This window comes from Streptomyces mayteni (genome assembly GCF_054783955.1).
The window spans coordinates 1-57,671 of the sequence record NZ_BAAGPR010000019.1; the positions used below are offsets into that span (position 1 = coordinate 1).

The 57,671-nt window shown below is 70.4% G+C and carries 45 protein-coding genes, 1 tRNA gene and 1 pseudogene (1 of these 47 running past the window's edge); 18 read left to right on the plus strand and 29 right to left on the minus strand.

Annotated features, from left to right (window positions below; translation table 11 throughout):
* Positions 1 to 158: 158 nt before the first annotated feature.
* Positions 159 to 2,552, minus strand: coding sequence for a DEAD/DEAH box helicase (locus tag ACYVPE_RS11575; protein ID WP_461033410.1), 2,394 nt, complete (start codon positions 2,550 to 2,552; stop codon positions 159 to 161).
* A 145-nt stretch (positions 2,553 to 2,697) separates the two neighbouring features.
* On the opposite strand from ACYVPE_RS11575, the gene ACYVPE_RS11580 reads away from it, so the two are divergent.
* The 8 genes from ACYVPE_RS11580 (at position 2,698) to tmk (ending at position 16,017) form a co-directional block, all read left to right on the plus strand.
* A complete protein-coding gene (locus tag ACYVPE_RS11580) occupies positions 2,698 to 3,039 on the plus strand; it encodes an STAS domain-containing protein (protein WP_052847650.1) in 342 nt (113 codons plus the stop codon).
* A gap of 157 nt (positions 3,040 to 3,196) precedes the next feature.
* Entirely contained in the window at positions 3,197 to 3,616 is a 420-nt protein-coding gene (locus tag ACYVPE_RS11585) for an ATP-binding protein (protein ID WP_461033411.1), read from the plus strand.
* Positions 3,617 to 3,892: 276 nt separating this feature from the next.
* Entirely contained in the window at positions 3,893 to 6,271 is a 2,379-nt protein-coding gene (locus ACYVPE_RS11590) for a sodium-translocating pyrophosphatase (protein ID WP_461033412.1), read from the plus strand.
* Positions 6,272 to 6,350: 79 nt separating this feature from the next.
* Complete coding sequence (locus ACYVPE_RS11595) at positions 6,351 to 7,310, plus strand: phosphorothioated DNA-binding restriction endonuclease (protein WP_461033413.1); 960 nt, start codon at positions 6,351 to 6,353, stop codon at positions 7,308 to 7,310.
* 112 nt (positions 7,311 to 7,422) lie between these two features.
* Complete coding sequence (locus tag ACYVPE_RS11600) at positions 7,423 to 8,148, plus strand: small secreted protein (protein ID WP_461033414.1); 726 nt, start codon at positions 7,423 to 7,425, stop codon at positions 8,146 to 8,148.
* Positions 8,149 to 8,214: 66 nt separating this feature from the next.
* The gene (locus ACYVPE_RS11605; RefSeq protein ID WP_461033415.1) at positions 8,215 to 9,765 is read left to right on the plus strand and encodes a DUF7059 domain-containing protein; all 1,551 of its coding nucleotides are present in this window, start codon (positions 8,215 to 8,217) and stop codon (positions 9,763 to 9,765) included.
* Positions 9,766 to 9,988: 223 nt separating this feature from the next.
* On the plus strand, positions 9,989 to 12,838 hold the full coding sequence (topA, locus tag ACYVPE_RS11610; protein ID WP_461033416.1) for a type I DNA topoisomerase: 2,850 nt from the start codon (positions 9,989 to 9,991) through the stop codon (positions 12,836 to 12,838).
* A 212-nt stretch (positions 12,839 to 13,050) separates the two neighbouring features.
* A complete protein-coding gene (gene tmk / locus ACYVPE_RS11615) occupies positions 13,051 to 16,017 on the plus strand; it encodes a dTMP kinase (RefSeq protein WP_461033417.1) in 2,967 nt (988 codons plus the stop codon).
* Positions 16,018 to 16,020: 3 nt separating this feature from the next.
* Here the strand turns inward: tmk and ACYVPE_RS11620 are convergent, their stop codons facing one another.
* Entirely contained in the window at positions 16,021 to 16,812 is a 792-nt protein-coding gene (locus ACYVPE_RS11620; protein ID WP_461033418.1) for a choice-of-anchor P family protein, read from the minus strand.
* 172 nt (positions 16,813 to 16,984) lie between these two features.
* Here ACYVPE_RS11620 and ACYVPE_RS11625 point away from each other — a divergent pair, with 172 nt between their 5' ends.
* The 3 genes from ACYVPE_RS11625 to ACYVPE_RS11635 all read left to right on the plus strand — a co-directional run bounded on the left by ACYVPE_RS11625 (position 16,985) and on the right by ACYVPE_RS11635 (position 20,163).
* Positions 16,985 to 18,187, plus strand: coding sequence for a DNA polymerase III subunit delta' (locus ACYVPE_RS11625; RefSeq protein ID WP_461033419.1), 1,203 nt, complete (start codon positions 16,985 to 16,987; stop codon positions 18,185 to 18,187).
* Positions 18,188 to 18,231: 44 nt separating this feature from the next.
* Positions 18,232 to 19,824 (plus strand): alpha/beta hydrolase, encoded by a 1,593-nt coding sequence (locus tag ACYVPE_RS11630; RefSeq protein WP_461033420.1) that lies wholly within the window; start codon positions 18,232 to 18,234, stop codon positions 19,822 to 19,824.
* 265 nt (positions 19,825 to 20,089) lie between these two features.
* A tRNA-Thr gene (locus tag ACYVPE_RS11635) sits at positions 20,090 to 20,163 on the plus strand.
* Between the two features lie 47 nt (positions 20,164 to 20,210).
* Here the strand turns inward: ACYVPE_RS11635 and ACYVPE_RS11640 are convergent.
* From ACYVPE_RS11640 to ACYVPE_RS11680, 9 genes are all read right to left on the minus strand, one after another.
* Positions 20,211 to 21,596 carry a tyrosine-type recombinase/integrase gene (locus ACYVPE_RS11640; RefSeq protein ID WP_461033488.1) on the minus strand — a complete coding sequence of 462 codons (1,386 nt, stop codon included), beginning with the start codon at positions 21,594 to 21,596 and terminating at the stop codon, positions 20,211 to 20,213.
* Between the two features lie 59 nt (positions 21,597 to 21,655).
* The gene (locus tag ACYVPE_RS11645; RefSeq protein WP_461033421.1) at positions 21,656 to 21,862 is read right to left on the minus strand and encodes an excisionase family DNA-binding protein; all 207 of its coding nucleotides are present in this window, start codon (positions 21,860 to 21,862) and stop codon (positions 21,656 to 21,658) included.
* A 219-nt stretch (positions 21,863 to 22,081) separates the two neighbouring features.
* A complete protein-coding gene (locus ACYVPE_RS11650) occupies positions 22,082 to 23,242 on the minus strand; it encodes a DUF3631 domain-containing protein (RefSeq protein WP_461033422.1) in 1,161 nt (386 codons plus the stop codon).
* Complete coding sequence (locus tag ACYVPE_RS11655) at positions 23,239 to 24,159, minus strand: bifunctional DNA primase/polymerase (RefSeq protein ID WP_461033423.1); 921 nt, start codon at positions 24,157 to 24,159, stop codon at positions 23,239 to 23,241. The genes ACYVPE_RS11650 and ACYVPE_RS11655 overlap by 4 nt, the downstream gene beginning before the upstream one ends.
* 88 nt (positions 24,160 to 24,247) lie before the next feature.
* The gene (locus ACYVPE_RS11660; RefSeq protein ID WP_461033424.1) at positions 24,248 to 24,712 is read right to left on the minus strand and encodes a single-stranded DNA-binding protein; all 465 of its coding nucleotides are present in this window, start codon (positions 24,710 to 24,712) and stop codon (positions 24,248 to 24,250) included.
* On the minus strand, positions 24,712 to 24,972 hold the full coding sequence (locus ACYVPE_RS11665; protein ID WP_461033425.1) for a hypothetical protein: 261 nt from the start codon (positions 24,970 to 24,972) through the stop codon (positions 24,712 to 24,714). Before ACYVPE_RS11665 ends, ACYVPE_RS11660 begins: the two co-directional genes overlap by 1 nt.
* A gap of 17 nt (positions 24,973 to 24,989) precedes the next feature.
* The gene (locus ACYVPE_RS11670; RefSeq protein ID WP_461033426.1) at positions 24,990 to 25,499 is read right to left on the minus strand and encodes a hypothetical protein; all 510 of its coding nucleotides are present in this window, start codon (positions 25,497 to 25,499) and stop codon (positions 24,990 to 24,992) included.
* 172 nt (positions 25,500 to 25,671) lie between these two features.
* On the minus strand, positions 25,672 to 27,795 hold the full coding sequence (locus ACYVPE_RS11675) for a hypothetical protein (RefSeq protein ID WP_461033427.1): 2,124 nt from the start codon (positions 27,793 to 27,795) through the stop codon (positions 25,672 to 25,674).
* An 89-nt stretch (positions 27,796 to 27,884) separates the two neighbouring features.
* Positions 27,885 to 28,727, minus strand: a complete 843-nt coding sequence (locus ACYVPE_RS11680) for a hypothetical protein (RefSeq protein WP_461033428.1) — start codon at positions 28,725 to 28,727, stop codon at positions 27,885 to 27,887.
* 109 nt (positions 28,728 to 28,836) lie between these two features.
* On the opposite strand from ACYVPE_RS11680, the gene ACYVPE_RS11685 reads away from it, so the two are divergent.
* Entirely contained in the window at positions 28,837 to 29,109 is a 273-nt protein-coding gene (locus ACYVPE_RS11685) for a hypothetical protein (RefSeq protein WP_461033429.1), read from the plus strand.
* A gap of 442 nt (positions 29,110 to 29,551) precedes the next feature.
* Here the strand turns inward: ACYVPE_RS11685 and ACYVPE_RS11690 are convergent, their stop codons facing one another.
* The 7 genes from ACYVPE_RS11690 to ACYVPE_RS11720 form a co-directional block, all read right to left on the minus strand.
* Positions 29,552 to 29,887 carry a hypothetical protein gene (locus ACYVPE_RS11690; RefSeq protein ID WP_461033430.1) on the minus strand — a complete coding sequence of 112 codons (336 nt, stop codon included), beginning with the start codon at positions 29,885 to 29,887 and terminating at the stop codon, positions 29,552 to 29,554.
* On the minus strand, positions 29,884 to 30,924 hold the full coding sequence (locus ACYVPE_RS11695) for a DNA cytosine methyltransferase (RefSeq protein ID WP_461033431.1): 1,041 nt from the start codon (positions 30,922 to 30,924) through the stop codon (positions 29,884 to 29,886). The genes ACYVPE_RS11690 and ACYVPE_RS11695 overlap by 4 nt, the downstream gene beginning before the upstream one ends.
* Entirely contained in the window at positions 30,921 to 31,931 is a 1,011-nt protein-coding gene (locus ACYVPE_RS11700) for a conjugal transfer protein (RefSeq protein ID WP_461033489.1), read from the minus strand. The genes ACYVPE_RS11695 and ACYVPE_RS11700 overlap by 4 nt, the downstream gene beginning before the upstream one ends.
* 50 nt (positions 31,932 to 31,981) lie before the next feature.
* Positions 31,982 to 32,257, minus strand: coding sequence for a hypothetical protein (locus ACYVPE_RS11705; RefSeq protein ID WP_461033432.1), 276 nt, complete (start codon positions 32,255 to 32,257; stop codon positions 31,982 to 31,984).
* Positions 32,254 to 32,538, minus strand: a complete 285-nt coding sequence (locus ACYVPE_RS11710; protein ID WP_461033490.1) for a hypothetical protein — start codon at positions 32,536 to 32,538, stop codon at positions 32,254 to 32,256. Before ACYVPE_RS11710 ends, ACYVPE_RS11705 begins: the two co-directional genes overlap by 4 nt.
* Positions 32,539 to 32,800: 262 nt before the next feature.
* A complete protein-coding gene (locus ACYVPE_RS11715; RefSeq protein ID WP_461033433.1) occupies positions 32,801 to 33,031 on the minus strand; it encodes a hypothetical protein in 231 nt (76 codons plus the stop codon).
* Positions 33,032 to 33,164: 133 nt separating this feature from the next.
* On the minus strand, positions 33,165 to 33,317 hold the full coding sequence (locus ACYVPE_RS11720) for a hypothetical protein (protein ID WP_461033434.1): 153 nt from the start codon (positions 33,315 to 33,317) through the stop codon (positions 33,165 to 33,167).
* A 443-nt stretch (positions 33,318 to 33,760) separates the two neighbouring features.
* Between ACYVPE_RS11720 and ACYVPE_RS11725 the strand changes: the two genes are divergently transcribed.
* The 3 genes from ACYVPE_RS11725 (at position 33,761) to ACYVPE_RS11735 (ending at position 36,682) form a co-directional block, all read left to right on the plus strand.
* Entirely contained in the window at positions 33,761 to 34,108 is a 348-nt protein-coding gene (locus ACYVPE_RS11725) for a GntR family transcriptional regulator (protein WP_461033435.1), read from the plus strand.
* Positions 34,109 to 34,261: 153 nt separating this feature from the next.
* Positions 34,262 to 35,467: an XRE family transcriptional regulator gene (locus ACYVPE_RS11730; protein WP_461033436.1), complete on the plus strand. Its 1,206-nt coding sequence runs from the start codon at positions 34,262 to 34,264 to the stop codon at positions 35,465 to 35,467.
* Positions 35,468 to 35,548: 81 nt separating this feature from the next.
* A complete protein-coding gene (locus tag ACYVPE_RS11735; RefSeq protein ID WP_461033437.1) occupies positions 35,549 to 36,682 on the plus strand; it encodes an IS630 family transposase in 1,134 nt (377 codons plus the stop codon).
* 3 nt (positions 36,683 to 36,685) lie between these two features.
* On the opposite strand, the gene ACYVPE_RS11740 is transcribed toward ACYVPE_RS11735, so the two are convergent.
* On the minus strand, positions 36,686 to 37,156 hold the full coding sequence (locus ACYVPE_RS11740; protein ID WP_461033438.1) for a GNAT family N-acetyltransferase: 471 nt from the start codon (positions 37,154 to 37,156) through the stop codon (positions 36,686 to 36,688).
* Positions 37,157 to 37,253: 97 nt separating this feature from the next.
* A pseudogene (locus tag ACYVPE_RS11745) lies at positions 37,254 to 37,859 on the minus strand (tyrosine-type recombinase/integrase); the annotation flags it as partial.
* A 780-nt stretch (positions 37,860 to 38,639) separates the two neighbouring features.
* On the opposite strand from ACYVPE_RS11745, the gene ACYVPE_RS11750 reads away from it, so the two are divergent.
* Positions 38,640 to 39,875, plus strand: coding sequence for a toll/interleukin-1 receptor domain-containing protein (locus ACYVPE_RS11750; protein ID WP_461033439.1), 1,236 nt, complete (start codon positions 38,640 to 38,642; stop codon positions 39,873 to 39,875).
* A gap of 17 nt (positions 39,876 to 39,892) precedes the next feature.
* On the opposite strand, the gene ACYVPE_RS11755 is transcribed toward ACYVPE_RS11750, so the two are convergent.
* From ACYVPE_RS11755 to ACYVPE_RS11770, 4 genes are read right to left on the minus strand one after another with little or no spacing between them, the layout of a single operon-like run.
* Positions 39,893 to 42,385: an RNaseH domain-containing protein gene (locus tag ACYVPE_RS11755; protein WP_461033440.1), complete on the minus strand. Its 2,493-nt coding sequence runs from the start codon at positions 42,383 to 42,385 to the stop codon at positions 39,893 to 39,895.
* The gene (locus tag ACYVPE_RS11760) at positions 42,379 to 45,648 is read right to left on the minus strand and encodes a hypothetical protein (RefSeq protein WP_461033441.1); all 3,270 of its coding nucleotides are present in this window, start codon (positions 45,646 to 45,648) and stop codon (positions 42,379 to 42,381) included. Before ACYVPE_RS11760 ends, ACYVPE_RS11755 begins: the two co-directional genes overlap by 7 nt.
* Positions 45,645 to 46,802: a restriction endonuclease-related protein gene (locus ACYVPE_RS11765; RefSeq protein WP_461033442.1), complete on the minus strand. Its 1,158-nt coding sequence runs from the start codon at positions 46,800 to 46,802 to the stop codon at positions 45,645 to 45,647. The genes ACYVPE_RS11760 and ACYVPE_RS11765 overlap by 4 nt, the downstream gene beginning before the upstream one ends.
* On the minus strand, positions 46,799 to 48,211 hold the full coding sequence (locus ACYVPE_RS11770) for a PD-(D/E)XK nuclease family protein (protein ID WP_461033443.1): 1,413 nt from the start codon (positions 48,209 to 48,211) through the stop codon (positions 46,799 to 46,801). Before ACYVPE_RS11770 ends, ACYVPE_RS11765 begins: the two co-directional genes overlap by 4 nt.
* Positions 48,212 to 48,593: 382 nt before the next feature.
* Between ACYVPE_RS11770 and ACYVPE_RS11775 the strand changes: the two genes are divergently transcribed.
* Positions 48,594 to 51,722, plus strand: coding sequence for a DEAD/DEAH box helicase (locus ACYVPE_RS11775; protein WP_461033444.1), 3,129 nt, complete (start codon positions 48,594 to 48,596; stop codon positions 51,720 to 51,722).
* 532 nt (positions 51,723 to 52,254) lie between these two features.
* Here ACYVPE_RS11775 and ACYVPE_RS11780 read toward each other — a convergent pair.
* The 3 genes from ACYVPE_RS11780 to ACYVPE_RS11790 form a co-directional block, all read right to left on the minus strand.
* Entirely contained in the window at positions 52,255 to 52,722 is a 468-nt protein-coding gene (locus ACYVPE_RS11780) for a tetratricopeptide repeat protein (protein WP_461033445.1), read from the minus strand.
* Between the two features lie 12 nt (positions 52,723 to 52,734).
* The gene (locus tag ACYVPE_RS11785) at positions 52,735 to 54,468 is read right to left on the minus strand and encodes a helix-turn-helix domain-containing protein (protein ID WP_461033446.1); all 1,734 of its coding nucleotides are present in this window, start codon (positions 54,466 to 54,468) and stop codon (positions 52,735 to 52,737) included.
* A gap of 398 nt (positions 54,469 to 54,866) precedes the next feature.
* Entirely contained in the window at positions 54,867 to 55,745 is an 879-nt protein-coding gene (locus ACYVPE_RS11790) for an EamA family transporter (protein WP_461033447.1), read from the minus strand.
* Positions 55,746 to 55,814: 69 nt separating this feature from the next.
* Here ACYVPE_RS11790 and ACYVPE_RS11795 point away from each other — a divergent pair, with 69 nt between their 5' ends.
* Positions 55,815 to 56,681 carry a LysR family transcriptional regulator gene (locus ACYVPE_RS11795; protein ID WP_461033448.1) on the plus strand — a complete coding sequence of 289 codons (867 nt, stop codon included), beginning with the start codon at positions 55,815 to 55,817 and terminating at the stop codon, positions 56,679 to 56,681.
* On the opposite strand, the gene ACYVPE_RS11800 is transcribed toward ACYVPE_RS11795, so the two are convergent.
* Both ACYVPE_RS11800 and ACYVPE_RS11805 read right to left on the minus strand, forming a co-directional pair.
* On the minus strand, positions 56,663 to 57,283 hold the full coding sequence (locus tag ACYVPE_RS11800) for a hypothetical protein (protein WP_461033449.1): 621 nt from the start codon (positions 57,281 to 57,283) through the stop codon (positions 56,663 to 56,665). The genes ACYVPE_RS11795 and ACYVPE_RS11800 overlap by 19 nt on opposite strands.
* Positions 57,284 to 57,359: 76 nt before the next feature.
* Positions 57,360 to 57,671 carry the 3' end of a hypothetical protein gene (locus tag ACYVPE_RS11805; protein WP_461033450.1) on the minus strand. It continues 2,799 nt past the right edge of the window, so only the last 312 of its 3,111 coding nucleotides appear in the window; its start codon lies beyond the right edge, outside the window; its stop codon occupies positions 57,360 to 57,362.

A 57,671-nucleotide genomic window follows, 5' to 3' on the forward strand; every position in this document is an offset into this window, starting at 1 on the left:
GTCAGCTCGCCGGCGAGGTCGCCGAACTCACCGCCGAGGCCGCCGCGGGCCCGTACACGGTGCGGGCCCGCGCCCGGGCCGGGCCACCGGGCTCCGAGGCCGTCGGGGCGGTGCCGGCCACACGGCGGGCCGCCGCCCGGCCGACGGGCCTCGGCGGGCTAGCGGGCCTCGGCCGGCGCCTCGGCCCCGCGCAGCAGCTCGGTCAACACCCGGATGGCGCCCCGCTTGTGCAGCGGCTCGTTGCCGTTGCCGCACTTGGGCGACTGGATGCAGGACGGGCATCCGCTCCGGCACTCGCAGGCGGCGATCGCGTCCCTGGTCGCGGCCAGCCACCGCCCGGCGGTGTGGAAGGCGCGCTCCGCGAAGCCGGCGCCGCCCGGGTGGCCGTCGTGCACGAAGACCGTGGGCAGCAGGGTGTCCGGGTGCAGCGCGGTGGAGACGCCGCCGATGTCCCAACGGTCGCAGGTGGCGAACAACGGCAGCATCCCGATCGCCGCGTGCTCGGCCGCGTGCAGCGAGCCGGCCAGGATCTCCGGGGTGATCCGGGCCGCGTCCAGCTGGTCCTCGGTCATGGTCCACCACACCGCGCGGGTGCGGAGCGTCCTGGGCGGCAGGTCGAGCCTGGTCTCGCCGAGCACCTCGCCGCTGATCAGCCGGCGCCGCAGGTAGGAGACCACCTGGTGGGTGACCTCGACGGAGCCGAAGCAGAGCCGCGCGTCCCCCCAGGGCGCCTCCGTGTCGGTCTCCAGCACCGTGAGTTCGGTCACCTCCCGGGCCGAGGTGGTCCAGGGCGGGTCGGCCGCCTCCACCAGCGCCACCGAGTCGGCCAGGTTCAGCTCCCGCACCACATAGCTCCGCCCCTGGTGCAGGTGCACGGCCCCGTCGTGCACGGTGCCGTGCGCGGCCGCCGCGTCCACGGTGCCGAGCAGCCGGCCGGTCTCCGCCTCCACCACCCGCACCGGGTCGCCACCCGAGCCGCGGATGTCCACCAGGTCGGCCGGCCGCTCCCGGCGTGTCCAGTACCAGGACGAGCCGCGCCTGCGCAGCAGCGAGCGGTCGGCGAGCTTGGGCAGCAACTCGCCGGCCGCTGCGCCGAACAGCGCCGAATCGCCGGCGAAGTCCGGCTCGGTCAGCGGGAGTTCGGCGGCCGCCGCGCACAGGTGCGGGGCCAGCACATACGGGTTGCCCGGGTCGAGCACGGTGCTCTCCACCGGCTGCCGGAACAGCGCGTCCGGGTGGTGCACCAGATAGGTGTCCAGCGGGTCGTCGCGGGCCACCAGCACGGCCAGCGCGCCCTGCCGCTGCCGGCCGGCCCGGCCCGCCTGCTGCCACAGCGACGCCCTGGTACCCGGATAGCCGGCCAGCAGCACCGCGTCCAGGCCGGCCACGTCGACGCCGAGCTCCAGCGCGGTGGTGGCCGCCAGGCCGAGCAGCTCGCCGCCGTGCAGGGCCCGCTCCAGGTCCCGGCGCTCCTCAGGGAGATAGCCGCCGCGATAGGCCGCCACCCGGCCGGCCAGCGCCCGGTCCACCTCGGCGAGCCGCTCCTGGGCGATCAGCGAGATCAGCTCGGCGCCGCGCCTGGAGCGCACGAAGGCGACGGTGCGGACCTCCTGGAGCGCCAGATCGGTCAGCAGCTCGGCCGTCTCCGCGGTGGCCGTGCGGCGCACCGGCGCGCCGCGCTCGCCGCGCGCCTCGGTCAGCGGCGGCTCCCAGAGGGCGAACACCAGCTCGCCGCGCGGCGAGGCGTCCTCGGTCACCTCGACCACCGGGAGTCCGGTCAGCCGGCCGGCGGCCACGGCCGGCTCGGCGGTGGTGGCCGAGGCCAGCAGGAACACCGGCTCGGCGCCGTAGTGGGCGCACACCCGCCGCAGCCGGCGCAGCACCTGGGCCACGTGCGAGCCGAAGACCCCCCGGTAGACGTGGCACTCGTCGATCACCACATAGCGCAGCGCGCGCAGGAAGGAGGACCAGCGGCGGTGCCCCGGCAGTAGCCCCCGGTGCAGCATGTCCGGGTTGGTCAGCAGCACGTTGGCGTGCTCCCTGGCCCAGGCGCGCTCCTCGTGCGGGGTGTCCCCGTCGTAGACGGCGGGCCGCACCGCCGTGCCGAGCGGTGCCGCCAGCCGGCGTATCGCCCGCAGCTGGTCGGCGGCCAGGGCCTTGGTCGGCGCGAGATAGAGGGCGGTCGCCTCCCGGCGCCCGGGGCCGGGGCCGGCGGCCGCGCCGAGCAGCGCGTCGAGCACCGGCACCTGGTAGGAGAGCGACTTGCCCGAGGCGGTGCCGGTCGCGACCACCACCGACTCGCCGCGCAGCGCGTGCCGCGCGGTGCGGGCCTGGTGCGCCCAGGGCCGCTCGATGCCGGCCGCCGCCACGGCCGCCACCACCTCGGCCCGTATCTCGTCCGGCCAGTCGGCATGGCTTCCCGGCCTGGCGGGCACGTGCTCCGTGTGGGTGATCCGTTCGGCCCGGTCCCGGCGGCCGCCCAGGCGGTCGAGGACAGCCCGCGGCGACGGCCGGCGGCCGTCGTTCTCGCCCTCGTCTGGCGGTCGGTGCATCGGGGACATCACCCCCGAGTCTGTCACTGGTCTGACGGACAATGGCTGTAAGACGTCGTGCTGGGCAGGCGGTAAGTGGTTGAATGCCCTGGCGGCTGCCGATCCATGGGGGGCGCCGCTCGTTAGCAAGGTGCTGGAGGAGTCCGTGGACCTGTCCCTGTCGACCCGGACCGTTGGCGACCGTACGGTCGTTGAGGTAGGCGGCGAGATTGACGTATACACCGCGCCAAAGTTGCGCGAACAACTGGTTGAGCTCGTCAACGACGGCAACCACCACCTGGTGGTGGACATGGAGCGCGTCGACTTCCTCGACTCGACCGGTCTCGGCGTGCTGGTCGGTGGCCTGAAGCGGGTTCGGGCCCAGGAAGGTTCGTTGCGTCTGGTGTGCAACCAGGAGCGCATCCTCAAGATCTTCCGGATCACCGGCCTGACCAAGGTGTTCCCCATCCACGAGTCCGTGGACGAGGCCATCGCGGCCACCGACTGAGGCGCCGTCAGCGCGCCGGCCCCGCCGCGGCCGCGCGCCGACCGCGTAAGAATGATCAGGTGACCGCCCCGGGCCTCGGTGGTGCCGACGCGACGCGTCCGGCGTCCTCCGTGTCGCGGCCGGGGCGGCGTGTGCCCGCACGATCGAGGGGGATGCAATGGCCACCGTGGAACTTCGCTTCAGCGCGTCCCCGGAGCATGTGCGCACCGCCCGGCTGGTGGCCGCGGCGGTCGCCCGTCGCGCCGGGGTGGACGAGTCCGTGCTCGACGAGCTGCGTCTCGCCGTCGGCGAGGCGTGCAGCCGCGCGGTGGGCCTGCACGCCCTGCACGGGCTGACCAGCCCCGTGCGGGTGGCGCTGACCGAGGGGGAGAAGTCGTTCTCCATCGAGGTCGGCGACGACGCCCCGAGCACGGTCCCCACCACGCGGGACCAGTCGGCCTCCGAGGCCGCTGAGGACACGGACGAGCTCGGCCTCGCCGTGATCAGCGGCCTGGTCGACGACGTCGAGGTCATCGCCGACGCGCACGGCGGCAAGATCCGGATGAGCTGGCCCACCGCCACCGCTGTCGTTCCGTGATCGACCTCCGCTTCCCGAGCCCGGTTCCGCCGCCGGGCCCCGGCTGAGCAGGGAATTCACGAATTCGATCTTCCGGTTGATCTTCCGGTCGGTCTGCTCTTTGATCTTCGATATCGATCTTCGAATCCCGTGGCCCGGTGGTGATCATTTCGCCGCCGGGCCCGCGCATTCACGGGAATTCCCCTTCCCGGCCCCTGTCTTGATGTCGAACGTCTCTCTACACTCCGGCCTCGTCTGTCTGTTTTCGGATCAGCGCCTGAGCGTCAAGGAGGACGAATGGCACACCCCTATCTCACGCAGGCAGCCGAGGCCGCCGAGCTCACGGGCGGCAACCGGGGCCTCGTCGTGGTGGTCGCGGTGGTCGCGCTTGCGGCCCTGGGCGTCGCGTTCGTACTGGTGCGACAGGTGCTCGCCGCCGGCGAGGGCACCGACAACATGCGGCGGATAGCCGCCGCCGTCCAGGAGGGCGCCAACGCCTATCTCGCACGCCAGTTAAGGACCCTCGCGTTCTTCGCCGTTCCGGTGGTCCTTCTGCTGCTCGCGTTGCCGGCCGACGACTGGGGTCAGCGCCTCGGCCGTTCCGTGTTCTTCGTGGTCGGCGCGACATTCTCGGCGGCCACCGGATATCTCGGTATGTGGCTGGCGGTGCGGAGCAATGTCAGGGTGGCCGCAGCGGCGCGTGAGTCGGGCCGGGAGGTGGCGATGCGCATCGCCTTCCGCACCGGCGGCGTCGTCGGCATGTGCACCGTCGGTCTCGGCCTGCTCGGCGCCTCCTGCGTGGTGCTGGTCTACACGGCCGACGCGCCCCGGGTCCTCGAGGGCTTCGGTCTCGGCGCCGCGCTGATCGCGATGTTCATGCGGGTCGGCGGCGGCATCTTCACCAAGGCCGCCGACGTGGGCGCCGACCTGGTGGGCAAGGTGGAGCAGGGCATCCCCGAGGACGACCCGCGCAACGCCGCGACCATCGCGGACAACGTCGGCGACAACGTGGGCGACTGCGCCGGGATGGCCGCCGACCTCTTCGAGTCCTACGCCGTCACCCTCGTCGCCGCGCTGATCCTCGGCACCGTCGCCTTCGGCGACGCCGGCCTCACCTTCCCGCTGCTGGTGCCCGGCATCGGCGTGCTGACCGCCATGGCCGGCATCTTCCTGGTCGCCCCCAGAAGCGGCGACCGCAACGGCATGACGGCCATCAACCGCGGCTTCTTCGCCTCCGCCGGCATCTCCCTGGTGCTGGTGGCCATCGCCGCGTTCGCGTACCTCCCGGACAGCTTCGCCGACCTCGACGGCGTCAACGACGCCACCATCGCCGCGCACGACGCCGACCCCCGGCTCTTCGCGCTGGCCGCCGTCGCCATCGGCATCGTGCTCGCCGTGCTGATCCAGCAGCTCACCGGCTACTTCACCGAGCCGAGCCGCCGCCCCGTACGGGACATCGGCAAGACCTCGCGCACCGGCCCGGCGACCGTCGTGCTCTCCGGCTTCTCCCTCGGCCTCGAGTCCGCCGTCTACACCGCGCTGCTGGTCGCGCTCAGCGTCTACGCCGCGTTCGTGCTGGCCGGCAGCACCATCATGCTCGCGCTCTTCGCGGTCGCCCTCGCCGGCACCGGCCTGCTGACCACCGTCGGCGTCATCGTCGCCATGGACACCTTCGGACCGGTCGCCGACAACGCGCAGGGCATCGCCGAGATGTCGGGCGACGTCTCCGGCGACGGCGCCAGGGTGCTCACCGAGCTCGACGCGGTCGGCAACACCACCAAGGCCGTCACCAAGGGGATCGCCATCGCCACCGCCGTCCTCGCGGCGGCCGCGCTCTTCGGCTCCTACCGGGACGCGATCGCCGAGGCCATCGCCGACGTCGACGTCTCGGCCGGCGAGCTGCTCGGCGAGACCGGCCTCAGCCTCGACATATCGCAGCCCAACAACCTGGTCGGGCTGATCATCGGCGCCGCCGTGGTCTTCCTCTTCGCCGGCCTCGCGGTCAACGCGGTCTCCCGCTCCGCCGGCTCCGTGGTCTACGAGGTGCGCCGCCAGTTCCGCGAACACCCGGGGATCATGGACTTCTCGGAGAAGCCGGAGTACGGCAAGGTCGTCGACATCTGCACCCGCGACTCGCTGCGCGAGCTGACCACCCCGGGGCTGCTCGCCGTGATGGCCCCGATCACGGTCGGCTTCGGGCTCGGCGTCGGCGCCCTCGGCTCGTTCCTGGCCGGGGCCATCGGCGCCGGCATCCTGATGGCCGTGCTGCTCGCCAACTCGGGCGGCGCCTGGGACAACGCCAAGAAGCTGGTCGAGGACGGCCACCACGGCGGCAAGGGCAGCGAGGCCCACGCGGCCACCGTCATCGGCGACACGGTCGGCGACCCGTTCAAGGACACCGCGGGCCCGGCCATCAACCCGCTGCTCAAGGTGATGAACCTGGTGGCGCTGCTGATCGCGCCCGCGGTGATCACGCTCTCCTACGGCGAGGACGCCAACGCGCCGGTCCGCGCGGTGCTGGCCCTGGCGGCGCTGCTCGTCATCGTCGTCGCCGTGCACGTCTCGCGCCGCCGCGGCATCGCCGTCGACGACAGCGACGACGGCGTGGACGGCGTGGACGGCGAGGGAACGGCCGCTGTCCCGCCCGCCGGCCGCACCACGGAGCGCACCACCTGACCGCACCCCGCCGACCCCCGACCGAACCCGAAGTCCCCTGCGCAGCCGGCCTCTTGGCCGGCTGTGCCAGGCTGACACCGTGACCCAGGACGCCCTGCTGACGCTGCTCGCCTCGCTCCGCCGGGCCCAGGTGGCCGGCCGCCGAGCGCCCCACAAGCCACTGTTCCTGCTGTGGCTGGTGGGGCGTTTCGTCGACCGCGGCGACACCGCCGTCTCCTACGCGGAGGCCGAGGAGCCGGTGAGCCGGATGATCAACGACTTCGGCTCGGTGGTCGCCGACCCCTCGCGGGCCAGGCAGCGCGCCGCGATGCCGTTCGTGCACCTGGAGCGCGAGCTCTGGGACCCGCGCGACGCCACGGGCGCGCCACTCGCCCCCGACGTCCCGGAGCGCGGCGGCCTGCTGCGCCGGCGCGGCGCGCACGGCCGGCTCCGCCCCGAGGTGGAGACGCTGCTGGCCGAGCCCGGCATGCCCGCCACGGTCGTCAGGCTGCTCCTCGACCAGCACTTCACCCCGGCCCTCGAACCCGCGATCCTCGCCGCCGCCGACCTCGACCTGACCACCCTGGAGGAGGCGGCGCTGCGGCTGGTCGCGGACCCCGCCGGGCCGCACCGCAGCCGTCCGGGCCGGCAACGGCACCCCGACTTCGCCGAGTCGGTGCTGCGCGCCTACGCGTACGCCTGCGCGATGTGCGGCTTCGACGGGGCGCTCGGCCGCAACCCGGTCGGGCTCGAGGCGGCGCACATCCGCTGGCACAGCCAGGACGGGCCCGACGAACTGTCGAACGCGCTCGCGCTCTGTTCGCTTCATCACACGCTCTTCGACCTCGGGGTGCTCGGCCTCACGGCGCAGCGGCGGATCCGGGTCTCCGCCCTCTATGTGGCGCGCGGACCGGCCGGGTTGGCGGTGGCCGACCTGGACGGCGAGCCGCTGACCGTGCCGCGGCGGGCCGACGAGGCTCCGGCCGAGCGGTTCGTGAAGTGGCATGACACACAGGTGTTCAAGCGCGGCCCGGCGCTCGCCGGCAGCTCCGGCCGGTAGTGCAAATGGCTACAATCCCGGAAAACCGCACCGGCCGTCACTCGGACGAGGGAAGCCCTGCGTGTAAGTTCGCGCCCAGCGCCCCCGTGGCACGAAGGGACGAGGAACGGTGATGAAGAAGCTCGCGCTGGCACTGACGAGCAGTGCGGCCCTGATGGTCACGCTGTCCGCCTGCGGTGACGACAGCGGTGCGCAGACCGACGAGTGGGCCAAGAACGTCTGCGACGAGGTCCAGCCCCAGGTGTCCCAGATCCAGGCGGCCAACGCGGCCATCACGGACGCCAGCGCGGGCGACCGCGCCCCGGCCGACGTCCAGGCGGCGGACTCCGCGGCGTTCCAGGACATCTCGGAGGCCTACGCCTCGCTCGCCGACGCCGTCGACGCCGCGGGCGACCCGCCGGTGGAGGAGGGCGCCCAGCTGCGCGAGGACGCGGTGTCCGAACTCCGCGCCATCTCCCAGTCGTACGCCGCCCTCCAGGAGACCGTCGACGGCCTCGACACCTCCGACCAGGCCGCGTTCGCCGAGGGCCTCCAAGGTGTCGCCGGCCAGCTCCAGGAGCTGGGCCAGAGCGGCGACGAGGCGCTCAACGAGCTCCAGTCCGGCGAACTCGGCCAGGCCATGGCCCGCCAGGAGGGCTGCCAGCGCCCCGCCGAGGTCCCGAGCGGCGGCTCGGACGAGTCCACCGACGGGGACGGCGGCGAGGGCGGCGAGGGACAGGACGAGAACGCCGACTCCGGCGAGGAGAACGCCGACTCGGCCGAGGACGCCGAGAACCAGAGCTCGGAGGACGGCAGCGACGAGCAGCCCGGCACCGAACTCGACGGCGCCGGCGGCTGACCCGCGGCCCGACCGACCCCCCGCGCGGACCGGCCCCCGGCGGCCGGTCCGCGCCACATCCGCACAATGGGTCCCGTGACCAACACCGGACTCCCCACCCCAGGGCCGGGCACCGCCCGCCTGCGGGAGGCACTGCTCGCGGCCTCCTTCACCGCCGACGGCCTCGCCGAACTCCTCGGCGCGCCCGCCCACGCCGCCCTCGCCCGCGGCGAGACCGTCCCCGCGCGGCGCGCCCTCCGCGGGGACGAAGGACCGCAGGCCACCCTCGTCCGGCTCTTCCTGCTCCAGGACGCCGTCCCGCGCGCCCGCGCCGCCGCCGCGCTCCCCGGGGCGGCCCTGGACGCGGCGCTCGGCGAAGGCTGGCTGGCGCTCGACGGCGACGAGCTGCGCGCGACGGTCGACGCGCGCCCCTACGCCGGTCCCGAGGGCCAGCACTGGTGGATCGTCTCCGACCTCGGCTGCGCCGTGGGCGGCGCCGCTGGCGCGGCCGGCCGCCGCCCCGACGTCGTCCTCGGCGTCGGCGGCGCCTCCGCCACCCTCGCCCAGCTGACCGTCCGCGAGCCCGTCGGCCGCGCCCTCGACCTCGGCACCGGCAGCGGCGTCCAGGCCCTGCACGCTGCCCAGCACGCCGGCCACGTCACCGCGACCGACGTCAATCCGCGCGCCCTGCGGATGACCGCCGCGACCCTCGCCCTCTCCGGCGCGCCGGCCGCCGCGCTCCGCCAGGGCTCGCTCTTCGAACCCGTGGACGACGAGCCGGGGTTCGCCCCCTTCGATCTCATCGTCTCCAACCCGCCCTTCGTCATCGCCCCGCCGACCGCCGGCGACGGCACCGCGCTCACCTACCGCGAGGGCGGGCTCGGCGGCGACGAACTCTGCCGACGCCTCGTCAAGCAGTCCGCCGCGCACCTCACCGAGGGCGGCTGGTGCCAGCTGCTCGCCAACTGGCAGCACGTCTCGGGCGAGGACTGGCGGGAACGGGTCGCCGCCTGGGTGCCGCCCGGCTGCGACGCCTGGATCGTGCAGCGCGAGCGGCAGGACGTCACCGAGTACGCCGAGCTGTGGCTGCGCGACGCCGGCGCGCACCGCGGCGACCCGGCCGGCTACGCCGCGGCCTACGACGCCTGGCTCGACGAGTTCGCGGCCCGCCGCACCGAGGCCGTCGGCTTCGGCTGGATCACCCTGCGCCACACCGGCACCACCGACCCCACCATCACCGTCGAGGACTGGCCACACAGCGTCGAACAGCCGCTGGGCACGAGCGTGCGCGCGCACTTCGAGCGGCAGGAGTTCCTTCGCGCCAATGACGACGCCGCCCTGCTCCGGCACCGCTACCTGCTCGCCGACGGCATCGTCCAGGAACAGCTCGGCAGCCCGGGCGCCGAGGACCCGGAGCACGTGGTGCTGCGGCAGCGGCACGGTATGCTCCGCGCCCGCGCCATGGACACCGTCGGCGCGGGATTCGCCGGCGGCTGTGACGGAACACTCGTCGCGGGCGCGATCGTGGACGCCATCGCCCATCTGCTCGGCGAAGACCCGGTCACGCTGCGTGCCGGGGCGGCCGACTGGCTGCGTCCCCTCGTTGAGCAGGGATTTCTCGTCCCCGAGCGGCCGTAGCCAGGTGGCGGACCACCCGCTGTCGGCCACGATCAGTGACGGATCGCGGCCCTCGTGACCGTTCGCGCGCGACCCGGTCGGTGCCTCCGGGCGGCGGGAATGGCTGATCTCGGGTTACCGTTCGAGATGCGTTGCGGGGTTTTCCCGTTTGACACGAAGCGGGGATGTACCGTCACACTCCGCACCGTCAGTACGTTCCCCGGGCAGGAGAGAAGAGCGAGAGTTGTCCCCGACCAGCGAGACCGCGAACGGCGGACGCCGACTTGTGATCGTCGAGTCGCCCGCGAAGGCGAAGACGATCAAGGGATACCTCGGCCCCGGCTATGTGGTCGAGGCGAGCGTCGGGCACATCCGCGACCTGCCGAGCGGCGCCGCCGAGGTGCCCGCCAAGTACAAGAGCGAGCCCTGGGCCCGTCTCGGGGTGAACGTCGACGAGGACTTCGAGCCGCTGTACGTCGTCAACAGCGACAAGCGTGACCAGGTCAGGAAGCTCAAGGAGCTGCTGGCCGACTCCGACGAGCTCTACCTCGCCACGGACGAGGACCGCGAGGGCGAGGCCATCGCCTGGCACCTCAAGGAGGTGCTCAAGCCCAAGGTCCCGGTGCGCCGCATGGTCTTCCACGAGATCACCAGGGACGCCATCAGGCAGGCCGTGAACAACCCGCGCGAGCTCAACCAGCTGCTCGTCGAGGCCCAGGAGACCCGCCGTATCCTCGACCGCCTCTACGGCTACGAGGTCTCGCCGGTGCTGTGGAAGAAGGTCATGCCGCGGCTCTCCGCCGGCCGCGTGCAGTCCGTCGCCACCCGCCTGGTGGTCGAGCGGGAGCGCGAGCGGATCGCGTTCCGCTCCGCCGAGTACTGGGACCTGACCGGCACCTTCGCCACCGTGCCGGGCGGCGACGCGTTCGACGCGCGGCTCGCCGCCGTCGACGGCCGCCGGGTGGCCCAGGGCCGCGACTTCGGGTCCGACGGCCAGCTGCGGAACCCCGGGCAGGTCGAGGCGTTGAGCGAGGAGACCGCGCGCGCCCTGGCGCGCGCGCTGGCGGACACCACGTTCGCCGTGCGCTCCGTCGAGTCCAAGCCCTACCGCCGCTCGCCCTACGCGCCGTTCCGCACCACCACGCTCCAGCAGGAGGCGTCGCGCAAGCTCGGCATGGGCGCCAAGGCGACCATGCAGGTCGCCCAGCGCCTCTACGAGAACGGCTTCATCACCTACATGCGGACGGACTCCACCACGCTGTCCGACACCGCCGTCAGAGCCGCCCGCGCCCAGGTCACCCAGCTCTACGGCGCCGACTACCTGCCGGACCGGCCGCGCGTCTACTCCAGCAAGGTCAAGAACGCCCAGGAGGCGCACGAGGCGATCCGCCCCTCGGGCGACCGGTTCCGCACCCCGGCCGAGACGGGCCTCAGCGGCGAGCAGTACCGGCTCTACGAGCTGATCTGGAAGCGCACCGTCGCCTCGCAGATGAAGGACGCCGTCGGCCACTCGGTCGTCGTGCGCGTCGGCGGCACCAGCGCGGACGGGCGGGACTGCGAGTTCAGCGCGACCGGCAAGGTGATCACCTTCCACGGCTTCCTCAAGGCGTACGTCGAGAGCGTGGACGACCCGGGCGCCGACGTCGACGACCGCGAGCGCCGGCTGCCGCAGGTCGCCGAGGGCGACCCGCTCGCCGCCCGCGCCATCACCCCGGACGGCCACGCCACCAAGCCGCCCGCCCGCTACACCGAGGCCACCCTCGTCAAGGAGCTCGAGGACCGCGAGATCGGCCGGCCCTCCACCTACGCCTCGATCATCGGCACCATCCTCGACCGGCACTACGTGTTCAAGAAGGGCACCGCGCTGGTCCCCTCCTTCCTCTCCTTCGCCGTCGTCAACCTGCTGGAACGACACTTCGGTCGCCTGGTCGACTACGACTTCACGGCCAAGATGGAGGACGACCTCGACCGCATCGCCACCGGCGACGCCGAGGCCGTGCCGTGGCTGCGCCGCTTCTACTTCGGCGAGAACGGCCAGGCCGGCGCCGCCGGGCTCGCCGCCGACGCGGGCAACGGCGACGGCGACCACCTCGGCGGCCTCAAGGAGCTGGTCACCGACCTGGGCGCGATCGACGCCCGGGAGATCTCGTCCTTCCCGGTGGGCGAGGGCATCGTGCTGCGCGTCGGCCGATACGGCCCCTACGTCGAGGCGCCGCCAGAGTCGGGCGCCGAGCCGGGCGAGCCTGGCAAGCGGTCCGACGTCCCCGAGGACCTGCCGCCCGACGAGCTGACCGTGGACCTCGCCAAGGAACTGCTCGCCAGGCCGAGCGGCGACTTCGAGCTGGGCACCGACCCCACCTCGGGTCACCCGATCGTGGCCAGGGACGGGCGCTACGGCCCCTACGTCACCGAGGTGCTGCCCGAGGACACCCCGAAGACCGGCAAGAACGCGGTGAAACCGCGCACCGCCTCGCTGCTGAAGTCGATGGCGCTCGACACCGTGACGCTGGACGACGCGCTGCGGCTGCTGTCGCTGCCGCGGGTGGTCGGCCTCGACCCCGAGTCCGGCGCCGAGATCACCGCGCAGAACGGGCGGTACGGCCCCTACCTGAAGAAGGGGACGGACTCCCGGTCGCTGGCCACCGAGGAGCAGCTCTTCACGGTCACACTCGAGGAGGCGCTGGCGCTCTACGCCCAGCCCAAGCAGCGTGGCCGGGCGGCGGCCAAGCCGCCGCTCAAGGAGCTGGGCGAGGACCCGGTGACGGGGCGTCCGGTGGTCGTCAAGGACGGCAGGTTCGGCCCGTACGTCACGGACGGCGAGACCAACGCGACGCTCCGGCGGGACGACGACCCGGAGACGATCACGGCCGAGCGCGGCTACGAGCTGCTGGCGGAGAAGCGGGCCAAGGGGCCGGCGAAGAAGACCGCCAAGAAGGCGCCGGCGAAGAAGACGGCCGCCAAGAAGACCGCCGCCACCAAGACGGCCGCCGCCAAGACCACGACCAAGAAGACCACCGCGAAGACCGCCGCGGCCAAGAAGTCGACGACGAAGAAGTCGGCGACGAAGAAGTCGGCGTCCGACCCGGATGCCTGAGCAGGTCTGGCGAAGTCCGCTTCGACCACACGGCGCCCCAAGGGGGCGCGGGGCGGTCCGCGTCGTGCGGCTCCGCCGCGTGGGCGCGACCAGCCACGACGGCGCCGCGGGTAACCAGCGGCCCGGCGCGGCTCTTCCAGCGGAGCGTGCAGGCTCCGTCAATTGTTCGGGTGGGTGCGCTTGCTGTCGGTGGTGAACGTTACGCTGGCCGAATGACGCGAGCAGAGCAACCACAGGTCGTCGACCCGGCCGACGGCGCCGCCGACGAGGCGCTCGCCACCGACTCACGCGAGCGCGCCAGGCGGGCGCTGCTCCAGGTTCCCGCGCTGCGCCGGCTCTGGGAGGCCCAGCTCAGCGGCGCCGCGGGCGACGCGCTGGCGCTGCTCGCCCTCGTCCTGCTCAGCGTGCAGGCCGCCCTGCACGTGCCGGAGGGCGGCGGCGAGCCGCTGTTCGGCGGCGAGTACCGGGGGGTCGCGCTCGCCGTCACCGTCGTGTTCGCCGTCCGGCTGGTCGCCACCGCGCTCGCCGGAGTCCTGCTCCTCGGCCCGATCGCCGGCCTGCTGTCGCCGGCCGGGCCGCTCGACCGGCGCTGGACGATGGTCGCCCTCGACGGCGTCCGCGCCGTCCTGCTGATCGTCGCGCCGCTCTGGATCGACTGGACGCCGGACAGCGCCTACGCCTACCTGCTGGCCACCGTCTTCCTGCTCGGCGTCGGCGAAAGCGCCTGGACCACCGCGCGGGACGGCGTCGCCCCCGCGCTGCTGCCCGCGCCGCCGCCCGAGGGCGCGGCCGTCCGCCCGCTGCCCGACCACCGCGAGGCGCTGCGCCGGCTCTGGCTGCGCGGCGGCTATCTGGCGCTGCCGACCGCGGCCGTCGCGCTGGTCGCCGCCTCGCTGGTGAGCAACCTGCTGGCCACCGCGCTCGACTGGTTCTCCACCCACCAGGCGGCGCTCGCCTCGTACGTCGCCGCCGGGTTCTTCGCCGCCGCCATCTCCGTGCTCATCACGATGGAGCTGCCCACCGCCGACGCGCGCCGGCCGCTCTCCCCGCTCGAGGGCCTGCGCCGGCCGGCCGCCGGCACCGCCCCCGACAAGGGCCGCACCGGCGCCATCCCGCTGCTGGTGCTCGGCTGCGCCTCGGTCGCGGCGGCCGTCGCGGCCGCCGTGGCGCTCGGCGCGCTGCGCGTCCTCGAGTTCGGCGGCGGCCCGGTCTCCTTCGGGCTGCTGGTGCTCGGCCTCACCGGTGGCGTGGCCGCCGGCGTGCGGCTCGCCCCGCTCACCGTGCCCGCGCTCTCCCGCCGGCGCCTCTTCGCGCTGACCCTGGCGCTGACCGGGCTCGGCCTGTTCGGCGTGGGCATGATCGCCGACCCGGCGACCGTGCTGTTCACGGCGCTCGCCACCGGCGTGGTCGCGGGCATCGCCGCCAACACCGGGCACGTGCTGCTCGACCAGGAGACCGAGGAGTTCCGCCGGTCCGAACTCACCCGCCACCTGAACGCGGTGGTGCGGGTCGCGATCGCGCTGGCCGCCGTCGCGGCGCCGCTGGCCGCCGGGCTGATCGGCCCGCACCGCGTCGAGCGCGGCGACTTCGTCATCCAGCACGGCGGCGCCGCCTTCACCCTGATGATCGTCGGCGCCCTGCTGCTGCCGGTCGCCGCCGTCGTGCTCGGCCGCACCGACGACCGGCGCGGCGTCCCGTTCCGCCGCGACCTGGCCGACGCGGTCCGGCGCAACGTCGAACCGCCCTCCGGCCAGGCCGAGTCCGGCTTCTTCATCGCCGTCGAGGGCGGGGACGGCGCGGGCAAGTCCACCCAGGTCGACAAGCTCGCCGAGTGGATCAGGGCCAAGGGCCACGAGGTGGTGGTCACCCGGGAGCCCGGCGCCACCCCGATCGGGCAGCGGCTCCGCTCCATCCTGCTCGACGTCTCGTCGGGCGGTCTCTCGCACCAGGCCGAGGCGCTGCTCTACGCGGCCGACCGCGCCGAGCACGTGGAGACCGTCATCCGCCCCGCGCTGGAGCGCGGCGCGGTGGTCATCACCGACCGCTACGTCGACTCGTCCGTCGCCTACCAGGGCGCCGGCCGCGACCTGTCGCCCACCGAGGTCGCCCGCATCTCGCGCTGGGCCACCGGCGGCCTCGTGCCGCACCTCACGGTCCTGCTCGACGTCTCCCCGGAAACCGCGCGGGAGCGCTTCACCGAGGCGCCCGACCGCCTGGAGTCCGAGTCCAGCGAGTTCCACCAGCGGGTGCGCGCCGGCTTCCTGGCGCTCGCCGCCGCCGACCCGGCCCGCTACCTGGTGGTCGACGCCGGCCAGGACCCGGAGTCCGTCACCACCGCGGCCCGCCACCGCCTCGACCAGATGCTGCCGCTCTCCGAGGCCGAGCTGCGCGCCCGCGAGGAGGCGCGGCGCAAGGCCGAGGAGGAGGCCCGCCGCCGCGCCGAGGAGGAGCGGCAGCGCAAGGAGGAGGAAGAGCGCCTGGAGCGCGAGCGCCAGGAGGAGCTCGCCCGGCTGCGCGCCGAGGAGGAGGAGCGCAAGCGCCGCGAGGACGAGGAGCGCCGGCTGGTCGAGGAGGCCAGGCGCGCCGAGGAGGTCAGGCGCCGCGAGGAGGACGCCCGTCGTCGTGCGGAGGAGGAACGCCGCCGCGCCGAGGAGGAGGCCAAGCGGCGGGCCGAGGAGGAGCGCCGCCTCCGCGAGGAGGAGGAGCGCCGCCGTCGGGCGGCCGAGGAGGAGGCCAGGCTGCGCGCCGAGGCCGAGGCCCGGCGGCTCGAGAAGCAGCGGAAGGCCGAGGAGGCCCTGCTGCGGGCCGAGGAGGAGGCCAGGCGCGCCTCCGACAACGCCGAGACGGTGCAACTGCCCCAGCCGCCGGCGCACCGCCCCGCCGCCCCCGCCGCCCCCGCCGGCCCCGACGAGGAGGACACGGCCGTCATCCCGCGCCCCGAGACGCCTGAGCCGCCGGCGTCCGCGCCGCGCGAGCGCGGCGACCGCGTCGAGCGCGGCGACGCCCTGGACGAGACGCGCCAGCTGCCCCAGCTCGGCCCCGACCGGCCGCGCCCGCGGCCGCAGTGGGCCGAGGAGACGCCGCTCGACGATCTGCCCACGCTGGCCGACGAGTTGCTCGGCCCGCACCGGGGTGAGGACGAGGGCGAGGGCCAGGACGACGACCGCCGCAAGCGGTAGCCGTCAGCCCCGCTCGCTCGCCGCGCCGCCGGTCTTCTCGGACTCTTCGGTCTCCTCGGCCGGCGGCTCGTCCGCGATCTGCTCGTCCGCCGGCCGCTCGTCCACCGGGCCGCCGCCCCGGCAGCTGGCGCTGCCGAGCGTCAGGTCGCCGTCGTCCGTCAGCTCCACGCGCAGCGCGTTGACGGTCAGCGACCCGTCCTCGGCGGCGCGCTGCTCGTTGAGCACCACCTGGCCGAGGCCGTCCGGCAGCCGCACGGTGGTGTTGGCCGTCGGCGCCTCGTCGAACGTCAGGGTGCCGCGGCCCGGCAGGCTGAGGCTGGCATCGGTGAGGGACACGGTGCCGGCCGGTTCCGCGTCGGGCGCCGCCGAGCAGTCCGCCCTCACCGCCCCGGTGGTGAGCGTCCCGACGTCCGGGCCCAGGTCCAGGGCCAGCTCCGCTACCCCGCCCTGGGCCGCGGCCGCGCCGGTGGTGTCGTTCCCGGTGACGCTCGCCTCCGCGCCGAGCGCCGTGCCCGACGCGGTGGACGCCCCGTCCACGGACTCGGTGTCGGCGGCGCCCACGTCGACCGCCTCCACGGCGTCCCGCAGCGGACCCTCCGGATAGCTGGCCCGCGCCTCCTCGACGTCGACCCCGCCCAGGCTCGACGAGAGCCCGAGGGCCGAACTCGCCCCCGGCACGATCCCGTCGGCCGGCCCGGCCGCCGCCGTCGTCGTCGTCGACCAGGCCGCCAACAGCAGCGCGGCGACGGCGGTCGTCGCATAACCCCACGAACGTCCCAGCGAAATGCGCATCATGCGTAAAACATCACACGCCCCCATCCGGCTCGCCGCCTCCTGACGCCGCGTCGCCGCCCCGGGCCTTCCCCCTCCGCGCGAAATCCTCCGAACGGCGGCGCTGTCGGTGCCGTGCCGCAGAATGGTGGTCGTCGCCGCACGGCGACGAGGCACCGGTGGAGAGGAGCGTGCGATGCCGGTCTGGGACGATCTGGTCGGCCAGGAGCGGGTGGCGGCGCAGCTTGCCGCCGCCGCGCGAGACGCGGACGCGTTCGTCACCGCCGTCGGGCGCGGCGAGGAGCCCCGGCTCGCCGGCTCGGCCATGACACACGCCTGGCTCTTCACCGGCCCGCCGGGCTCCGGCCGGGCCGAGGCCGCCCGCGCCTTCGCCGCCGCCCTCCAGTGCGTCAGCCCCGACCGGGCGCTCGGCGGCCAGCCGGGCTGCGGCTTCTGCGACGGCTGCCACACCGCCCTGATCGGCACCCACGCCGACGTCGAGGCGATCCGCACCGACCTGCTCACCATCGGCGTCAAGGAGACCAGGGCGCTGGTCCGCCGCGCGCAGCTGTCGCCCGCCTCCGGGCGCTGGCAGGTGATCGTCCTTGAGGACGCCGACCGGCTCACCGAGGGCGCGGGCAACGTGCTGCTCAAGGCCGTCGAGGAGCCCGCCCCGCGCACCGTCTGGCTGCTCTGCGCGCCCTCCATCGAGGACGTGCTGCCCACCATCCGCTCCCGCTGCCGCCAGCTCTCGCTGCGCACCCCGCCCGTCGCCGCCGTCGCCGACCTGCTGATCCGGCGCGACGGCGTCGAGCCCGAGGTCGCCAGGGCCGCCGCCCAGGCCACCCAGGGCCACGTCGACCGGGCCCGCCGGCTCGCCACCGACGAGCGGGCCCGCACCCGCCGGCTCGCCGTCCTCCGGCTGCCCGAGCGCGTCGGGGACGTCGGCGGCTGCCTGCGCGCCGCCCAGGAGCTGGTCGACGCGGCCGCCGAGGACGCCAAGCAGCTCGCCGAGGAGCTCGACGAGAAGGAGACCGAGGAACTGCGCGCCGCCCTGGGCGCCGCCGACGGCAAGCGGCTGCCGCGCGGCACCGCGGGCGCCATGAAGGACCTCGAGGACCGGCAGAAGCGCCGCGCCACCCGCACCCAGCGGGACGCGCTGGATCTCGCCCTCACCGACCTCACCGGCTTCTACCGCGACGTGCTCGCCCGGCAGTTCGGCTCCGGCATCGCCCACGCCGGCGGCGAGAGCGCCGTCGCCGTCGAGCGGGTCGCCACGGCCTCCCGCCCCGAGCAGACGCTGCGCCGGATGGAGGCCATCCTGGAGTGCCGCGAGGCCCTCGACCGGAACGTGGCGCCGCTGCTCGCCGTCGAGGCGATGACCATGGCCCTGCGCTGAGCGGCTACGCTCCTGGGGGAAGTCGCACCACGGACAACGGGGGAATGATGCGCGCACCACGCAAAACGGTTCTGACGCTCTGCGTCGCCACCGCCCTGCTGGCCACCGCCTGCTCGTCGCGGGCGGGTCTCGACGCGCTCGACCCCTCGCCCTCCGAGGCCGGCGGCTCCACGGAGCCCCCGCCGGACGCCCCGGCCCTCGAACCGCTGCCCGAGGAGATCCCGGGTGAGCTCCAGTCGTACTACGACCAGGAGTTGGCCTGGTCCGCCTGCGGCGGGGGCTACGAGTGCGCCACCCTGACCGTCCCGCTGGACTACGAGAACCCGGGCGGCGGCGACCTGGAGCTGCGGGTCACCCGCTCCGAGGCCACCAACCCGGGCCAGCGGATCGGCGCCCTCATGATGAACCCGGGCGGCCCAGGCGCCTCCGCGGTCGACTTCGTCCAGAGCTCCGCCGAGTACATCTTCCCGTCCGAGGTCCTGGCCCGCTACGACATGGTCGGCATCGACCCGCGCGGCACCGGCGGCAGCCAGCCCATCGAGTGCCTGAACGGCGCGGCGATGGACGAGTACACGATGACCGACCGCACCCCGGACGACGAGGCCGAACAGGACGAACTCCTCGCCGCCTTCGAAGAGTTCGCCACCGCCTGCGCGGAGAACTCGGGGGCCGACCTGCTGTCGCACATCTCCACCGTCGAAACCGCCCGCGACATGGACGTGTACCGCTCCGTCCTCGGCGACGACCAGCTCCACTACCTCGGCTTCTCCTATGGCACCAAGCTCGGCGCCGTCTACGCCGGCCTCTTTCCGCAGCGCGTCGGCCGGCTCGTGCTGGACGCCGCGATGGACCCGCGGCTGCCCACTCTCTACACCGACCGCGAGCAGTCCGGCGGCTTCGAGACCGCGTTCCGCTCGTTCGCCGAGGACTGCACCGCGTCCTTCCCCCAATGCGCGCTGGGCACCGAGGGCGCGGACGACGCGTCGGCCCGCCTCAGCGCCTTCTTCGAGCAGGTCGACGCCGAACCGCTGCCGACCGGCACCGACCGCCCGCTGACGGAGTCGTTGGCCACCACCGGCGTGGCCAACGCCCTGTACGCCGAGTTCCTCTGGCCCGACCTCCGCGCGGCCCTCTCCGCCGCCATGAACGACGGCCAGGGCGCCGAACTGCTCGCCCTCGCCGACGACTACAACGAACGCGGCCCCGACGGCACCTACGGCAGCTCGAACTTCGCCTTCCCCGCCATCAGCTGCCTTGACAGCCCGGCCGGCAACGCGGACGTGGCCGAGCTCGAGTCCAACCTCGGCTCCTTCGAGGACGCCTCACCCACCTTCGGCCGCGACTTCGCCTGGGCCACCCTGCTCTGCGCCGCCTGGCCCGTCGAGCCCACCGGCCACCCCGTCAGCATCGCCGCCGAAGGCGCCGCCGACATCCTGGTCGTCGGCACCCTCCGCGACCCAGCCACCCCCTACGCCTGGGCCGAGGGCCTGGCCGACCAGCTCTCCTCCGGCATCCTCCTCAGCTACGACGGCGACGGCCACGGCGCCTACGGCGGCAACAGCCCCTGCGTCGACAACGCCGTCAACGCCTACCTGCTGCAGAACACCAGCCCGGAGGACGGAACCACCTGTTCCTGACTGCGATCATGTACACATGCCGTGCATCCGCTTCCGGACCGCCATATCGGCGAGATCCATGGGGGACCCCCTGCCCCCCGAGGTGATCGAGCATGAGCTCGACACCCACCTGACCAGCTGCTTAGACTGCCGCCGCTGGGCCAAACACCTGCGCGCCCTGCGCGAAGCGACCGACGACCTCCTCCGCCGAAGGCGTTCGGGCGCACCCCCCAAACCTGTGTAGACTAACCAGCGCTGTACCCCCAACGGGGGTCCCCAGCGCCCCGCCGCCTTAGCTCAGTCGGCCAGAGCGACGCACTCGTAATGCGTAGGTCGAGGGTTCGATTCCCTCAGGCGGCTCATCCGAGAACCCCAGGTCAGAATGCACTGACCTGGGGTTCTCTGTGTCAGCGGATACGGCGGCGCCGCCGCGCCCGCTCTGCTCGTGTCTCCCCGGTCTCAGTTCTGGTCTCAGACGTGGCCCGGGGTGGTGGGAGGAACGCGTCGCCCATGCGCCGCATCGCCTCCTTCGAGAGTTCGGATCGTCCCTTCACGTACCGCCGGGTCTGGCTGATCTGGGTGTGCCGAAGGATCTCCATGATCGTGGGCATGTCGACGCCCAGCTCGTTCAGGATGGTGCCGGCGGTGTGCCGGCTCCCGTCGTAGAGGCGGCGGTCGGTGATGCCCGCCTCGCTCAGCAACTCCTTGAACTCCTCCCAGTCCGCCCGGGGGTCGAGGGGACGGCCGTCGGGCCGGGTGAACACCGCGTCGTGCTCCTCCCACAGCTCCCCGGCCGCCGTGTGCGCTTCCTGTTGGGCGGCGCGGTGGGCGATCAGGTGGGGGATGAACGGCGGCGGGATCGGCACCGGCTCTCGGCTCTTCTTCGTCTTGGGGCGCGTGAATACGAGTCCGCCAGCCTTGCGTTCCGGGCAGACGCTCGCGTGGCGCGTGCAGTCCTTCGAGCAGGGCGCCGGGCAGCCGCGGGTGTAGTGCCGGTGCGTTGCGCAGGGATCGGGGCAGGGCGCGAAGCGGTGCAGCCGGGTGCCGCAGGCGTGCGGGTCGGCACAGCCGTGCCGCCATTTGAGCCGCTGCAGCTGCCAGCGGGGGTGGAACAGCTCCGCTTCGAGGTCCACGTACTTCCAGCGCAGACCGAGGACTTCGCCCTGACGGAAGCCCATGCCCACCCCGACGACCCAACGCAGGAACGTCGGGCGCTTCGTCGCCGCCAGCAGGAACGCTTTCGCCTGGGCGATGGTGAAGGGGTTCGCCTCGGTCTCGTCAACAGACGGCGGATCCACCAGCGTCGCCACGTTCTCCGAGATGATCCGGCGCCGATGCGCGATCTTGAGGGCCCTCGACAGAATGCGGTGGACCTTCAACACGTGGGAGGGCGCGTGCCCCTCCTCCAACATGTCGGCGTACAGCCGCTCCAGGTGCTCCGGGGCGAGTTTGTCCAGTCGGTGCTGGCCCACGCCCGGGATGATGTCGTTGCGCGTCTTCGACCAGTAGTCGTCCAGCGAGCGCGGCTTGAGCTTCAGGCTCGCGATCGTGGTCAGGTAGGTCTCCATCCACTGAGCCACGGTCGGCTTCCGCCCGGCTTTCGGGGCGCGGCCTTCATCCCTCAGCTGTTCCAGTTCCTTGACCTTGCGCTTGATCTCCGGCTCGGTCTTGGCCGAGCGGTGCCGGCGGTCGGGGCTCCCGTCGTTCTTCACACCCATCGTGACGCGTCCGTGCCACCGACCGTCTTTGCCGAGGTAGATGGACGATTCCATGTTCGGCTTGCGAGAACTCACGTGCTTCTCCATGCAGGAGGCACCCCCGGCAGTGCCGGGGGTGCCTCGGTGTACTCGACTCAGTGGCTTTGCGGTGTCAGGTTCGCGACGTACGTCTCCAGCGCGCTGCGCCGGATACGACGACAGCGGGTGCTCAACTCGACGAACTCCAGCTCTCCAGCCGCCATGAGCTCGTAGACCATCGATCGGCCGATGGCGAGCACTTTCGCGGCTTCCTCCGGTCGGTAGAGAAGCCGGTCGGCAGGCGCAGCGATTACTGCGGACATCCGAGTTGTCTCCTCGGTAGCTCCAAAGGGGCGACGCCCCTCCCTCTGGAATCCGCTACAGCCGCTACGCCGCTACATCGCAGGTCAGGGACCTGGTTTCTGTAGCGGATGGCTGGGGTGTAGCGGATTGGTTCCGCTACACGCGCCGCTGGCCGGTGTGGCGGTTGCGGCGCGTGTAGCGGGGGTGTAGCGCGCGGTGGGTGGCTTGTCCGCTACGGCTTAGGCGCTGGTCAGCAGCCGTTCTGCGGCTGGTGTAGCGGGTGTAGCGGAGTTCTCCGGGGGTGGGGGGCAGTACCGGCTCCACGCGTCGTGCAAGTCGGTCGCAAGGTAGCCCTTGATGACCCCCGAGCCGGTGCGAATGTTCCGCGCGGCGATGGGCTTGTTGTCGGCGGTGACGTACTCGCGCAGAAGGCGGGAGAGGCGGCGGGCGTTGAGCGGTTGCCCGTCGAAGTCTCCCCAGGGGGCGTCGTCCATGGCGTTGAGGCGTTCGAGGATGACGGCGGTGGGCATGCGGTCGGCGCCGCAGAACACCGCGTCGCGCAGGTCGGTCAGCAGCCGGACGCCCAGGGATGCGCGGTCGTCGTCGACGACGGCGTTCACGAGGTCGACGCAGGCGGCGCGGGCCCGTTCGGGCCAGTCGCCGCCGGCCGCGTCGGCGACCGCGAGCAGCGGTTCCCACACGTCGGCCGGGCGGTCCGTGATGCCCTCCGGCATGGTCGGCCAGGCGCCTTCCACCTGCTCACGGACACTGGCGGCCCACTGGGAGAGCCGATCCCGCAGGGAGTTGCCCTCCGGTTCATGGATCCGGGTGCGGTAGGGCTCGACCTTCTCGGTGCGGGCCCGGCGACGCATGCGGATGATGACCGACCGCGCCTTGATGGTGTCGGGCAGATGCCCAAGCCCGGCCACGGCCACCGCGCAGTAGGACGGGAAGGCCACGACCGACTGCGACCCGCCGTCGCCCACGCAGCGGTAGGAGACGCCCGAGCGACGATGCCCCGCGTTGATCAGGCCCCGCAGTTCCTCGTGATCCTTGGCCTTGGGGCCGAAGATCGTGTCAATCTCGTCGAAGAGCACGACCGGCCGCCCGTCCTGATCGGCGACGGCCCTAAAGAGCGCCGGAGGCGAGGCGTTGACCGCGTGCATGGGACGCGGCACCAGCGTGCTGGTCACCTCCATCGCGCGCGTCTTCCCGCTCCCGGGCTCGGGGCTGAGGAAGGCGAGGCGGGGCGTGGAGTCGAAGCAGTCGAGCAGGTGCGTATGGGCGTCCCACAGCACCACGGCGACGTAAGCGGCCTCGGACGGGAAGGCGTTGAACCGGCGGTGGAACCGCTCGACCTCTTCGAGCAGCGCGGCGCCGTTCTCGGGCGTCGTGGTCATGCGACGTTCCTTCCGGTGGCACTGGCGAGGCCGTTGGTCACGGCGCGGGTGGCGTAGGGCTCGGGGACACCCACCTCGACGGCGGCGGCGATCAGGTCGGCCGCGATCGCGTCGAGTCCGCAGGGGCCGGGGCACTCGGTGTGCAGGGCGGCGAGGAACCGCGCGACGCCGAACGCCTGCGATCCAGCGCCCTGTTCGGTGCGGGCCCGGATCATGGCCAGGCCCTTGTCGAGGCCGGTGCGGACGTAGCGCTCGGTGTGGCGGCATCCGGTGGCCACGGACCGATCCCACGCGGCGCGCGCCGGGTTGGAAGAGACCACCCGGCGCGGCGGGGTGGCCTCTTCTCGAACGAGCAGCCCGCGGACGGCGTCGGGCAGGGGCGTCATCGTGCCGGTGCCGGGTCCGAGCCAGCGGGCGTAGGCCATGGCGGACTTGATGTCGACCCCGGGCCGCACCGAGTTGGCCGATGTGGTGGTGCCTCGGTAGATCCAGTGCTCGCCGCGTGAGGTGGTCACGGTGCGGGTGGGCGGGAGGGTGGTGCGGGCCCAGTCGACGGCGGCCGGGTCGTCGAGGTCGACGACGGTGACGGTGGCCCCGGCGGGGTGGTAGGCGACGGCCGCGGCCTGGCGCCAGGCCGCCGACCACTCCCGCGAGGCGAGCACGGCCGGGTTCGCGGTGGCGGCGGCCCAGCCGTGGCACGGCCGGGGGCAGTGGCAGGGGCCCGGGGTCTTCATGGTGGGGCGTCCGCCGCACCGGTTCTTGGCGCAGGCGAGGCAGTTCCCGACCGGCGCCTTGCCACCCCGGAGGGGGAGCAGGGGCAGCACCGGCACCCCGGCCGCGGCCAGTTCGAGCGCGGTGTTGAGGTGGTTGTCGCGGGTTGGCGGGAAGGTCGGCGCCGGTTGGCGCGCATGCGTCATGATGGTGGGTGTCCTGTTCTCTCGACGTGAACGGGCGGTCCCGGGGCGGCGGGCTGCATGTGGTGTGGAGCCGCCGCCCCGGGCGTGATCAGAACGGCGGCTTGTCGTCGTACGACGTGGAACCGCCCCCGGACGGGGCGGCGGTGTTCCAGGGGTCGTTGGACGAGGCGGCGGGCCGCTGGGTGTTCTTGGTGCGCTGGACGGTGGCGGTGGCGAACCGCAGCGACGGCCCGATGTCGTCCACCTCCAACGAGAGCATCGAGCGGTTCTCGCCCTGCTCGTTCTGCCAGTTGTGCTGACGCAGGCGGCCGGTGACCACCACGCGGGTCCCCTTCGCGAGGGAGCCGGCGGCGTTCTCGGCCAGGTCACGCCAGGCCGTGCAGCGCATGAACATCGCGGTCCCGTCCTTCCACTGCCCGGACGCCTTGTCGTAGGCACGGGGCGTGGAGGCGACGGTGAAGCGCAGCAGCGCCGCACCGGACGGGGTGTAGCGCAGTTCCGGGTCGTCGGTCAGGTTGCCGACCACGGTCATCGGGGTCTCTCCGGCAGACATCAGTGGGTTTCCTCTCCTGGGGTGAGTTCGCGGAGCGTGCGCCACGCGCCGCGGATGTAGTGGGTGATGGTGACGCGAGCGCCTTCCGCCACCCGGTGATGGGCGTGGCGGCGTGCCTGGGCGCGGTCTTGGGTGTGGAACGGCTGGCCGGTGGTGCCGTCAGGCCAGACCGTGAGGACCTGGTATCGGCTGCCGTTGTGCGTACGGTCGCCGCCCGAAGCGGCCCGGCGGTGCGAGGGGCGCGGCCTCCAGTAGCTCACGCGCGGAGTTCCTCCTGTCAGCGGTGGTTGACGGTGCCGTTGGCCTTGCCGAACAGCCCGTGCGCGTGGATGTTCTGGGTGATGTGGGTGGTGGGCTTCTGCTGCTCGGCATCGGCGGCGGCGGAGGGCTCGGTGCGGCTGAACGCGGCGCGCAGGAGCATCAGGGCAGCACTGATGGATCCGGCGCCGATGGCCAGGGCGATGGCGGCGGTCATGAGTCCTCCCGAGGCGGACGCGATCAGGCCGGAGCCGTAGCCGATGCCGGCGGTGGCCGCACCGAGCCCGCCGCCGCCGGCCGCCATCACGAGCGCGGTGTCCTTCGCTCGCCCCGATGCGCGGGTCTCGACCGGCGCGGCGGGGGCCGGGGCGGGGGTGTGTTGTTGGGCGAGCGCGAGCAGTAGGGCGGCCTGCTGCGGGGTGAGCGCCTGCCCGGTGGCGGGGTGGATGAGGGCCGCGTGGTGGGCCGTCGTGGGCGGGGTGTCGTCGCGGTAGAGGGTGATGTCGGGCGGGTTCGTCGCGCGGTTCATGGGGTTCTCCAGCCTGTTGTGTGGCCTGTAGCGCGATCTGTCTGTCGCCTGTCGTCTGTTGCCTGTCTGTAGCCTGTTGTGCCGCAGGTCAGAGGGGGATTTTCGGCGTTCGGCGACAGGCGGGCCCCGCCCGTGCCGGAGGGCTACAGGCGGGGCTTCAGGCCGCTGTCGGTCACTCCTGGGTGGGGTTGTCGGGGGTGCGCTGGCGGTGGACGTAGCGGGTCTTGCTGCCGCTGCCGACGCGTACGATCTCCCCGGTCTCGACCCACGCCTTGAGCCAGCCGTGGATGGTCGGCCGGGTGGTGCCGAACTTGGGCTTCAGCTCCCGCTCCAACGCGGACGCGCCGGTTCCTTGCGGCCCGGCGGCGAACAGCAGCGCCATCGCCGCCTGGCGGGCGTCGGACTGTTCGGACTGGGCGGTGTGCCGGTCGTGGTCGCTGACCCAGGCGCTCGGGTCGGACCAGTCGGTGTCGTCGTCCGCGCCGTCGTCGCTCTCGTTCCCGTCGGTGCGGGAGTCGGCGGCGGGGGCGTTGAACATGGCCTCCAGCTCGCTCACGGTCATGTTCGGTACGTCGGGGCGGCGGGGCTGGTCCCATGAGGCGGTGGCCTTCCACTCCCGCACCGGCCGCGCCCCCTCACCACCGCCGGCCGCGGTGGCGGCTTCGACGTGTTGACCCCAGAGGTGGCCGCAGCGCTCCAACGTCCATCGGTCGCGGTAGTCGCTGCCCGCGGCGTCGAGGGACGGAGCGTCCAGGGTGGGGCGGCGGGTGGCCGTGGCCGCGCACACGGCTTCGATCCCGCTGGGGGTGATCCGCTCCTGGCGGCCCTTCTCGGGCCCCTTGCCGTCCGTGCCGACGAGCAGGGAGCCGGGCCCGTCGAACGACTCCTCGACGCTGAGCGCGCGCCAGCCGAAGAAGTGCCCCAACTCGCTGTCCTCGGTGGCTCCCGTGCAGACCCGGTTGGACGCCATCTTGCGGACCATCGGGTCGGGCAACACGTCCTGCGTGACCCGCAGCGCGGACATCACGGCGCGAATCGCCATGGCGCGGGCGATCCGGATGACCTCGGAGACACCGGCCACGACCTGGCGTGCCTCGCGGGTGGCGGAGACCTCCGCGCCCTCATCCACCAGGATCACGATCTCCGGCAGCGTCGGACCGACCGGGAGCTTGTCGTCGTCCTCGGCCCGCATGTGTTCCTGGTAGGCGACCTTGCGGGCCTTGGCGATCCGCACCGCCGCCCGCAGCATCCGGGCCGCCTCCTTCGGAGTCGAGGCCACCCAGTCGACCCCCGGGGCGGGGATGTCCGCGCCCGACCACCGCGAACCCTCGGCACCGGTCTGCGCCTCGCGCCAGGCGTGCAGCCACGGAAGGGCCAGGCTGCCGCCGTTGAGGTCGATCACCCACACCAGCACGTCGTTGCACTGGTTCAGGCGGGCGATGAGGGTGTGTAGCCAGTTCGTCTTGCCGCTGCCGGTGGTGCCGGCCACGATCGTGGACGCTTGCCGCAGGTCGAGTTCCGCCCGCCCGCCGTCGCTGAGGAGCGCGAGCGGGAGCGGGTTGTTGACGGTGGTGACCTCCGCCATCTCCTCGATGGGGAAGGGGAGTTCCTGCCCCGCGAGGCTCTTGGTGGTGACCTTGATCAGCACCAGGCGGCGGGACATCCCCTCGCTCACGGCCACCCCGCAGCCGTTCGGCAGGTCGAGGTCGGCGGCCAGGGCTCCGGTGCGGTCGGCGATCGCCTTGCGGGTCACGCCGCCAGCGGGAAGCTTGATTTCGAGGGTGTAGCCCATGCCGGTGGACCAGTGCTCGATGCCGATGACCTCCACGCCCTCGATGTGGCAGACGCGGGCGATCCGATCGATCCAGTCGGCGGCCATCTGCCGGCGGGTGCCGATCGCCAGCAGCGTGGCGCGGCGGGACTGCTCTGTCACCTCGTGCCCGCCGACACCGGCCGCCAGCGTCCCGGCGAGGGTGCCGCCGACCGCGAGCACTCCGAGCGCGGTCAGCGAGGTCGGGCCGTCGCCCGCGAGGGCCCATGAGGACCAGGTGCCGGCGGCCAGGCAGCAGGCGCCCCGGAACGCGACCGTGGCGCGGGTCAACCGGCGCCGGATGCCGGTGACGGTGGTACCGAGCGCCCCGGCCGCACCGGCCGCCAACGCCCACCCGGCGGGCATGCCCGCGGCGGACGCCAGGGCGGTGGTGGTGAAGACGCCGGTGGTGGCGTTGATGGTGCCGGACACCACGCCGTGCCCGGCCGACCAGTCCACCCGAGGATCGTTCTTGTTGCTGGTCAAGACGCTGTGTCCCTTCCCGGGGAAGGCCACGACCCCCACCCCGGCAGGCGCGGGTGTGGGGGTCGCGGCGGTGTGGTTGGTGGGGTGGTTCAGACGTTCCACTTGCGCTCGGAGTCGACCCCGTTGCGCGGGTTCTCGCTCCGCTCGATGTCCTGCGCATGCACCCGCCGGTAGACGACGGGAACCTCGTCGAGGGCGGCGACGACACGGTTCATCGCGCGGAAGCCCTCGCCGATCTCCTCGACCACGCGCGGGTCGACCGGGAGCCGGTCGCGGGAGATCTCCGCGAGCACGCGCAGGGTCTCCTGCACCGTGCTGAAGGCGGTGGGAAGATCGTCGATCAGGGCCTGGAACTGGCTCATGTGCTCGGGGTCGAAGGTGGACGCGGCCTGCAACATCACGTCGGCCGCGTCCGACAGCCTCGTGAACGTCGTGTTCGTCTCGGACACGCTGGAGTCCTTCCTGGTGTTGGCCTTGCCGAGATCCACCCGCACCGCCCGGCCACCGGTACCGACCGGCGCCTTGGACCGCTGCCGGCGGTGGGGGTCGTTGACCGTGCCGGCGGGCACCGGCACCTCACGCGGCGTCTCCTCTCCGCGGATCGCCGCGTCCCGACGCTCACGAGCAGCGCGCGCACGGCCCGCCGCGCGGGCCCACACCGTGCGCATGTGGTGCCACGCCTTGCCGGGATGCCGCCAGTTCCACACCCCGGACAGCACGCCGACCGTGCCGGCCGCCAGCGCGGCGACGCCCATCCGCACCCGATGCCGAGCCGCCGACCGCCGCAGCGCGCGCTTCCGCAGGTCGACCGGCTTCTTGGGCTTGGCCAGCGGCTCGCCCGTCCTCGGGTCCAGACCGGCCGCCTTGCGTGCCTTGACCTGGCCCTTCGCGATCCGATCGGCCGCCCGCCGCTGGGCATTCGCCGACCACACCGGCGCCCGCGAGGTGTACCGGTCGACGGCCGCGTGACCCGCGCGAGAGAAGAGGCCACCCCCGCGCGGCTTGCTCGTTCGACGCTCGCGACGCGGCGGGGTGGCCTCTTTGGACAACGACACCCCGCCGCCGCCCGGCGAACGGCCCGGCCGCTCGACCGGCCGCGACGACGAGCCGCCGCCCGAACGGCCGCGGCCGGCGGGGGTGTTCCTGCTGCTCGAACTCGGAGAGCCAGAGGTACCGGTGCTGCGGCGGCCAGCGGCACGCGCCGCCGCCCCCAACACCCCGCCGCCGCTGCTCGGGGCGGCGTGCCGACCAGAGGTGCGGGTCGGCCGCGGCGGGGCGGTCGTGCCGAACGTCGTGTTCTGCGAGCGGGGTTGAGTCGGTGCCTGGCGGCGGCCGGGCAGCCACCCCACCGTGCCGGTCTGGCCGTGCCAGCGGCGGTCGCGACGGTTGCGGGCCGCGCGGCGGACCACCGCAGCACCCGCTATCGCCCCGGCGGCGACACCGGCCGCCGCCAGGCCGACCGGCCCGCCGACCGACAGCGCGCCAGCCGAGACCATGCCGAGCGTGTTCGCCCCCGCCGCGACCAGCGGCCGGCCGGGCAACGACCCCGCCACCGCGGCGGGGGTCGGGGGTGTGGCCGAATCAGGTGGGGGCGAGACCGCCTCGACCACCACCTGAGTGGTCGTATCCGTCATGCTGAAGTCCTCCAACAGGCTGAGTGGTTGGGGACCGGCACGGCCCGCGTGCCGCCAAGCCGAGCGGGCCGTGCCGGGGAGAAGAAAAGGTGCACCAGGCGCCGTCGCGGCGTCCCGGCCAGTTAGAGATCGAACAGCCCGCCCTGATCCGCGACGGGCGCCGTCGCAGCGGCCTTGCGGGCGCCGCGGCGGGCGTTGTCGTGGCAGTCCGGGCACCACGCCCGGAGCTGGGAGCGCTCGGCTCGCGCGGCGGCCAGACCGGTGAGGGTGGGGTCGGCGGGGGCGGCGATCAGCCGCACGGGGCCCCGGTGCTTGCTCGCGTGCTGGTCGTGCTCACGCGGGCACCGCCCCTGCCCCTTCTTGTGATCGTTGCCGCACTCACCCCGGCACTGGCACCGGTACCCCGCCGCCCGCATGACCGGGTGCCAGAGGTCGGCGTAGGCGATCGGCTCGCTCACGCCGCCTCCCGGCTGGTCTCGCGCGGGGTGGCGCGGTCGAGGAGGTGGGTGATGGCGGTGGCTCCCTGCTGCGGGACGACGCCGTTGCCCAGCGCCTTGAGCTGCTGGTTACGGCTCAGGCCGGGCACGTCGGTGACGTGGCCCTCGTCGAGGCCCATCAGCCACTCGACGAAGCGAGGGCTCAGGCGGGGGCGTCCGCCACGTCCGGGCTCAGTGGCAGCGGGAGCTGGCCGACCGAGGACGGCCTCCCAGCGGTGGACGGCGGCGGCGTAACGGCCCCAGTCCAGAACGCGTCCAGCAGCGTGCTCCCGGCCGCGTTCGTGGTCGGCTTCGGGTCCCGCCGGTTCGCTGTTCGGTTCCGGGTACCCCGGGAGTCCGCCACCGTCGGTGTGGGCAGCAACCGCGCTACCGCGGAGGGCAGCATCAAGTCCCCCGAGGAGCCGCGCTGGTTGGGGCCGCCCTTGCTGCCGTCCGTCGCCTGGGGCGTCGGCAGCAGGGCTTCCTCCAAACCGTCCTTCCCGCCGCGCTTCCAATCCCGGGCCCGCGGTGTCGGCAGGCCAGGCGAGGATCCACAGGCGCTCGCGGCGATGGGGAGCGCCGACATCCGACGCGCGGAGAGTGCGCCACTCCGCATCGAACCCGAGGCGGGCAAGATCGGAGAGCACTGCGTCGAATCCCCGTCGAAGGTGCCCTGAGACGTTCTCAAAGACCGCGAGCTTGGGTCGTAGAACGCCAAGGGCGGTGGCGATGTGCGGCCAGATGTGCCGGTCATCGGCGGTTCCCTTCCTCAAGCCCGCGTCGCTGAACGGCTGGCACGGATACCCGCCCACCGCCACGTCGACCGGCGGAACCTCCGTCCAGTCCACGCTGGTGATGTCGCCCAGGTTCGGCACCTCGGGCCAGTGGTGCGCCAGGATCGCCGCCGCGCCCGGGTCGGGGTCGGCCACCCACACCATCTCGCCGCCGAACACCTCGGTCACGGCCATGTCCAACCCGCCGTAACCACTGCACACCGAGCCGACTCGCAGGCCGGTCACGTCGGCACCCCTGCCTCGGGGTGTTCGTCGCGGGTGGTGCCGACGACTTCGCGGCGCAGAGCGGTGGCGTCCCGCCGGGTCAGACCCAGTTCCACGCGGAGCGTGTCGATGGTCACCGGGCGTCCGGTGTCCTTGACGTGCTGGCGGTTCAGGCGCCGGGCGGCCTGTCGAAGCTGCCCCGGGGTAGGGGTGTCGCTGGGGTGGTCCCTCTCGCGGTCATCCGCATGACCATCCTGGTGACCGGGCTCGGGCGCCTCGGGAATCGTGACCGTGACCGCCTTCCGGGCCGGTGGCGCGGCGGCCACCGTGAGCGCGGGGGCGGTCATCTCGGTGACCGGCGGCATGACCGCCGGGATGACCGCCGGCAGGACCGGATCGGACGGGGCGGGCTCAACCGCTACGTCCTCCGGTTCGGCCGGGGCCGGCTGAGGCGGTGCGGTGAACATGGCGGCCAGAGCGGAGTCGGCACCCGACTGGAGTCGGGTCCGCTGGATCTCCAGCAGTCCGGCGGCCAGGGTCGGGTCGTGCCGACCGACCTTCCGGGCCAACCGCCAGGAACGCCGCTGGGACGCCTTCCGCTTGCGCTCATCGGGGTGCGAGGTGGCGCGGGCGTGGTGGTAGGCGAGTTCCTGCACGACCGCCGCCGCGCGCGCTTCGGCCTCGATGTCCCGGCCGGACTGGTGCACCACGATCCGCCGGGCCAGGAACGCCATGCCCTCAGCCGAGACCGTCATGCCCATCGGCGTGACCGCGTAGATGACCATCTGCCCCGGTTCATCGGCGGCCGTGACCGCCATCGCCGCCGCGGCGGCGGGCAGAAGCCACAACCCCACCCGCACCACCGCCGGGGAGGACTGTCCCAACAGCGTCAACCCGAGCAACACCAACGCCAGAACAGCGGTGGCACCCTCACCGGCCGAGACCGCACCAACAGCCGTGCCCGCGCCGTACGCGGACTCGATGTTGGTGTAGGTGCCGATCCCGCCCATCACCCCGGTCGCCAGCATGGGCACGAACGCCAGGCCCAGAACGATCTTCTGCACCTTGCTCAGCCGCTTCACCGCGCGCCACCGCTCTTCTCGGTCTGCCAGCAGAACGGCGGGAGAGACTGGGCGCGCTGGTAGACCTCGATGGCCGCGCCATCGCTGCCCGGCATCGGGTAGACGCGGGGCCGGGTGAGCGAGGCGTACAGGCGGGCGCCGTGGTGGACGCAGGCCAGCACGGACCTGCCGCTCCGATCCACGATCCGCACCACGTCCCCCGCACCCTCGCAGCCCGTGGGGTCATCCGGATGAGCCGCCGCGCAGCGACCCATCAAACGCGGCTCGCTCATGCGGTCACCGCCCGCTTGCCGCGGCGCACGGCCTGGCGCGGCAGCACCGGGGCGAACAGGTCGGCGGCGTGCTCCTCGATCGCCAGCGCGGCGATGTGGGACACGCGGTCGATCAGGTCGGGGTCGTCGGCGAGGATGTCGCGGCCGGCGTCCAGCCGCGCGGCCCGCTCCTCGGGGCTCTCGTCCTCGACACCCAGCCACAGTTCCAGCGGGGTGCCCAGGGCCAGTTCGATGAACTCGTCTCCGTCGCGTGCCTCATGGACGCCGACGAACGTTCTCATGCTCATTGCGGGGGTTCCTGTTCTCTCGACGTGAACGGAAAGGCCCCGGGGGCGGCGGGCTGCATGTGGTGTGGAGCCGCCGCCCCCGGGGTGGGAGAAGGGAAGTCGAAGGGCCCCGCCCGGTGCTGCAACACCGGGCGGGGCGGGTGGCCCGCGAGGGAGCAACACGCTCGCGAGCGGGAAGAGGTGCGGAGTTCTGACACCTCCCCTTCACCGCCCCCCCTGCGGCGCGGGGCGCTTGGGTGGGCGGATCAGGCAAGCGTCAGACCGTGAGGGGGTCGAGGGTGAAGTAGATGGGGTTCGCCCGGGCCATGCTGGGGTCCTGGTCGGTGATCTGGTCGCGCAGGTAGGTGTAGATCTCCTTGCGGTGCGTCCCCGGGCTGACGGCGAGTTCCCCGATGTAGCTGGCCTGCGAGCGGCCGGGGAGTTCCAGGGTCAGGATGTAGAAGTGGGTCATCTGGCGCTGCTGGCCGTTGTTCTCGGTGTTCGACACGCTGTCTCCTCATCACCGGGCCGGGCGGACTGTCCGGCCGTCCGCGCCTCCCCCGCGACCACGCTGGTCGAGGGGGAGGCACAGGCGGCCGTCAGGCGGCGATGGCGGCGGCGATGGCGATCCAGCCCTTGTGTCAGGACTGGTCCAGCGCGTAGCCGGCGGCGGGGTCGCGCTTGAGCCATCCGGCGTGGCCGGTGGCGGCGGCCAGCTTGACGAGGCCCTTGGGGTTCTCGTCGAGCCAGTGGCCGCCGTGCCGGTCGGCGTAGTAGTGCGTGGCGGCCGACACGGCCAGCGCCGCGGCGGCGCCTCGGTATGTCGGCGTCGCATGAGTCCTCCGGACGTACGGACGGGCTTCACCGGACGCCGCTTGCTGGCGGCGGCCGGTCCCGAGCCCTCGTGATCGGGCGCGCCATCGAATCCGCTCTGGCGCGACAGCGGGGCGACCGCGCTGGGTGGCACCTCGAACAGTGAGGTGTTCTCCAGAGCCAGCACGTACAGACACCGCCGACGAACATCACCCGGTCGTCACGGGGACGGGACTCTCAACCCGCCTCTTGCTCACTATTCAGTTCTCAAGAAACCGCAGGTCACGAACGGTCGGAGCGCGCGGCGTAGCCGCCTTCTCCGGGGCCGTCCGGCCTGAAGTGAAACTAGCATGCACTAGCTCACACTAGTGCGTCAACTGGACGCCAGCACGAACTAGCGCGCGATGGTGAGTAGGCTCGAAGCATGAGCCTCGCCACCGATGACCCCCGGCCGAAGGCCGTGCAGATCGCCGATCAGCTTCGGAACGAGATTGGGGAAGGGAAGAAGTACGGCCCCGGCGCCAAGCTGCCGACGCGCAAGGACCTTGCCGCGCGCTTCGATGTGGCCTCGCAGACCGTGCAGAACGGCCTAGACATCCTGCGCGCAGAAGGACTGATCTTCTCCGCAGGAAATCGCGGCGTATTCGTCTCGAAAGGCGAGCCTGAAGGCGAAGACATCCGCAACGAGATCATCGAAATGCGCTCCCAGATCCAATCCCTGACCGAACGATTGGAAGCGCTCGAAGAACGCCCCCCATCCGGTGATGCATGACCTACAACCACCATGCCCGGGAAGGGACTTGGGAATAAGTGACATGACGGGGGCGGCGCCTTGGGGACAGGGGGACACGACGTGTCCCCCTGAGTCCCTTGACTGTCCCCCCACCCAAGGGCCCAGACTCGCATGGGCACCCGAGGAGGGCTGATGAGCGACGAACGTCCAGACTGGGCACGACGGATCGTGGCCGAACGGCAGGCGCGCCAGTGGACCCAGCTCCAGGCGGTGCAGGCGCTACGCGCGCACGCGCCGTCCGAGCTGCCGAGCGACGACAGCATGGTCCGGCAGTGGAAGCGCTGGGAAGCGGGCATGCTGCCAGGGGACTTCTACGGCCCGATCATCGCCGCGACATTCGGCACGGTCACACACGCGATATTCCCTGCCCCGAGTCATCGAGATGGCAACTCGGAAATCATCGCGGCTACCGGCATGGAAACGCTCGAAATCCTCAACCGCCTGAACCGGTCGGACGTGGATGAGGCCACACTCAACGCGCTCCGGATCACGGCAGACCGGCTGTGCTCCGAGTATCCGTACATGCCCAGTGAACAGCTCCTGTTCGAGGGCAGGCAGTGGATGCGGCGGGTGGTCGAACTCCACAACAAGAGCCTCACGCTGGCCCAACATAGGGAGGTTCTGGCGCTGTCCGGCTGGCTCGCGCTGCTCGTTGGCTGCGTCGAGTACGACACCGGGAATCGCCACGGCGCCGAAGCCACCCGCCGGGCGGCGCTCTCGTTGGCGACAGAGGCCGGTCACACCGAGGTGGCCGGGTGGGCTCACGAGATGAAGGCGTGGTTCGCGCTCACCACCGGCGACTACCGGGGGGTCGTCGCCGCGTCCCGGGCCGGAGCGGAGATCGCCCCCACGCACGGCGTGGCGGTGCAGCTCGCTGGCCAGGAGGCGAAAGCGTGGGCTCGGCTCGGGGACCGCCGACAGATGGAGGTGGCCCTCGACAAGGGGCGGCGGTTGCTCGAAGGTATGCCGCACCCGGACAACCTTGACCACCACTTCGTCGTCGACCCGGCGAAGTTCGACTTCTACGCCATGGACTGCTACCGGCTGGCCGGTGAGGACCGCCTCGCGCGCACGCTCGCTGACGAGGTTCTGCGGGCGGGGACCGACTTCGACGGCACCGAGCGCATGCCCATGCGGAACGCGGAAGCACGGGTCACGCTGGGCGTCGCGGCGGCGCGTGAGGGAGACGTGGAGCAGGCGGTCATCCACGGTGAGCGGGCGCTGGTCGGCGACAGGCAGTCGGTGCCGTCGCTCATCATGACCAGCCGAGAGCTTGCGGCGGTGCTGCGGAACGACTTCAGCGACGCTCCGGCCGCTCAGGACTACCTAGTGCCGTAGCAGGCAACGTTTGCCCTGTTGTGATGTGACGCGCCGCCCGGGGTCCTTCGCCGGATGGCGGGCGGCGGTCACCGTGTGCGGGTGGCGGAACGAGTTCACGTGCGCGAGATCGATGATGACGAGGGCCGGCGGCTGCTGCGGATCATCCGCCGGGGCAGCGGATCGGTGGTGACCTGGCGACGGGCCCAGATGGTCCTGCTGTCCGCGCAGGGCATGCCCGTGGCGAAGATCGCAGAAGTGTCGTTCACCAGCGACGACCGGGTCCGAGATGTGATCCACAACTTCAACGCCGACGGCTTCGACTCGCTGTATCCGAAGTACTCCGGCGGGCGGCCGAAGACGTTCACGTTGCCCGAGCGGCGCGAGATCAAGAAGATCGCGAAGTCCAAGCCGACCGAGCACGACCTGCCCTTTTCCACCTGGAGTCTGACCAAGCTGGCGGACTTCCTGGTCGCCGAGGGGGTGGTCGACGACATCAGCCACGAGGGCCTGCGCATCCTGCTCCGCGAGGAAGGCGTCTCGTTTCAACGGCTGAAGACCTGGAAGACCTCCCGTGACCCCGACTACGCGGCCAAGAAGGCGAGGGTCGAGCACCTCTACGCGATCGCCGACGGCGAGGTCATATCCGAGGAGGGTGAGCCTGAAGTCGTCTTCTGCATGGATGAGTTCGGGCCGCTCAACCTGATGCCGCACCCCGGCCGGCAGTGGGCCGAGCGTGGGGGCAAACACAAGGACCCCGACCGCGAACCCCGCCGCAGGCGGCGGGCGACCTACAACCGCTACGGCGGAGTACGGCACCTGTTCGCCGCCCTGGACCTGGCCAAGGACAAGCTCTACGGCCACATCAAGCCCATCAAGAAGCGCACTCAGTTCCTGGAGTTCTGCCGCTACCTGCGCACCCTCCATCCGCCCCAGGTCCGTATCGCGATCGTCTGTGACAACTTCTCCCCGCACCTGACCACGAGGAAATGCCAGCGAGTCGGCACCTGGGCCGCGGCGAACAACGTCGAGATCGCCTACACGCCGACGAACTCCTCCTGGCTCAACCGCATCGAGGCCCAGTTCACCGCTCTGCGCTACTTCACCCTCGACGGCACCGACCACGCCACCCACAAGGAACAGGGCAGCATGATCCGCCGCTACATCATCTGGCGGAACCGTCACGCCGACGACCGGCGCCTACACGCCGTCGTCAGCAGGGCAAACGTCGCCTGATGCTCAATCGAGTTTCTTGCGCATCTTCACCGAGGTCGTCTCGTAGCCGAGCGACTCGTAAAGGCCACGCGCGCCGGTGTTGAACCCGAAGACGCTGAGCCCCAGGGTATGAGCGCCCTGTGCCCGGGCGTATTCCTCGCCGAGGAGCATGGCCATTCGGCCCAGGCCCCGACCACGCTTGTCGGCGTCGATCACGATGTCCCAGATCCACCAGGCACCGGCGTCGTCGCTCCTGTCCGGTCCGATCCACAGGTAACCGACGGCTACCCCAGCATCATCGACCACGTCGAAGACCACGTGCTCCGGGGTCGGTATCCCGGACGGAAAGGAGCGAGCCATGCTCTCGTCCGCATGCCGGTAGGCGTCCTCGGACGTCTGCCCCAAAGCAACGAGATCCTTGGCGTACTCGGCTCGACTGCGTTCCAGCCAGGCAGAGAAGTGTCGGGCGACCAGGGGGCGGAGGGTCACAGGCACCGGCCCAGCCTCCCACACCGCCGACGCCTCAGCCGTGGTACCCCTGCTCAGGTGTCACGGCACATCACCAACAGGGCCAACGTTGCCTGACACGGCACTAGCACACCTGCGTGACCTCGGGCGCGACAAGCCCGGTTTCCTGCCCCAGTAGCCGGCGCCCGCGTGTGCCATCACCTGACTCTGCGGCGAGTCTCAGTCGTAGTCTCATTTGCCTGACCGTCCGAAGGCGTCCGCCGCCGTCCATCAACGTTCGGGAAGCGCACTGACCAGCAGCGGAGCCCGGCGCGCGGACGCCACCGGACGCCAGCGGAACGAGATCGGACAACTCGTAATGCGTAGGTCGAGGGTTCGATTCCCTCAGGCGGCTCTCGAAGAAGCCCAGGTCAACGACGTTACTGTCGGGGGCCTGGGATTTTTCCGTAGCAGTAGCGCCCCACAGCGCCTGTCCCATGCGCCGCGCGGCCTCCTCGGCGAGCGGCGTCGCGATGTGCGTGTAGAGGGTCGTGGCGCGGAGATCGGAGTGCCCGAGGATCTCCATCACTATGCGGACGTCGACGCCGTACTCCAGCAACAGCGTCGCCGAGGTGTGCCGCCCGTCGTGCACCCAGGCGTCCCGGACCCCGGCGGCTTGGAGCAGTTCCTGCCAGTCCTGCCAGTCGTCCCGAGGATCGACGGGACGGCCGTCAGGCTGGCAGAACACGAGATCGTGCTCCGCCCAGGCGCCGCCCGCCCAGGCGCCGCCCGTCCGGGCCCGTTGCCGCTGTTACTGGGCGCGGTGCGCTTGGAGGACGGGGACCAACTCCTCAGGCAGCGAGACGGTTCGCCTGCTCCTGCGTCGAGTTGCTCGTGTTCGTGGCTGATGACCGGTGGCCGGTCTGGTCTCAGTGCCGTGCAGCCGTGGGTGACGATTGGTACTCTTCGTCCAGGGATGGGCTGGTAGTTCCACGCTCCGCCCTCGATCAGCGGGCCGGCCTTGACCTCCCAGCCGGTTTCCGCCTGGATCTCTTGTCTCCAACGCAGCCTTCGTGCTGATATCTGCCGGAGGGGCAACATCCGGACCGCCGATTTCCAGACGATCGCCGGGCAATTCCCCCTCATCGCGCTCGTTTCTCAGCAGCAGCACGGGATCCTGGGCGTCAAGAGCGATGCCCTTCACGGAGACGGGACAGAGCGGCGGCGTGTACGTCATGACGATCCTCGTTCTGCGGCATGCGACCCGGGCTTTTGGGAACGTAGTACGCCCCACCCGGCCCGCCCCGTTGGTCTGGGAGAACTTCGACACCCACCTCGTCGCCGAACGCGCCGCTCTACGGCCTCCGAACGCAGCCCGGTCGAAGGCGCCCGGACGCTCGTCCGGCTCACTGCGGCGAAGTCATGTAGAAAAGCTGACAAATGCCTGGCAGTTGATCGGAAGTGGCCTATGAGGCGGCGAAGGCGTGCCTAGTGTGGCACTGCAGCAGTGAGGCTTCGAAAGGGCGCATCAGTGGATTCACAGAACCATGTCCGTGTCGATCTCACCCTTGTGCAGGAGGGTGGTAGGAGGATGGATTCGGGACCGAACGGTGTCAGTATCGGTTCGGTTCGTTTGCGGGACTGGCAGATAGACCGCATCGACACGCCTGGGGACATGTTCAGTGGGTATGACGCCCACTTCATCAAGATCAATTACGAGCTGGAGCTGGAGCCCGGCTGTCCAGGGATGCCCTGGTTCGAAATTGCCTTCGATTTCGTTCCCGGAGGGGAAGGGGATTACGTCACCGTCATCGACGCGCTCCCTCGTTCCGGAACGTTCGCGAACGCCCCTAGGCCCTATGTGCTCAACCGATTCCTGAACTTCGTTCCGGGCGAGGAGGGCGCGTCCACGCACGCGCTTCTTCCAGCTTCCACGGACCGGGTTGACATGTTCGGCATCGGCGGTCAGAGCGTGCGGTGGCGGCATGTCGCCCTCGGCGAAGCCGGTGTTCTTCCCGGCTCGTACGCTGCCTGGGTCGTCCTGCTCGTGTCCGCCGGACAGCTTGAACAGCACGTGGAATTCTCCGCTCGGTACGACCTCGACGTCGGTCCCGATGTCGCATATCGGCCCATGCCGTCGCCGGCCAACTTCTGCCTGAGTCTCTCCGTCCCGCCGGAAGCCTCGAGAGTCGTCACCCCCTCACTCTCCGCCGCGGTCTCGGAACGAGATGTGGAATACCACCCCTCCCTGTTCATCTGCTACGCGCACGACTCCCCTCGGCACAAGGAGTACGCTCGGCAGTTCGCCAATCTCCTTGTCGCCAACGGTGTCGACGCGCACATGGACCAGTGGTACGTCACTCGCCGTAAGAACTGGGCGATTTGGGCACGTGACCTCATCAATCGGGTCGATTTCGTCACCGTCCTCGCCTCCCCCGTCTGCCGTATGGCGTTCGACGGCGAACTCAAGGGCTCCGATAATCCAGGCATCCGGAGCGAGTCCGCGCTCATCATGGAGAAGCTCCACGCGGACCGTGACGTGTGGACGGCCAAAGTGCTGCCAGTCGTCCTGCCTCACGAGTTGGTGGAAAACATCCCCGACATGTTGCAGAGATGGACGGCGGATCATTACGACGTCAGGAAACTGACCCTCGAGGGCATCGACGAACTCCTGCGAGCGATGACCGGAGTCGCCCGGTACGGCCGGCCACCGCTCGGAGAGTTCCCGCCGCTCGCCTCCAAGCCACTGAACGGTACCGAGCTCTGACTGGTGGTGCAGGGCCGTCAGGTCTCCTCCCCCGAGACCCGATAGTCGGGATGGTCCTCGTCGATGACGGTCGCGATGTGCAGCGGGACGGGCATCTGTGTGCGGTCGTCCCAGGAGATGGACTGCTCGCAAAGGCTCGCCGTGAGTCCCGCCAGCTGCTCCGGGGCCCATGATCCCGGGCTCACCACCACGATCTCTTTACCCGTGTACGAATGCCAGGGCACGGCGAGTTGGGAGGTGAGCCAGGCCGGCAGGGTCCATCGTGTGTAGAGAGCACCCCGATCGCCACCCTTGGCCTTGATCGAGGCTGATCGGCCGGCGAAGAGCCAACTGGGTCGGTCGCTGTCCGTGAGCCGGTACACCTTCCGGTCGGGTGCGGCGGGTTTGCGCACATCGCTCGGCATATTTGCCTTCTCCCTGCGTGTGACGGGGCGTCCGATCTCGCTGATCTCGGTGTTCAGGCGGACGATCGCGATATCGGCGCCCTTGTCTCGCAGGGCGTCCGCGGGAAGTGGGCCGGCGCCCAGTTGTGTGTTCTGCAGCCCGGGCCAGATGGTCCTGGTCTCCTGTGTGTCGACGAGGATCACCATGGGTGTGCTGTCGGGCTTCAGAGCGAGCAGTTCGCCGAGTCGTCTCTCGACCACCTGACGCGTCAGCGCCGCTTTCTCTCCGGTGCGGCCGAAGCGGGTGGTTCCGATGGCACAGGCGTGGAAGTCCGCCACGCCCTGACCCGCGCGGGCCCACGCCTGCCGTCGGTCGCTGTAGATCAGCAGCTGGCAGTTCGCGAGCTCGTCCGGGTCGACGTACAGCGCCACCATGGTGAGGACCAGGGGTGTACCGGCCCCCCCGGTCTGCTGCCTGCGGGCGTGGATGCCCACCAACAGGGTTTTTCGGGTGAGCCCATGGCGTCGTCCGCCTGCGGCCACAGCCTCCAGAAGACGGTCGTCCAGGACTCCGGCGGCCCTCAGCAGGTCCCGCAGGGCAGAGCGGGCGGCATGCTTCTTGGTCTCGTGGCTGTTTGGGGTGGCTTCCGTCGGGAGAACGGTGGGCTCGGTGGCGAGGAACTGTGTCGGTATCCCCAGATGGCCCAGCAACCGTCTCAGGTGCGGTTTGGCATCGAGTTCGGGCCGCGGGGCGTCGGGGTGGTACTCCGTCTCCAGCCATGCGGCGACCAAACGGTCTTCGTCGACGGGCAGATCAAGTAGCGCGAGGGAGGCCGCGCGGTTCACGGTGTCGTGGGCGAGCAGGTCCGGGCAGTAGCGGCTGATGACGTCCAGGCGGTCGTTGATGAGAGTGGGGGACTTGCCTTCCAACGGCGTCACCGGCCGGCCCGTCAACTCCGTGAGTTCGGCGAGCATGCGCTCGCGCCCCTGGGGTGTGCTATAGACGCAGGCGAGCGTGACCCGACGGAAGCCGCTCGGCCCAATTGCGGCAGGCAGGAGACCTTCAGCCGCATAGCTCGTGACGCGGCGAGCCAGTCTGATCCGTTTGTCGACTTCGTAGGACAGGGGCACGAGCAAGGGCAAGGTTCGCACGATGTGTTCGTGCAGCCGCAGCATGAACCGCGGTCCGGGGCCACTTCCCAGAGCGTGGAACCGGGCGCTCGCCAGCTGGGGCCTGATCGACCCCGGCACGCGCGGGAGTTCGTGGGGGATCTCAAGCGCCGACAGCTGGCACGCCTCCAGGATCTTCGCGATGGCGGGATCGAGATAGCTGCGCCACTCGCCGGTCTCCTTGTCCGGGTGGCGCCGGAGCGGGAGCCTCAGGATCGGTGCGTCGTCCTCGCCCCGGTCGATCCACACGCTCTTGGCCCAGTCCCCCTGTGGCGAGATCCTGGACAAGTGAGCATCGAAGCAGAGGATCGGGTCCTCGATGCCGACCCGGCTGGTCAGCCGCGCGGTCACCCTGTGCATGCTGAAGGCCTTGCCACCACGGTTGACGATGAGGTCGTCCGGGTCCCAGGCCACCAGTGATCCGTCGGTGTCCATCGTCAGGACGACGGGGGGCCGATCATCCACCCGGAGTGGAGCGGCGGCCAACTGCCGCATCACCTGCCACTCGGCCGTGCGGAACACCCAGCCCGGCATGACCGGCACCTGCCCCGGGCGATACCTCACGAAGTCAGCGAAGCAGCGCGCTTGTTCCGGGTTGGGCAGCAGCCCGGCGAGGACGGCTGCCCCCTTCCCATCGCGAATGTGTGCCTCCCAGGCCTGCACTGCGACCCTCAGTCGGCTGTCGAAGGCCGTGTCGCTGGTGAGCAGCAGCATTCGGTTGCCTGTGCGCTGTTCCTCCTCGGCGAGGTCGTGTTCCCCGAACAGCTTGACGGGCTGGCCGGTGGCGGCGACGAGCCCCGTGGCCAGGGCGGAGTAGCGTGGCCGGCGCTGGCGCTCGTGTTTCGGCAGGCTCTCCCAAGCCGCTTCGAACTCCTTGGTGAGGGGGTAGGCCGTCGTGGTGCCCAACAGGGCGTCCATGTCCTGTCGCCGGACGCGGTAGGCAAGTGTGATCAGCACGGGATGCCTCCCTCGATGGGCCGCTCCGCGTACTTCAGGAAGGCTTCGAGCGTCGTGCCGTAGTACTTCTGCATGGCGGGCAGCACTCCGTCGTTCCGCCATCTTTCCCGCAACTTGAGGATGAGGGTGGCGAGATCGGTGCCGCCCTCGGCGTTGAGGAAGGCGCCGTCCACCAGATGCAGCGTCGCGTCGGTACCGCCACGCCGGGCCCGGCCGATGAGTTGGACGGCTCCGTTGATGATCTCGGCGACCACGCCTAACTTGACATCGAGGGGCTGGGCCTGGAAGTGGGGCGGACAGCGAATGATCTCGTCGAGGTAGCGGCCGGCCAGCCGTCGGCGTTCGGCCAGCAGGGCCTGTGGGTCACTGGACGGACCTCGATGCTCGGCCAGTGCTCTCGACTGAATGTGCGCGACGAGTTCCTCGGGTTCATCGATCAGCGGGATGGGCCGAACGATTAACCACACCGACCCCAGTGCGGACTTGTCTCCCTCCCCAATGATGTTCACGCCTCGCTGCACCCTGGCGAGCGGGGCGATAAGGATGTCGGCACCGTGGACGGCGGGGAAGCCCTCCAGCCGGTCGGCCGGCAATTCCCGCCATCGGCCCATGTCGACGGCCGTCTCCTGATCTTCCGCGAAGACACCCGGTCGCACCGCCAAGCAGATGCGTGTGGAGTCGACTCCGGCCGTGGATAGTCCTTCCGCCACATCCCGTGCCGCCTCGTAGGACGTGGTGGCGAGGAGGACTCGATCCCGGCCACGCTCCTCGGATCTCAGCCGTTCAAGCTCGGGCCGGAGGTGGCTGTCCCACATGGCTGCGGCGATCCGCTGAATCGCCGCCGCACGCGTGGTTCCGTCCAGCCCGGAGATCCGACGCGGCCGATCGCGTTCGTCGTTGACAGGCGCGGACAGGATCCGCACAGCATTTCGTTTGTCGTCCGCGACCCACCACTTCGGCGTCGTGTGGACGTGATGGTGGGGTGCACCCGGGAAGTAGGAGGTGGCGGACATCCCGAGTACGATGCGGCGAACCCCGGCGTGTGCCAGGGCGGTGACGTCGCCGAGTCCCACGGTGTAGGTGTGCGGATCGCCGCCGAACGCCGCAGTCGACAGACGAGTGGGTTCGCCGCCCGTGTCGTCGTAGTACTCGGTGAACGCGAAGAGGAGCCGCCCCAGAGGGCCGGTCGGCGTGACGCGCCAACGGCCGTACGTCCCCAGCGCGTCCGCGATCTCCTGGGCGGATTCGACCCCGATGTCCACCAGTTGGGCGTTGTTGGTCATTAGCTGGTGCAGGAAGCGCCGGATGCGTTCGAGGATGGCGCGCCGCAGTATCCGATTGATGACCGTGGCCCGGTGCTCCTCGGGCACGTCTTCGACTAGCTCCTCCAGGGCGACGCGTGCCGCAGGCAGGGACAGACCGCTGGACCCGCCGGTAACCACCGATGCGAGGTGTCGCCGTGCGGCCTCGAAGGTTTCGGGCTCGTCACCGTGGGGCGACGTCTCGTCGAGAAACAGTGAGCGGAACATCTGCAGCTGCTTGGCGCCGACCTCCTCGCTGTCGAGGCCGAACAGCCTGGCGGTCAGCCAGTTGTCCCAGCGCTGGGGCACCATCCAATATCGCCCCGGCCCGCGCGGCCGCCGCTTCTTGGCCGGCGCTGTGGCACCGAGCCGTTCGTAGGTCAAATGACTCACGTAGGTCTCGGACAGGTACCGAAGGGTGAAGTAGGCGTCGCGGACGCTGGCGTCGACCTCGTCCTGGAGCCGGCCGAACGTCGCCGCGAAGTCCTGGTCGAACTTGCGCAGGGGAGTGTTGGTCCGTCCGGCGTGGTCGAGGACCAGATTGCGGCCCGCGTGCTCGACCGCCGTACTCTGAAAGACGTCCACCTCGTCTATGACGAGGATCGGACAACGTCGCAATAGCAGTTCCTCAACGGTCAGCCGATCGTCCCCGCCGAAGCCGTCCTCCACCGGTGTCTGGAGGACTCCCAGCAGGAGATTCGCGTGGGAGGTGACGATGATGTCCGCTGTGCATGCTTCCCGTGCGGCCCGGTAGCGTCCACAAGTGGTCCGCCAAGGACAGGCGACCGTGTTGTTCTTTTTGCGCCCCCTGGATTGCTTGCGTAGCTTCGAGCACGGCTCGCTGCCCGGCTGCCACCGGTCGACCGCCTCGTCAGAGCCCGCCACTGCGGCGAGTGCGCAGCCGTAGCCGAATCGGCTCCAGATCCAGTCCGCGTCCGGGCCGTTCTCAGTTGCCCGAGCCGCCGCGGTCGTGGCCACCTTGATGAGCGCCCGGGGTGAGACCAGTGGTACGACGCCGCCCTTCGACTCCACCTCGCTCCATTCCAGGGCGCGTTCGATTCCGTGGACGGCCCGGACGACGTCGGCGTTGGTCGGCAGGACGAAGGCCACAGGGATACCACGGCGGACGGCCCAGCAGGCAAAGGTTTCGATGAGGACGACGGACTTCCCGAAACCGGTGTACGCGAGGAGTTCATTGAGACTGCCGGCGGTCAGGTCCAGTCCCTTGACGGACTCGTTCCTGCGGCTGCGGATCTGGCTTTCGAATCGGTCGACCGCCTTCTGGCGGTGGGAGCTTCTGCCCCGTTCCCGCTCGCCCTGGTCGATCAGTGCCGCGATCTCCTTCAACTCGCTGAAGGGAACCCAGCACTCGAGGAGGGCGGGGGCGTCGCGGACTTCCGGGATCGTGTGCCCGGCGTCGAGGTGGTGGGGCCCGATCTCGTATTGAAAGTCGACGAACATCTGCTGGCGACCATCCGGCCTGGGCACCCGGGTCGTGGTCGTGTACGGACCGGCTTCGGCTGTAGCGAGCACGCGGGTTTTCGCCCGGTGCAGTTCGTCGAGTTCACGCAGAGAGCCGTCCACGAAGGCAGGCAGCGGCATTCCGGGGTCGATGGCGATGCGGAAGGGGCCTTCCTTTTCGTCGTCGACCGGGCTGCAGCCGGCGAGTTGGCCGCTACGCAGTAGATGGTCGAGGATCAAGCCGGCCGCCCGCGCGTTGGCCAGCTGGTTCGGGCGTCGGCGCAGCAGTCTGGTGAACCGGCGCGCATCTCCCTGGGAGAGGTCGCGCCAGCCGGTCCAGTCCGCTATATGGCCGTCCAAGACGTAGAGCACATCATCACGGGTGGTCATACGCTTGAACCCGCCGTCGTCCTCGATGGGGAAGAAGCTGGCTGCCAGGCCGATCGCGGCTCCCATGATGTGGGGGAGCGCTTTCTCGGACCCGCGTGGAGAGGTGCTCATACCGTCCTCAGCGCTCGACGTACTTCGGTGTGGAACTTCGTCTCCGTGGTGACTTGAAGAGCGGGCAGGGCGGTCTTGAGGGTCTCCAGTTGATATTCGTGCGTCTTCGGGAGGAGGATCCGGGCGCGGGGCGGTTCCGACCGGAGTGCCGCAATCAGCTGGTGCCCGGAGCGGTACTCCTTGAGATCCACCCTGAACTCCCTGTCGCCGGCCCGTACATGCAGGTCGTAGCGGTCAAGCTCGGGCCAGAGCTCGACCGTGGCGCCGAGTTCTTCGAGCCTTCGCTTGACCCTGAGCTCGCTCACCCCGGGTACCACGACGAACCGCCAGACTCCGAAGTCCAGGCAGCGGGCATCGGCCGCCGGCCGAGCCACCGGCTTGGCCAAGCGTGGCCGCCCTTCGTCGACCCTTTTCAGTGCGGGCCGGGAGGTCGCAGTCCTGCCCTCTGCCAGATGGAAGACGGCCGCGTGGGGACGATATCGGCATCGCACGGTCGTACCCGTGACCTCCATCGGCCAGTCGCAGACCACGCAGGGCCACCACCACGTCTCGCCGCCGGGTGGGCGATGGAGATGATCGGCGGGGATCTCGGTGTATCCCCTTGGCGGAGGGCGCACTCCGGTCTGGCTGATCAGGTCACGCAGCTCGGAAAGGGACCCGGCGGGGTGCTCGATGAGGAAGCGTCGCGAAGCGACGTAGGCATCCTGGCCATTGCCTTCGATCAGCGTCGTGAAGGTGTTGCGACGAATCTCGTCAGAGCGCATCCTGGTCCAACTCGGCATCCACTGCGTGGAGTCGGAAGGGCCGCCGACCGGAAGCGCGTATTCGGATGCCAGGTCGTAGGCGTCCGGGGTGAGTTGGTCGTTTCTGTCGAGGAGCACGACCCGCCCGATCTCCTCGTCCATGCCTGCGGCAAGGGCCGGAAGCCGGTCAAGGGGCTGCCGTAGACAGGCGATGAGATCGACCGGGGTCGTCGGGCCGCGACCGGGACCATGGGCCTCCATGACAACACCGGTCATCCGCGCGACCTCCAGCATGGCGTTGGGCCGCTCCCGCCAGACTGTCCAGGCGTAGGACGCGCGTAGGGCAGCGGCCACTACACGGCGCGCGCGCTCGGTCGGGTCGTCACTTGTCCCGGTCAGCCACTGCGTCACGAGTCAGTCCTCTCCGAGGCGTCGGGGCACCACCGGGTGAAGGGACAGTCCCCACATGCCTTGCCCGCCTTGGTCGGAAAACGGGTGTCGGCGTGCCATGCGGAGACGTGCTCCTTCAGAACGCGCTGCGCCTGGGCGACCACGTCCGGGGCGGCAATGTCGACTTCGGTCAGAACCGGGCCGCTGCCGGCCAGCCGCTCCAGCTCCACCCGGCAATGCCCGCCTCCTGGTAACACTCCCGCCCGGGCAAGCACCACGGCCAGGGCCAGTTGCGGGTACCGCTCCAGCAGGTCTCCTTCGCTCAGCGCCCTGGCGGTTTTCGTCTCACGCAGGGTCCAGCGGTCGGCTACGCGGTAGAGGAGATCGGTCTTGGCAATGACGACGACGTCCGCGTCAGGGTCGTATACGACGGCCGTCCGTTCCGGATGAACCTCGGCGTCCGCAGTTCGGTCCCGCAGCGGGCATACGAGGGCGTGGTCACCGATCATCTGGATGCCGAGCCGGGCTTGAGTGCCGGTCACCTTCCATCCGGCGCACTCCCACGCCTCCGGTGAATCGGGGATGTCGGCCGGAGTGCAGGGCTGCTGCGGTGTTCGACGATGCAGGTTCTCGATCCACGCATGTACGGCCTGACCTCGTACGACCGCCTCGTTGTTCTCGGCCGAGCCCTCTCTCGGCAGGAACAGATCCTCCAGGTGGACACGGGCCGGACACTGACGGTAGGAGCGTCCTGTCGACATCGACCAGGACCGGCGGGGCATGTCGGTGGAGCTGATTTTGAGAAGGCCTGGACGAGATGGCACCTCGGGACAGGAGTCCACGATGTCGCACCTGCCGCAGTCCTGCCCCGGACGGTACGAGCCACCGGCGATCACCTTGCCGATGTCCGCCTCGACGTCGGTGTCGTAGCGGGCGTACGCCTCGTCGGGGGTTCCCTCGAAGAGGATTTGGTGGGATGCGTCAACGCAGCCAACCTCCACGAGGCGCACCAGACGAGCGTGTGCGAATCTCCCGAGCTTGAGTTGGCTCCTGCTCCACCGGGAACTCAGCACCGGGCTTCCGCCCGCCAGGACCCCCACGGCTATCGCGATCTCCACCTCGTCCGGGGGCCTGTCGTGCACCGATCCCGTTCGTATGACGCGTAGTTCGCGGACGCCGTGCCCGGCATAGCGCCGGTCGGTCACCATCTCCTCGTATACGTCGGGGTCGCCGGGATTCAGCGAGCCCCGCTGCCGGGCCCACACGCGCGACACAGGTTCGAGCTGTTCGCCGTGCGGCACCGAAGGCGGCGCCGGAATGTCGGCAGCCGCGGCGAGGTAGTTGCCGAGGGCGTGCTCGGTCCACCGGGCGAGCGCGGGATGGAGGGGGCGTTTGGGTGCTGCTCTCCATCTGGACAAGGCGTCTTCCACGGGCAGCTGCTCGAACTCAATGAGATCAAGTACGTCGTGCAGCGGGCCGAGCGCCCATCCGGTCAGGGTATGAGCGGATGTGGTGGATCGGTGAGGGCGGGGCGCGTCGGGGCGAATCTTCGTCGCCAGCCGGTGAGGGCATCGCCGTTCGCGGTGTCGAACGTCAGCTGGGCGGAGTCGTACAAGGCGGCCCTCTTCGGGCGCCGCGTCGGTGGCACGTGAACTATTCACGGTCATTCCCCCTTGGGAAACTTCGGAAGGCCTCATGCGTTCGGAATTCACACTTCCCTCCCCCGATCGGCTTGCCATAACATACCCTTCTCTTGACATCCGTCCCGAGCTTACGGGAGGGTTTCGGCATCGAAGATACTTTGGAAGTGGGATGACGTTTCACGGACTTTTCGTCGGTATTGACTATTACGAATCGGAGTTCGATGGCTTGCGGTTCGCGCAACGGGATGCTGTCGTACTCAGAGCCCTGTTCGACGACAACCTTGAAGGGAAGTCGACCCTACTCCTTGACGGTGATGCCACCAAGGGCAAATTTGTGACAGAAATGCGGCACCTCGCCGAGGTCAGCACGGACGAGGACTTCGTCGTGATCGCCTTCTCGGGGCACGGCATCACCGGGGGCGCTCTGGCTCTGCATGACACCTTACCGGGCAGGCTGAGCGAAACTTCCTTGTCGCTGGTCGATCTCGCCGAACTGACCCGAGGAATCCGGGCGCGCGCCCTGCTCTTGGTGCTGGACTGCTGTTTCTCGGGGCATGCCGCCGACAAGGTTATACGGATTTCGCAGGACGGCTATACGAGCCGCGATAGTTCCGTTTCGGCGACGAATAGACTCAACGAGATCCGCGAAGCCGGATATGTTGTCATCGCCGCCGCCGGTAGAGGTCAGGAAGCCTTTGAAGAGCCGAAATTCCGTCACGGTCTGCTCAGCCACTACCTTATCCAGGGACTGCTCGGCCATCCTGAAGCCGTCGATGACGGCAAGGTGTACATCCTCAAGTTGGCGCACTATGTGTTCAAGAGTGTCAGTTCCCACAGGAGATCCCTGTCGCAAGAGATCCAGGCTCCCGTCCTTGGCGGCAACGTCTCGAACGTGCATCTGGAAATCTTCAAGCGAGGCCCGAATTACCTTTCGACGGCGGACGCCATGAGGCCGCAACCCGCAACCGCGGACCTTTCGTCGCTCACGGCGTATGAGATCCCGTCCCCGGTCGTGGAAGCGTGGGAGAACCGTATCGGAAAGCTCAACAAACTACAGATTGACGCCATCAACGAGGGTGCCCTGCTGGAAGGCATGAACATCCTGGTCAGCGCGCCGACATCGACGGGCAAGACCATGGTGGGCGAGTTGGGCGCCATGCGAGCGATAGCTGAGGGGAAGAAGGCCATTTTCCTGCTCCCCACCCGTGCCCTCGTCAACGAGCTGTATGAGACGTTCCTGCGTTCCTACGGTCCTCTCGGGATCAAGGCAATTCGTGCCACAGGCGAGCTGCGCGAAGAAATAACCGACTTGATTAGTGGGCGGTTCGAACTTGCAGTTCTTACCTACGAGAAGTTCATCGGGCTGCTGCCCAAGCGTCCGGATCTGCTCGGCACGGGTGTCCTGGTCATCGATGAGATCCAGTCCCTCACGCTGCCTGAGCGCGGTCCGTTGCTGGAAACCCTGCTCACCTGGCTGAGAGTGCGTGACGGCTTGACAGAAACGCCGCAGATTGTGGGGTTGTCCGCGGTGCTCGGGAAACCCGATGAACTCGCCCGGTGGCTCGGCGCAAACCTCGTGACGGGCACGCGCCGGGATGTCCCGCTGTTCGAAGGGGTGATGGGCCCGGACGGCCACTACCGGTATCGGGACCAGCAGGGCAACCAGTTGACCGAGCAGATGCTGGAGCCGGAGAACACCACCGAGCGTGTCATGGACGAGCGACTGGTGACGCGACTGGTGAGCAAGCTGGTCGGGGAGGGGCAACAAGTCATCGTCTTCTGGGCCACGCGCGCCCAGGTCCGCGCGTTCGCCCGAAGGCTTGCCCGCATGCTTGGGCTGCCCGCCGCCGACACCACGCTCGAAGCCCTGTCCAACGAGGACGGTGGACGGTCCACCGACCTGCTGCGCACGTGTCTGGAGGGCGGGGTAGCTTTCCACATTGCGGACCTCACGACGGAAGAGCGTCGCCTCCTGGAACTCTCCTTTCGGAGCCCGGACAGTGAGGTGCGTGTCCTCGTGACCACAACGACCCTGGCCCAGGGCGTCAATCTGCCTGCGGACTCCGTCGTCATCTGCGAACTGGAACACCCTCCGCCGAACGCTCGGCCGTATTCGGTCTCCGAGTACAAGAACATGGCAGGCCGAGCGGGCCGCGTTGGCCTGGTGAAGCAGGGCCGCGCGATTATCTGGGCCCAAGGGGCCGCAGACGCCGACCGGAAGTGGCAGCAGTACGTCCAGGCGGAGCCCGAGGAAGTGCGTTCGGCGTTGCTGGAACCCTCCAGGGACATACGTGCCGTGATCCTCGCCGCTCTCGCCGAACCCGCAGTCCTCGCCCACCGTCGCTCGGGGCCAGACGTCAAACGGTTCATGGCCGCCACCTTCGCCGCGCACCAGTCCAGAGCGAGCGGCTCGCCCGAACCTTTCCCTGTGTCGGAGGTCCGGCACACGGTGGTCGAGCTCGTCACCGGCGGTTTCCTCAAGGGAACGCCGAGTGGGCCGGACGGACTGCCAAGCCGGCTTGCCCTGACGGAGCTGGGCCGGCTCGCGGTCCGCAGCGGTCTCGGCGTCGATTCCATCACGGCGGTGGCGGATGCGCTGGCGGACGTACCGGCGGACCGGATCAACCGCGCCACGCTGATCTGTGTCGCTCAGCTCTCCTGCGAGCTGGACGACGTCCGGTTCAATCAGCTCCCGCGGAACCCGTATCAGGAACGCACCCATCTCACCCGGAGGCTGAGGGAACGTGGGGCCGCTGACCCGGTGCTTTCCAGACTCGTGGGTGTTCCGCCCAGGGACGTCGGTATCGGCCGTGCCCGGCGAAGCATCGCCTGCCTGATGTGGACGGAGGGGATCAGGCTCGCTGGCATCGAACGTGCGATCAGCGACCCGGCGAAGCTGACGAGGCCGGATGTTCCGGGACCGGTCCAGCACGTGGTGCAACGGACCGCCGACGTGATCGCCACGGTCGTCGAGATCGCCCTCCACCTGCACCCGACCGCCGATCTTGGCAACCTGCCCGATGTCCTGCCCGCTCAGCTCGAACTCGGCATCGTCGCAGGTCTGGTGCCCATCGCCTGGCACGCGAAGGTCTCCCTCGGCCGGCCTGTCTTCATCGGTCTGGCCAGAGGCGGGCTGATCTCGCCGGCGGAGATCCTCGCGGCCGATCCCGAGCGCTTGCTCGACTGTGTCGGTGGAGACCTCGAACGTCAGCGCGTTGTGCGGGAGGCCGCAGTGGCCGCGCAGGAAGAGGCGCACGAGGTCGATCTCCGGGATCTGCGTCCGCCTGTGGACGACTGACCTCTGGTGGGCAACGTGCCGGTGTCCGTGTGGAGATCCGGCCCGCCGGCGGACAGTCTTCCTATGGGGCCGGCGGTGCGAGCGCGGGTCAGGACTTCCATCGAACTGGTTGGAGGACTGGTTCGGACGCTGGGAAAGGGCCCACACGGCCTGCTCTGCCAATCGCTCAAGTACCGCGTCCACGCGCCGGCGCGCGGTACGTGGGTCACGGTCGAGCTGTGTTGCGATGCCTCTCAGCCGTTGTCCGAACCGTTCGGTGCCGGAACCGTCCAGGGCGAGTGCTCGCCTGCCGAGCGCGGCCATTTTCGCCGGGAGTGCGTCGGTCAGCTCCAGTAAGCATTGGGTGAGCTTGACGCGCTGCGCCGCCTGGCCGTCGCCGTGGGCCACTCCAGCGATACGGTGCAGGGCATGACCGGCACGCGCGAGGGCGGCAGGATCGTCGATCCCGAAGCCCTTGCGGAGGCTCTTGAGCCCTGCGAGGACCTCGGCCGTGGTCGGCCGCGAGTCCGGCTCGGGAGGATTCCAGGGCATGTCAGAAAGCCAGGCGGACACGTGCTTCCCCGAGCATGATCGGTCCAAGCCCGCCGTAGAGGGTGTCGGCCCGAGCCCACAGCTCAGCCGCCTTCTCCAGGTCCCCCGACGTCTGACGGATGTTGCCGAGACCAGTCAGGGCACGTGCCATCTCGTAACGACTTCCGCAGGTCTCGGCCAAGCTGAGTGCCTCCTCATACTCGTCACCGGCGACCTGCAGGTCGCCTGATCGGAAATGGGCCCACGCCACGCAATTCACCGACATCACGACATCCAGTTCAAGCCCCATGGCATGAAATTCCTCACAGGCCTGCCGCGCATGTTTGACAGCCTTGGGGAACAGTTCCAGCTCTGCTTCAATCAGCGCGATTCCTCGAAGCGTGATGGCGGAATTTCGCCTGTTTCCAAGTCGTCGGTAATGGTTGAGCGCTGCCTGTAGACCGAGGAGGGATATTTCGTACTCGCCCAAATAGAATCTTGTTCAGGCCAGATTGGAGATGGCGTTGACCCAACCATGCTCATCGTCCAACTGCTCGTACAAGGTCAAGGACTGGTGGAAGTGGTCGGCGGCAGTGTTCAGATCTCCTCGGTCAGCGTAAGCGATACCGAGATTACTCAGGCTGATGGCAATCCATGCGCGGGCACCCACAGCTCTGGCAGATTCGACCGCCGCCAGATGAGTCTCGATCCACGGGCCCCACAGTTTTGCGAGATAGAAAAACTCTCGCAACGTGAAGGCCAACTGCAGACACAGGGAGTGCAGCTCGCGTTCGGCCGCCACGCGGCACAGTGCCACCAGGCAACGCCACTCGGATTCGAGCCATGCAACCGCTGCCGCGCGGTGGACGAAGGGAACCGGCCTCTCGGGGAAGTCGTCGAGGATGACGGGCGGCCGATAGCGCTGGGGTGTGAGCAGCTTGTCCGATGCTTTGGCATGGCGGAGATAGTGGTCGAGCAGACGCAGAACGATGCTGTGCTGTTCCTCAACCGTCATGTCGAGGAGAAGTAGACGCCGCGCGAACTGACGCACGAGATCGTACATAGTGACGCGATCGGACCGTTCGTAGGCCACGAGATGCCTGTCCGCTAGGCCGTCCATCAGCATTGTGGCGCCTGGCAGATCGGTCTCTGTCAGGACCGCGACGGTGCGGAGGTCGGCGCTCGGCCCGGGATGCAGTGCCAACAGCGCAAGTGACCTGCGCTGTTCAGTGGTCAATCCCTCACAAGACACGGTCAGGGCAGCGGTGACACTGCGATCCCCGTCATCGAGTAGCTCGAGCCGGTGGGTCTCGTGCGACAACATTTCTTCGAGTTCAGCCACGTTCCGCATCGATCCGCTGCGGATTCGAGCGGCGGAGATGCGCACTGCCAGTGGCAGTCGGCCGCAGTGATCGACGACGGCGCAGACGATGTGGTCCGCGGCACCCACCGCCCGCTCCCCTCCGACGACTCGGAAAAGCGCGTCCGCCTCCGTGGTGCTCAACACCCCTACCGACAGGTGTGTCGCGTCATCAAGAGCCCAGAGCCGTTTCCGGCTGGTGATGAGGAGCTTGCACCCGGGCTCGGCTGAAAGCAGCGGAGCGATGTCCGCCGCGCTACGGACGTTGTCGAGGAGTAGTAGTAGGCGCTTTCCGCGAATTCGACTTCGCCAGAGGTTGGCAAGTGCGTCCGGCCGGGACGGTATCTGCTCCAGAGGTACGCCAAGCAGCCTGAGTAACGAGTCCAGGACATCTCGTGTACTGCTGGGTGACTCTTCCTCGAAGTCGAAAAAGAAGCATCCGTCGGAGAAGGATGCTGCCGCGTTCCAGGCTGCTCGGAGCGCTAGGGCCGTCTTTCCCACGCCTTCCAGACCGCTGAGCACGCACACTGGGCTTCCAGATCCACTGCCGAGGAAATCGGCAATGCGAGCAAGTTCCTCCGAGCGCCCGATAAAATGAGAGGGTGAAGGAGGAAGCCCGACAATCGTCTTCACCAGGCCTCCCTTCGTTACATTTGATACTTCACCACGGATGAGTGCTGCCAACTCGCCGTGCGCCTCCAGCGCCTTGTCGCAGCGTTCGGCGAACTCCCAGGTCGCCGTCATCATTCCCCTCTCCACCTTGCTGAGGTGGCTCTTGCTGCAGGAGACTTGCTCGGAGAACGCAGTCAGGGTGAGCCCACGCTCGCCACGTCTCCGCCGGAGCTCGCTGCCGAAACCATGGGTGACTTCTTTCATGACCTCAAGTACCTCTGGAGCATGGTCTGCTGCAAGTGAAAGAGCTGGGCGATGCTGACTGAGCCGAACGTGCCGTGGATCAACGCGACAGCAGGCCTGGGACGTTGCACGGATTCTCCAATCCATTGTGGAAGGAACGACCTCGGCCGCACCGACCTGGGGTCGTCCTCGTGCACGAAGCCAGCATTGCACAAGCGGAACCAGGCAGTCGGATGTTTTCTGTTTCCAGCCGCAATTGGAAACAGGAAACCCAGAAGTGGGCGTTTGCCGTGGCGCCTCCCAGTGGGCTGACCTGCGCTGACGGACGCCGCCGGACGTCGAGGGGCCACTGGTCGGGGAACTCACAAAAGCGCAGGTCGAGGTTCGATTCCCTCCGGTGGCACTCGAAGTGATCCGGATCAACGCTCAGTTGGCTTGGCCTGTTCGTTGTGCCGGGGGTGGCTGGCGTCGCCGCCGTGGGATAGGGCGGCGGCGTTGGTCGTCACGATGATTGTGATGGCGAGCCAGGAGGCCGGGGCGAGGTGTTGGTCGAGGACGGCCAGGCCGACCAGAGCGGCGAGGGCCGGGTTGATGCTCATGAAGATGCCGAAGAGGTGGGGCGGGACGTGGCGGAGGGCCAGGAGGTCGGCGAGGAGGGGGACGGCGGAGGAGAGGATGCCGGCGGTCAGGGCGTAGGCCAGGGCGGGCAGGGTGGGCGGGTGGTGGTGGAGGGTCCAGGCGCCGACGGGGAGGTAGAGGGCGGCGGAGACGGCCGCGGCGGTGGCTGAGCCCTGGAGGCCGGGGAGGCGGGCGCCGAGGGTGCGGTTCAGGAGGATGTAGCAGCCCCAGCAGAACGCGGCCAGCAGGGCCAGGGCGATGCCGAGGTAGTCGGTGGACGGGGTGGGGCGGACGAGGACCGCGACGGCGCCGGCGGCCGCGAGGGCGGCGAGGAGGTCGGCGCGGCGGCGGGAGCCAGCCAGGGCGACGGCGAGGGGACCGAGGAACTCCAGCGTGACGGCCAAGCCGAGGCCGATCCGGTCGATCGCCGTGTAGAGGGACAGGTTCATCGCGGCGTAGACGAGCGCTAGGCCGAGTATCGGGCGCCACTGGGGGGTGCTGAAGTGGCGTGGGTGGGGCCGGCCGGCCGCGAGCAGGACGGTGGCGGCGACCCACTGGCGGATCGCGACGACGCCGAGTGGGCCGATCACGGGGAAGGCGAGTGCCGCGATCGAGGCGCCGACCTGGTTGGACAGGCCGCTGCCGAGCATCAGGGCGACGCCGCTGGAACGGGAGGGCATGGGTTCACGGTGGGGGAGGGCAGGGGGATACGCGAAATGCATGTGGGGGGTGATCTATACGATGGGTGCATGGATGGGAACGGGGTGGAGCTGCGGCACCTGCGCTGTCTGGTGGCGATCGTCGACGCCGGCGGCTTCACGGACGCCGCGCACGAACTCGGGCTGTCGCAGGCCGCCGTCTCGCGGAACCTCGCCGCGCTGGAGCGGGTGCTCGGGGTGCGGTTGCTGCGTCGGACGAGTCGGGAGGTCGCTCCCACGGCCGCCGGGGTGGCCGCTTTGGCGCGGGCGCGGGTGGTGCTCGCCGGGGTGGAGGAGCTGGTCAGGGAGGCCACCACGGGGCACGGTCGGCTGCGGGTCGGCCACGCCTGGTCGGCGTTCGGCCGCGCGACGACGGAGTTCCAGCGCCGCTGGGGTGAGCGGCATCCGGAGACCGAGCTGCGGCTGATCCGGCACAACACCCCGACCGGCGGGCTCGCCGAGGGGCTGTGCGACCTCGCGGTGATCCGGGCGCCGATCGACCTGCGGTCCTGGTCGCACGTGGTGATCGGCCACGAGCCGCGCTACGTCGCCCTCGCCTCCGACGACCCCTGGGCCCGCCGGCGCGGCATCCGGCTCGCGGAGCTCGCCGGCCGCACGCTGGCGGTCGACCGCCGCGTCGGCACGACGACGCTCGACCTGTGGCCCGAGGACGAGCGGCCAGCCGTCGAGTACACGCGGGACATCGACGACTGGCTCGCCGTCATCGCCACCGGTCGCTGCGTCGGGGTCACCCCCGAGTCGACGGCGGGCCAGTACCGGCGCGACGGCATCGTCTACCGCCGGCTGCGGGACGCGGAGCCGGTGGCCGTGCGGCTCGTGTGGCGGACCGAGGATCCGCATCCCGCCACCCACGCCGCCATCGCGCTGGCGGTCGACCTCTACCGCGAGGGGCCGTAGAGGTGCTCGACCGCCGCCGCGTGCTGCTTCCGCACGCGGCTCAGGTCCTCCTGGCCATAGTGCCCGTTCGCTATCAGCTCCTGGTACATGCGGACGGCGGTGTGGCCGAGCACGTCGGCCTGTCCCCGCACCGACTGACCGAATCTCTCCAGTGACGGGGTGTCGCCCGGGCGCAGCAGAGCCTGGTGGACGGCCAGCAGACGGGCGAGGCAGGCGGCGGCGTCCGCCGTGTGGGCGATGAGGGCCGCGGGCTGTGCCGGTCCGTCGCCGCCGGACCGCAGCGCCTCGCGCACGCCACGTGGGTCGACCTTCGACGGATCCAGCCAGCGGTAGGCGTCGAAGGCCCGGAGGGCGGCCTTGACGGCCAGCCGACCCGGGCCCAACCGCTCCCACAACCCCGCCTGGTTGTAGCAGGTGGCGCCGAGCACCCAGATGTGCTGGGGGTTGGACGGCTCCGACCTCCGCAGCCTCAGGACGATCCGCTCCGCTCGCCTGCTGGCCCGAACCGCCGCGCGCCACTTCCCCCGGGCGGCGTGGAACGCCGCCGCGTCACGGGCCCGTTGGAACCGTGCGGTCCGGACATCCGGGTGTCTGTCGGACACCGGATCCCTCCTTTCCGGATTCGGATGTGAGTGGGCAGCGGACCACGGGAGCGCCGGGAGGGGACCCGAGCCCCCGCTAGCCCGGGGCGCCGAACTGGTGGAAGGCGTCGAGGACGAGGGTGCCGGTGCGGACGGTGATGGTGGCGGTGTGGGGGCCGGGATCGAGTCCGGTCAGGGTGTAGGCGGCGGCGCGTTCGCCGCGGGCGGTCACGGGGTGGTCGGTGGCGACGGGGCGGCCGTCGACGGTGACGTCGATGGTGGCGGAGGTGCCGTCGCCGTCGAGGGCGAAGCCGGTGCCCTGGAAGGGGACGGTGAGTTCGGCGCCCGCGGTGCCGGTGGAGCGGGTGCGGTAGAGGAAGGCGTGGCCGGCGGTCACGTCGTGCCGCCA

Bases quoted from the DNA above. Each gene is read 5' to 3' on its own strand.
- ACYVPE_RS11575 (WP_461033410.1), bottom strand. From the start codon at position 2,552: ATGCACCGACCGCCAGACGAGGGCGAGAACGACGGCCGCCGGCCGTCG.
- ACYVPE_RS11585 (WP_461033411.1), top strand. From the start codon at position 3,197: ATGGCCACCGTGGAACTTCGCTTCAGCGCGTCCCCGGAGCATGTGCGC.
- ACYVPE_RS11590 (WP_461033412.1), top strand. From the start codon at position 3,893: ATGGCACACCCCTATCTCACGCAGGCAGCCGAGGCCGCCGAGCTCACG.
- ACYVPE_RS11600 (WP_461033414.1), top strand. From the start codon at position 7,423: ATGAAGAAGCTCGCGCTGGCACTGACGAGCAGTGCGGCCCTGATGGTC.
- ACYVPE_RS11605 (WP_461033415.1), top strand. From the start codon at position 8,215: ATGGGTCCCGTGACCAACACCGGACTCCCCACCCCAGGGCCGGGCACC.
- tmk (WP_461033417.1), top strand. From the start codon at position 13,051: ATGACGCGAGCAGAGCAACCACAGGTCGTCGACCCGGCCGACGGCGCC.
- ACYVPE_RS11620 (WP_461033418.1), bottom strand. From the start codon at position 16,812: ATGATGCGCATTTCGCTGGGACGTTCGTGGGGTTATGCGACGACCGCC.
- ACYVPE_RS11625 (WP_461033419.1), top strand. From the start codon at position 16,985: ATGCCGGTCTGGGACGATCTGGTCGGCCAGGAGCGGGTGGCGGCGCAG.
- ACYVPE_RS11630 (WP_461033420.1), top strand. From the start codon at position 18,232: ATGATGCGCGCACCACGCAAAACGGTTCTGACGCTCTGCGTCGCCACC.
- ACYVPE_RS11645 (WP_461033421.1), bottom strand. From the start codon at position 21,862: ATGTCCGCAGTAATCGCTGCGCCTGCCGACCGGCTTCTCTACCGACCG.
- ACYVPE_RS11650 (WP_461033422.1), bottom strand. From the start codon at position 23,242: ATGACCACGACGCCCGAGAACGGCGCCGCGCTGCTCGAAGAGGTCGAG.
- ACYVPE_RS11655 (WP_461033423.1), bottom strand. From the start codon at position 24,159: ATGACGCATGCGCGCCAACCGGCGCCGACCTTCCCGCCAACCCGCGAC.
- ACYVPE_RS11660 (WP_461033424.1), bottom strand. From the start codon at position 24,712: ATGTCTGCCGGAGAGACCCCGATGACCGTGGTCGGCAACCTGACCGAC.
- ACYVPE_RS11670 (WP_461033426.1), bottom strand. From the start codon at position 25,499: ATGAACCGCGCGACGAACCCGCCCGACATCACCCTCTACCGCGACGAC.
- ACYVPE_RS11700 (WP_461033489.1), bottom strand. From the start codon at position 31,931: ATGCTGGCGACCGGGGTGATGGGCGGGATCGGCACCTACACCAACATC.
- ACYVPE_RS11705 (WP_461033432.1), bottom strand. From the start codon at position 32,257: ATGAGCGAGCCGCGTTTGATGGGTCGCTGCGCGGCGGCTCATCCGGAT.
- ACYVPE_RS11710 (WP_461033490.1), bottom strand. From the start codon at position 32,538: ATGAGAACGTTCGTCGGCGTCCATGAGGCACGCGACGGAGACGAGTTC.
- ACYVPE_RS11725 (WP_461033435.1), top strand. From the start codon at position 33,761: ATGAGCCTCGCCACCGATGACCCCCGGCCGAAGGCCGTGCAGATCGCC.
- ACYVPE_RS11730 (WP_461033436.1), top strand. From the start codon at position 34,262: ATGAGCGACGAACGTCCAGACTGGGCACGACGGATCGTGGCCGAACGG.
- ACYVPE_RS11760 (WP_461033441.1), bottom strand. From the start codon at position 45,648: ATGAGCACCTCTCCACGCGGGTCCGAGAAAGCGCTCCCCCACATCATG.
- ACYVPE_RS11775 (WP_461033444.1), top strand. From the start codon at position 48,594: ATGACGTTTCACGGACTTTTCGTCGGTATTGACTATTACGAATCGGAG.
- ACYVPE_RS11785 (WP_461033446.1), bottom strand. From the start codon at position 54,468: ATGAAAGAAGTCACCCATGGTTTCGGCAGCGAGCTCCGGCGGAGACGT.
- ACYVPE_RS11790 (WP_461033447.1), bottom strand. From the start codon at position 55,745: ATGCCCTCCCGTTCCAGCGGCGTCGCCCTGATGCTCGGCAGCGGCCTG.
- ACYVPE_RS11795 (WP_461033448.1), top strand. From the start codon at position 55,815: ATGGATGGGAACGGGGTGGAGCTGCGGCACCTGCGCTGTCTGGTGGCG.